Annotated in this window: 45 protein-coding genes (1 of these 45 running past the window's edge); 28 read left to right on the top strand and 17 right to left on the bottom strand. The window is 68.9% G+C overall.

Going from position 1 to position 57,671, the window contains the following annotated elements:
* The 6 genes from RCH12_RS10325 to RCH12_RS10300 form a co-directional block, all read left to right on the top strand.
* A protein-coding gene (locus RCH12_RS10325; protein ID WP_327016804.1) for an Ig-like domain-containing protein crosses the window boundary here: on the top strand, window positions 1-1,896 show its end. The gene continues 3,417 nt to the left of window position 1, outside the view; only the last 1,896 of its 5,313 coding nucleotides appear in the window; its start codon lies off the left edge, out of view; its stop codon occupies window positions 1,894-1,896.
* 153 nt (window positions 1,897-2,049) lie between these two features.
* Entirely contained in the window at window positions 2,050-7,413 is a 5,364-nt protein-coding gene (locus RCH12_RS10320) for an Ig-like domain-containing protein (protein ID WP_327016803.1), read from the top strand.
* Window positions 7,414-7,444: 31 nt separating this feature from the next.
* The gene (locus RCH12_RS10315; protein WP_104166791.1) at window positions 7,445-8,413 is read left to right on the top strand and encodes an AAA family ATPase; all 969 of its coding nucleotides are present in this window, start codon (window positions 7,445-7,447) and stop codon (window positions 8,411-8,413) included.
* Window positions 8,410-9,711, top strand: coding sequence for a DUF58 domain-containing protein (locus RCH12_RS10310; protein ID WP_327016802.1), 1,302 nt, complete (start codon window positions 8,410-8,412; stop codon window positions 9,709-9,711). The genes RCH12_RS10315 and RCH12_RS10310 overlap by 4 nt, the downstream gene beginning before the upstream one ends.
* A complete protein-coding gene (locus RCH12_RS10305) occupies window positions 9,708-12,185 on the top strand; it encodes a transglutaminase family protein (protein ID WP_327016801.1) in 2,478 nt (825 codons plus the stop codon). Before RCH12_RS10310 ends, RCH12_RS10305 begins: the two co-directional genes overlap by 4 nt.
* Before the next feature lie 9 nt (window positions 12,186-12,194).
* Complete coding sequence (locus RCH12_RS10300) at window positions 12,195-12,881, top strand: FHA domain-containing protein (protein ID WP_133163861.1); 687 nt, start codon at window positions 12,195-12,197, stop codon at window positions 12,879-12,881.
* Here RCH12_RS10300 and RCH12_RS10295 read toward each other — a convergent pair.
* A complete protein-coding gene (locus RCH12_RS10295) occupies window positions 12,878-14,596 on the bottom strand; it encodes an MFS transporter (RefSeq protein WP_327016800.1) in 1,719 nt (572 codons plus the stop codon). The genes RCH12_RS10300 and RCH12_RS10295 overlap by 4 nt on opposite strands.
* A gap of 252 nt (window positions 14,597-14,848) precedes the next feature.
* Here RCH12_RS10295 and leuC point away from each other — a divergent pair, with 252 nt between their 5' ends.
* The 6 genes from leuC (at window position 14,849) to RCH12_RS10265 (ending at window position 21,350) form a co-directional block, all read left to right on the top strand.
* Window positions 14,849-16,351 carry a 3-isopropylmalate dehydratase large subunit gene (gene leuC, locus RCH12_RS10290; protein ID WP_327016799.1) on the top strand — a complete coding sequence of 501 codons (1,503 nt, stop codon included), beginning with the start codon at window positions 14,849-14,851 and terminating at the stop codon, window positions 16,349-16,351.
* 11 nt (window positions 16,352-16,362) lie between these two features.
* Complete coding sequence (leuD, locus tag RCH12_RS10285; protein WP_088456509.1) at window positions 16,363-16,971, top strand: 3-isopropylmalate dehydratase small subunit; 609 nt, start codon at window positions 16,363-16,365, stop codon at window positions 16,969-16,971.
* Window positions 16,972-17,054: 83 nt separating this feature from the next.
* Window positions 17,055-18,383, top strand: coding sequence for a UDP-N-acetylglucosamine 1-carboxyvinyltransferase (gene murA / locus RCH12_RS10280; RefSeq protein ID WP_103432164.1), 1,329 nt, complete (start codon window positions 17,055-17,057; stop codon window positions 18,381-18,383).
* Between the two features lie 61 nt (window positions 18,384-18,444).
* A complete protein-coding gene (locus RCH12_RS10275; RefSeq protein ID WP_327016798.1) occupies window positions 18,445-19,203 on the top strand; it encodes a lysophospholipid acyltransferase family protein in 759 nt (252 codons plus the stop codon).
* A complete protein-coding gene (locus RCH12_RS10270; protein ID WP_088456508.1) occupies window positions 19,193-20,320 on the top strand; it encodes an NAD(P)H-dependent glycerol-3-phosphate dehydrogenase in 1,128 nt (375 codons plus the stop codon). Before RCH12_RS10275 ends, RCH12_RS10270 begins: the two co-directional genes overlap by 11 nt.
* Window positions 20,223-21,350: a D-alanine--D-alanine ligase family protein gene (locus RCH12_RS10265; protein ID WP_327016797.1), complete on the top strand. Its 1,128-nt coding sequence runs from the start codon at window positions 20,223-20,225 to the stop codon at window positions 21,348-21,350. The genes RCH12_RS10270 and RCH12_RS10265 overlap by 98 nt, the downstream gene beginning before the upstream one ends.
* A gap of 174 nt (window positions 21,351-21,524) precedes the next feature.
* Here the strand turns inward: RCH12_RS10265 and RCH12_RS10260 are convergent, their stop codons facing one another.
* Window positions 21,525-22,055: a DUF3515 family protein gene (locus tag RCH12_RS10260; RefSeq protein WP_327016796.1), complete on the bottom strand. Its 531-nt coding sequence runs from the start codon at window positions 22,053-22,055 to the stop codon at window positions 21,525-21,527.
* A 24-nt stretch (window positions 22,056-22,079) separates the two neighbouring features.
* On the opposite strand from RCH12_RS10260, the gene thiL reads away from it, so the two are divergent.
* Window positions 22,080-23,069 carry a thiamine-phosphate kinase gene (gene thiL / locus RCH12_RS10255; protein WP_327016795.1) on the top strand — a complete coding sequence of 330 codons (990 nt, stop codon included), beginning with the start codon at window positions 22,080-22,082 and terminating at the stop codon, window positions 23,067-23,069.
* 25 nt (window positions 23,070-23,094) lie between these two features.
* On the opposite strand, the gene RCH12_RS10250 is transcribed toward thiL, so the two are convergent.
* Both RCH12_RS10250 and rsmD read right to left on the bottom strand, forming a co-directional pair.
* Window positions 23,095-23,673, bottom strand: a complete 579-nt coding sequence (locus RCH12_RS10250; protein ID WP_327016794.1) for a flavodoxin domain-containing protein — start codon at window positions 23,671-23,673, stop codon at window positions 23,095-23,097.
* Window positions 23,674-23,726: 53 nt separating this feature from the next.
* A complete protein-coding gene (gene rsmD / locus RCH12_RS10245) occupies window positions 23,727-24,302 on the bottom strand; it encodes a 16S rRNA (guanine(966)-N(2))-methyltransferase RsmD (RefSeq protein WP_327016793.1) in 576 nt (191 codons plus the stop codon).
* Between the two features lie 84 nt (window positions 24,303-24,386).
* On the opposite strand from rsmD, the gene RCH12_RS10240 reads away from it, so the two are divergent.
* The 9 genes from RCH12_RS10240 to mutM all read left to right on the top strand — a co-directional run bounded on the left by RCH12_RS10240 (window position 24,387) and on the right by mutM (window position 34,615).
* Window positions 24,387-26,624: an ATP-dependent DNA helicase RecG gene (locus RCH12_RS10240; RefSeq protein WP_103432081.1), complete on the top strand. Its 2,238-nt coding sequence runs from the start codon at window positions 24,387-24,389 to the stop codon at window positions 26,622-26,624.
* Between the two features lie 85 nt (window positions 26,625-26,709).
* The gene (gene coaD, locus RCH12_RS10235; RefSeq protein ID WP_103432080.1) at window positions 26,710-27,198 is read left to right on the top strand and encodes a pantetheine-phosphate adenylyltransferase; all 489 of its coding nucleotides are present in this window, start codon (window positions 26,710-26,712) and stop codon (window positions 27,196-27,198) included.
* Window positions 27,199-27,338: 140 nt separating this feature from the next.
* Entirely contained in the window at window positions 27,339-28,274 is a 936-nt protein-coding gene (locus RCH12_RS10230) for an AAA family ATPase (RefSeq protein WP_243399249.1), read from the top strand.
* A gap of 57 nt (window positions 28,275-28,331) precedes the next feature.
* On the top strand, window positions 28,332-29,726 hold the full coding sequence (locus RCH12_RS10225) for a DUF58 domain-containing protein (protein ID WP_165789116.1): 1,395 nt from the start codon (window positions 28,332-28,334) through the stop codon (window positions 29,724-29,726).
* Window positions 29,723-32,023, top strand: coding sequence for a transglutaminase family protein (locus tag RCH12_RS10220; RefSeq protein ID WP_327016792.1), 2,301 nt, complete (start codon window positions 29,723-29,725; stop codon window positions 32,021-32,023). The genes RCH12_RS10225 and RCH12_RS10220 overlap by 4 nt, the downstream gene beginning before the upstream one ends.
* 11 nt (window positions 32,024-32,034) lie before the next feature.
* Complete coding sequence (locus RCH12_RS10215; protein ID WP_327016791.1) at window positions 32,035-32,607, top strand: YceD family protein; 573 nt, start codon at window positions 32,035-32,037, stop codon at window positions 32,605-32,607.
* A 2-nt stretch (window positions 32,608-32,609) separates the two neighbouring features.
* The gene (gene rpmF, locus RCH12_RS10210) at window positions 32,610-32,813 is read left to right on the top strand and encodes a 50S ribosomal protein L32 (protein ID WP_066596228.1); all 204 of its coding nucleotides are present in this window, start codon (window positions 32,610-32,612) and stop codon (window positions 32,811-32,813) included.
* A 134-nt stretch (window positions 32,814-32,947) separates the two neighbouring features.
* On the top strand, window positions 32,948-33,625 hold the full coding sequence (gene rnc, locus RCH12_RS10205) for a ribonuclease III (RefSeq protein ID WP_327016790.1): 678 nt from the start codon (window positions 32,948-32,950) through the stop codon (window positions 33,623-33,625).
* Between the two features lie 3 nt (window positions 33,626-33,628).
* Window positions 33,629-34,615, top strand: a complete 987-nt coding sequence (gene mutM, locus RCH12_RS10200) for a bifunctional DNA-formamidopyrimidine glycosylase/DNA-(apurinic or apyrimidinic site) lyase (protein WP_327016789.1) — start codon at window positions 33,629-33,631, stop codon at window positions 34,613-34,615.
* On the opposite strand, the gene RCH12_RS10195 is transcribed toward mutM, so the two are convergent.
* Window positions 34,566-35,687 carry a GNAT family N-acetyltransferase gene (locus RCH12_RS10195; RefSeq protein WP_327016788.1) on the bottom strand — a complete coding sequence of 374 codons (1,122 nt, stop codon included), beginning with the start codon at window positions 35,685-35,687 and terminating at the stop codon, window positions 34,566-34,568. The two genes, mutM and RCH12_RS10195, sit on opposite strands and share 50 nt — an antisense overlap.
* Window positions 35,688-35,822: 135 nt before the next feature.
* Between RCH12_RS10195 and smc the strand changes: the two genes are divergently transcribed.
* Window positions 35,823-39,362, top strand: a complete 3,540-nt coding sequence (gene smc / locus RCH12_RS10190; protein WP_327016787.1) for a chromosome segregation protein SMC — start codon at window positions 35,823-35,825, stop codon at window positions 39,360-39,362.
* A 27-nt stretch (window positions 39,363-39,389) separates the two neighbouring features.
* On the opposite strand, the gene RCH12_RS10185 is transcribed toward smc, so the two are convergent.
* The 11 genes from RCH12_RS10185 to RCH12_RS10135 form a co-directional block, all read right to left on the bottom strand.
* Window positions 39,390-40,814, bottom strand: coding sequence for an FAD-dependent oxidoreductase (locus RCH12_RS10185; RefSeq protein WP_327016786.1), 1,425 nt, complete (start codon window positions 40,812-40,814; stop codon window positions 39,390-39,392).
* A 114-nt stretch (window positions 40,815-40,928) separates the two neighbouring features.
* Window positions 40,929-41,921: an NAD(P)/FAD-dependent oxidoreductase gene (locus RCH12_RS10180; protein WP_327016785.1), complete on the bottom strand. Its 993-nt coding sequence runs from the start codon at window positions 41,919-41,921 to the stop codon at window positions 40,929-40,931.
* Window positions 41,914-42,243, bottom strand: coding sequence for a ferredoxin (gene fdxA, locus RCH12_RS10175; protein WP_327016784.1), 330 nt, complete (start codon window positions 42,241-42,243; stop codon window positions 41,914-41,916). Before fdxA ends, RCH12_RS10180 begins: the two co-directional genes overlap by 8 nt.
* Window positions 42,240-43,646 (bottom strand): FAD-dependent oxidoreductase, encoded by a 1,407-nt coding sequence (locus RCH12_RS10170; RefSeq protein ID WP_327016783.1) that lies wholly within the window; start codon window positions 43,644-43,646, stop codon window positions 42,240-42,242. The genes fdxA and RCH12_RS10170 overlap by 4 nt, the downstream gene beginning before the upstream one ends.
* A gap of 71 nt (window positions 43,647-43,717) precedes the next feature.
* The gene (locus tag RCH12_RS10165; protein WP_103432068.1) at window positions 43,718-44,638 is read right to left on the bottom strand and encodes an ABC transporter permease; all 921 of its coding nucleotides are present in this window, start codon (window positions 44,636-44,638) and stop codon (window positions 43,718-43,720) included.
* A complete protein-coding gene (locus RCH12_RS10160) occupies window positions 44,524-45,420 on the bottom strand; it encodes an ABC transporter ATP-binding protein (RefSeq protein WP_442784575.1) in 897 nt (298 codons plus the stop codon). Before RCH12_RS10160 ends, RCH12_RS10165 begins: the two co-directional genes overlap by 115 nt.
* Window positions 45,421-45,422: 2 nt before the next feature.
* Window positions 45,423-46,496 carry an ABC transporter substrate-binding protein gene (locus RCH12_RS10155; protein ID WP_327016782.1) on the bottom strand — a complete coding sequence of 358 codons (1,074 nt, stop codon included), beginning with the start codon at window positions 46,494-46,496 and terminating at the stop codon, window positions 45,423-45,425.
* Window positions 46,493-47,842 carry a sulfate adenylyltransferase subunit 1 gene (locus RCH12_RS10150; RefSeq protein ID WP_327016781.1) on the bottom strand — a complete coding sequence of 450 codons (1,350 nt, stop codon included), beginning with the start codon at window positions 47,840-47,842 and terminating at the stop codon, window positions 46,493-46,495. The genes RCH12_RS10155 and RCH12_RS10150 overlap by 4 nt, the downstream gene beginning before the upstream one ends.
* Window positions 47,842-48,813 carry a sulfate adenylyltransferase subunit CysD gene (cysD, locus tag RCH12_RS10145; protein ID WP_327016780.1) on the bottom strand — a complete coding sequence of 324 codons (972 nt, stop codon included), beginning with the start codon at window positions 48,811-48,813 and terminating at the stop codon, window positions 47,842-47,844. Before cysD ends, RCH12_RS10150 begins: the two co-directional genes overlap by 1 nt.
* On the bottom strand, window positions 48,795-49,520 hold the full coding sequence (locus RCH12_RS10140; protein WP_327016779.1) for a phosphoadenylyl-sulfate reductase: 726 nt from the start codon (window positions 49,518-49,520) through the stop codon (window positions 48,795-48,797). The genes cysD and RCH12_RS10140 overlap by 19 nt, the downstream gene beginning before the upstream one ends.
* Window positions 49,517-51,232, bottom strand: coding sequence for a nitrite/sulfite reductase (locus RCH12_RS10135; protein ID WP_327016778.1), 1,716 nt, complete (start codon window positions 51,230-51,232; stop codon window positions 49,517-49,519). Before RCH12_RS10135 ends, RCH12_RS10140 begins: the two co-directional genes overlap by 4 nt.
* A gap of 228 nt (window positions 51,233-51,460) precedes the next feature.
* Between RCH12_RS10135 and ftsY the strand changes: the two genes are divergently transcribed.
* On the top strand, window positions 51,461-52,336 hold the full coding sequence (gene ftsY / locus RCH12_RS10130; protein ID WP_103432061.1) for a signal recognition particle-docking protein FtsY: 876 nt from the start codon (window positions 51,461-51,463) through the stop codon (window positions 52,334-52,336).
* 10 nt (window positions 52,337-52,346) lie between these two features.
* The gene (locus tag RCH12_RS10125; RefSeq protein ID WP_088456482.1) at window positions 52,347-52,853 is read left to right on the top strand and encodes a DUF2004 domain-containing protein; all 507 of its coding nucleotides are present in this window, start codon (window positions 52,347-52,349) and stop codon (window positions 52,851-52,853) included.
* A gap of 73 nt (window positions 52,854-52,926) precedes the next feature.
* Here the strand turns inward: RCH12_RS10125 and RCH12_RS10120 are convergent, their stop codons facing one another.
* A complete protein-coding gene (locus tag RCH12_RS10120) occupies window positions 52,927-54,438 on the bottom strand; it encodes an MFS transporter (RefSeq protein WP_327016777.1) in 1,512 nt (503 codons plus the stop codon).
* A gap of 48 nt (window positions 54,439-54,486) precedes the next feature.
* On the opposite strand from RCH12_RS10120, the gene RCH12_RS10115 reads away from it, so the two are divergent.
* From RCH12_RS10115 to RCH12_RS10105, 3 genes are all read left to right on the top strand, one after another.
* Complete coding sequence (locus tag RCH12_RS10115; protein ID WP_327016776.1) at window positions 54,487-55,095, top strand: TetR family transcriptional regulator; 609 nt, start codon at window positions 54,487-54,489, stop codon at window positions 55,093-55,095.
* 12 nt (window positions 55,096-55,107) lie between these two features.
* A complete protein-coding gene (gene ffh / locus RCH12_RS10110; RefSeq protein ID WP_088456479.1) occupies window positions 55,108-56,673 on the top strand; it encodes a signal recognition particle protein in 1,566 nt (521 codons plus the stop codon).
* 63 nt (window positions 56,674-56,736) lie between these two features.
* Window positions 56,737-57,525 (top strand): LLM class F420-dependent oxidoreductase, encoded by a 789-nt coding sequence (locus RCH12_RS10105; protein WP_327016775.1) that lies wholly within the window; start codon window positions 56,737-56,739, stop codon window positions 57,523-57,525.
* Window positions 57,526-57,671: the final 146 nt, after the last annotated feature.

The raw sequence follows: 57,671 nt of genomic DNA, 5'->3' as shown, positions 1-57,671 counted from the left end.
GCGATCGCGTACAGGCTCACGAATGAGCTCGATCAGCTCAGCGCCACGGCATTCATCATCGTGCCACCGCAGCCCAAACCCGTGGATCCGGTGAACCAGCCGTCCACCGAACCCACCCCAGAAGAAGAGCAGTTCCCGCCGCCGTTCCTGAAAGACATCGGCCCGCAGGTCGTCAAGATGAACGGGTCCAAGTCCTGGACCATCGGCGACATCGTCGAGGTGCCCTCCGGCCGCCCCGCGCTGCTGCTCAGCGCCACCGCGACCAACAGTGACGGTTCAAAGGTGGCCGGTGGCTCCTCGTTGAGCTTTGTGGCCGCCAGAGACTACCGCGGCCCGGCGTCGGTGACGTTCGTGGTCACCGACGGCACCGGCGCCGACGACGCCACGGGCAACCAGGCGACCCTCACCATCCCGATCACCGTCGGCGACCCCGACTTCGAAGACGTCGCCCCCACTTTCACCCCGCCCAAGGTCACCCTCGAAGCGGGTGAGTCCGCAACCGTGGTGAACCTCCGTTCGTCCAGCGGGCATCCGAACCCGGCCATCATCGAAAACCTCAGCTACGGCGCCCTGGCCGGCGCCACAGCGGATGTCGCCGCCGCGATCTCGGGAGCCAACCTCACGGTCTCCTCCCCACTCGGCACCCCACCCGGCACCAGGGTGCGCCTCACCTTCAGCGTCACCTACCGAGAGTTCACCATCCCCGGCTCGGTGGATGTCACTGTCGTGTCCTCGACCAGGGCCGTGCCGCAGGCCGTGGACGACGCCGGACCCAACGGTGCCGGCATCGAAACCACACCGAGTTCGGTCGTGCAGGTACCCGTGCTCGACAACGACTACAACCCTTTCGCGCAGCACGGCAAACCACTCACCGTGGTGTCCGCGACGATCGAACAGGACGTCACCGGAGGCAAGGCGTCGGTCTCCTACACCGCGAGCGGGGTGACCATCACGACGGGACCCGGTGCCACCGGCACCCTCACCGCCGTGTACCGCATCCTCGACGCGACCAAGGACCAGGCCAGAGCCACCCAGGGACGCATCACCCTGGTCATCCGGGACCGTCCCGATGCCCCCAACGCGCCCACAGCAGCCGAGGGCAATGCCGCAGCCACCATCAGCTTCGCGGCGCCCTCCTCGAACAATTCCCCGATCACGGGCTACACCATCAGCTGGACCGGCGGCGGCTCCAGGAATGTGACCAGCGCCGGCACCTACGACATCACCGGACTCACCAACGGACAGAGCTACGCGTTCCAGGTGACGGCACAGAACGCCAAGGGCACATCGAACGCCTCGGCATCCAGCAGCACGGTCACCCCCTACGGAGTGCCCGGCGCTCCCGCCAGCGCCAATCTCACGGCGTCGGCCAGCGGCAACGGTGCGCTCGGGCTCAGCTGGGCCGCACCGGGCAGCACCGGCGGGCGCGGGGTCAGCGGCTACAAATACGAGTGGGTCACCGGCGGCGCGGCCAACGGCTCGACCAGTGGCGCCACGACCGCCTCCGCCACCGGATCCGCGAACACGCAGTACCAGTACCGGGTGCAGGCCTGTAACCCGCGCGGTTGCGGCGACTGGACCACCTCGAACGCCGCGACACCCACGACACCGCCACCGCCTCCGCCGGCCTGGGCGCCGACCCACTACGGCTACTCGGTCACCCAGCAGGCCTGCCCCGAACCGGACTCGACCTACAACAAGCCCGTCACCAACGGAAACTCGGGCTGCACCATGAACCCCCGTGGCTACCTGCAGCCCGGAACCGTGATCGATGCGATCTGCCTGTCCGTGCGAAACGGCAAGAACTGGTACTACTTCCAGATCGAAGACCGCAGCTACGACGGCTGGTTCATCCGGATCTCGGACACCAACGGCACGATCATTCCGAATTGCTGATGAACACGCACGAACGGGTACCCCTGCCCATCCGGGTGGCCCCCGTTCGCGTGTTAGCGTAAGAGCCGGTCAGGGGACAGTGCCAAAGGTCACGGCGCGATAGGCCATACTTTTTCACGTACACGCATCAACATCACATTTGGGGGAAATCGGGTGGGGACCCTGAGTTCGTGGTTGCGTGGCCGAAGGGTATCGGCATCCGTGGTGGCGCTGTCGGTGCTGGCGGGTGTGCCGCTGTCCTTCGCGGTGCTGCACGAGGGTTTCCCGGTGACGGATGTCGACCTCTCCGCCCGCGATGTCTGGGTCACCAACGGCAAAGAGCTGCTGGCCGGCCGGTTGAACCGGCAGATCGAAGAGCTGAACGCCTCGGTCAACGCCTCATCGAGCACCTTTGACGTCGCGCAGGACGGCGAAGACGTCTTCCTGATCGACGGCAGCGCGGGCACCATCGAACGCATCGACCCGGCCTTCACCACCCTCGGCGAACGCGTCGACGTGGCCCAGGGGTCTGAGATCGCTTACGGCGGCGACTCCATCGCGGTCATGAACCAGTCCACCGGAGAGGTCTGGGTGATCAACGCCGCGGGCGAACTGAGCTTCGACCCCAAGGCCACCGACCCGGTGATGAAACTGGGCAAGGGCGGCCACATCGCCGTTTCGCAGGACGGCGTGGTCTTCGGCGCCTCCAAGACCGACAAGACCCTCACCAGCTTCGACCCGACGGCCGAGGAACCCGAGGCCGCCGAAACCGACCTGCCCAAGCTCGGCGAGTTCCAGATCGCGGCGGTGGGGGACACCGCCGTTCTGCTGGACACGGAGAACCATCGGCTCGTTGTCGACGGTGAGAGCATTGAGGTTCCCCAGACCGCTCTGAAGCTGCAGCAGACCGGGGCCGAGAACGACGTGGCGCTGGTGGCGACCACGAAGGCGCTGCTGAGGGTGCCGCTGAACGGCGGCGACATCGTCACGGTCGACGCGAAGCTGGATGCCGCCGTGACCGATCCGAAATCGGTGTCGGCGCCGGTCTGGTTGAACGGCTGCGCGCACGCGGCCTGGTCGGGTGCGCAGCGTTACCTCGCTGCCTGTGAGGGTTCCGAGGTGTTGCGGGAGACCATCGAGCAGCCCACCCAGGGGTCGGTGCTGGAGTTTCGGGTCAACCGTGATGTGATCGCGTTGAACAACCTCTCCAACGGCAACGTCTGGTTGGTCGATTCGAACATGCGCCTGGTGGAGAACTGGGAAGAGGTCACCCCGCCCGAGGAGTCCGATGCTGAGGACGGCACCGAGAAGGCGGCCCAGCAGTCGTTCGAAGACACCATCGCTGAGCGCACCGATGTGAACCGAGCCCCGTTGGCGCGCGACGACGCGTACGGGGTGCGGCCGGGCAAGACCACGGTGCTGCCGGTTCTGGAGAACGATACCGACCCCGACGGTGACGTGCTCACGGTGTCGAATCTGAGCGGTTTCTCCCAGGCCCAGGGCAGCCTGGATTACATCGACGGTGGCCGGGCCGTGCAGTTCACCCCCGCCGAGGACGCGGCCGGCACGGTGTCGTTCCGGTACACGGTGGCCGATGGTCGCGGCGCCGTCGCCGAGGCACAGGTGAACGTGACCATGCGGCCGATGGAGGAAAACCTGGCCCCGGTGTCGAACCGGGCCGGCGCCATCAGCGTGGAGCAGGGCCAGCTGGTCAGCTACAACGTGCTCTCGGACTGGATCGACCCCGACGGCGACGACATCTACCTGGTCTCGGCCTCGCCGACCACCGGTGACGGTGTGCGGTTCGGCCCGGAAGGTTTTGTCACCTTCGAATCCAAGACCGCCGAACTGGGAGTCAAGGAGGTGCAGTTCGTCATCTCCGACGGCTTGCTGACCGCCACCGGCGTGCTGACCGTTGACGTGAAGGCGCCCGGCAGCCTCAACCCCATCGGCACTCCGGACTTCACCACCGTGTTCCTGGGCGAGACGGCCCTGATCGAACCGCTCAAGAACGACGTGACCCCCTCCGGTGCGCCGCTGGCGCTGATCGGGGTCAACGAGGTACCCAACGACCTCACCGCCGTGCCCAACCTCGAGCGCGGCACCGTGGCCGTCTCCGCGAACAAGGCCGGCAGTTACGTCTTCACGTACAGCCTCGGCGCCGGCGCCACCTCCAGCGTCGGCCTGATCCGGGTGGACGTGCTGGAGAACCCCGACGACGTGCAACCGCCGATCGCGGTCAAGGACACCGCGTATCTGCGCGCCGGCGAACCGGTGATGATCCCGGTCCTCGACAACGACGTCTCACCCAGCGGCCGGGTCCTCGCCGTGCAGTCCGTCGACCTGACCGCGACGCAGGACCTCGTCACCGTGGAGATCCTCACCAACACCGTGTTGCGCGTCACCGCCGCCGCCGCGCTCACCGAGCAGGTGCAGTTCACCTACACCATCAGCGACGGCGACGGCACGTCAACCGCCGGCGTCACCGTCGTGCCGGTGCCGCCGCTGGTGAAGCACCAGCCTCCCGTCGCGGTGGACGACTCGGTGAGCGTGCGCGCCGGCGACATCGTCTCCGTTCCGGTGCTCGACAACGACTACCACCCCGACTCCGCGACCATGACGGTCGCCGCCGACCTGGCCGACACCGCCAATGTCGGCGGCCTGGCCTTCGTCACGGGCAACCAGGTGCGCTACCAGGCGCCCCAGGAAGCCGGTTCCTACAGTGTCGTGTACAGCATCAGTGACGCTTTCGCCGAGACCGCGACGGCCACGGTGCGGTTCACCGTCACCGCCATGGACGAGAAGAACAACCGGCCGCCCACGCCGCTGCCGCTGACCATGCGCACCTTCGCCGAATCCACCATCAAGGTGCAGGTACCGCTGGATGGCATCGACCCCGACGGCGACTCGGTGTACCTGAAGGACGTCACCAGCGCACCGGAGCTCGGCCGCATCGTCGAGGCGGGCAGCGATTTCTTCATCTACGAGGCCTACCCGGGCACGGCGGGCACGGATGTCTTCACCTACCAGGTCGAAGACACCCTGGGCGCCACCGCCGAAGGCTCCGTGCGCATCGGCGTGATCCCTCGCCCCGTAGAACTGCTCGCGCCGAGCGCGATCGACGACGCCATCGAGATCAAACCCGGCCGCACCGGATCGATCCCGGTCGTGCTCAACGACTCCGACCCCAACGGGTACAAGCTCACCCTCTCCGAGAAGCTGCCCGAGGTCGATCCCGGCATCATCGCCACCGTCGAGGGCAGTCGCGTCATCGTGGAAACACCCGCCGAGGAAGGCACGTACACGCTGCGCTACGAGATCACCAACGGGCACGGCGGCGCCGACACGGCCTTCATCCAGGTGAAGGTCACCGAGGACGCCAAGGCCCAGTACCCCGTGGCGATCGACCACCTCGTCGAACCCGAAGAGATTCAGGCCGGCCAGGCCGTCGACATCGACGCGCTCGAGGGAGCCGAGAACCCGAGCGGCCTGATCGACGAGCTGGTCATCAGCCTGGAGGGACCCAACGCCGCCTCTGGCGCCATCCAGTCAAACGGCGTCGTGCGAGTCGAGCCCACCTTCGAGCGTCAGGCGATCGCCTACAGGCTCACCAACGAGGTCGACAAGCTCAGCGCCACGGCGTTCATCATCGTCCCGGCCATGCCGGAGCCGAACACCCCGAAGCCGTCTGATCCCGCGAACGCCGAACCGAGCGCCGAACCGACCCCGGAAGAAGAGGTTTTCCCGCCGCCCTTCCTGAAGGACATCGGCCCGCAGGTCATCAAGATGAACGGCTCGAAGAGCTGGTCCCTCAGCGACATCGTCGAGGTTCCCTCCGGTCGCCCCGCCGTGCTGCTCAGCGCCACCGCCACCAACAGCGACGGCTCGAACGCCATGAACGGTTCCACGTCACTGAGCTTCGTGGCCGCGGCCGATTACCGAGGGCCCGCCGCCCTGACCTTCGTGGTGACCGACGGGACCGGTGCCGGAGACCCCAAGGGCAACCAGGCGACCCTCACCATCCCGATCACCGTCGGCGACCCGAACTTCGAGGACGTCGCTCCGACCTTCACCCCGTCCAAGGTCACCGTGGAGGCCGGCGAGGGTGCGCAGGTCGTGAACCTGCGCAACTCGACCGGACACCCCAACCCCGACATCATCCAGAGGGTCAGCTACGGATCGCTCAGCGGAACGAGCGGCGCCGTCGCCGCGACCCTCGCCGGAGCCGACCTCACCATCTCCTCACCGCTGGGCACCCAGCCGGGCGCCAAGGTGAAGCTCACGTTCTCGGTCACGTACAAGGAATTCACCATCCCCGGCTCGATCGAGGTGACGGTTGTCTCGTCCACCCGTCCCGTTCCCCAGGCCGTCGACGATGCCGGCCCCAACGGCGCAGGTATCGAAACCCGGCCGAGCACCTCGGAGACAGTGCCCGTGCTCAACAACGACTACAACCCCTTCGCCAAGGACGGCAAGCCGCTCGTGGTGATCGGCGCGGTCATCGAACAGCAGGTCGGCTCCGCATCCGTCGCGTTCACCGGCAACGACGTCACCATCAAGACCGGCTCGGGCGCCACCGGCACTCTCACGGTGGTCTACACGATCAAGGACGCCACCGGCGACCCAGCCCGCCAGACCAAGGCCAGGATCACCTTCGTGATCCGCAACAACCCGGATGCCCCCAAGGCGCCGACCGCGGTCGAGGGCGACGGCAGCGCCACGGTGAGCTTCACCGCCCCGTCGTCGAACAATTCAGAGATCATCGACTACACCATCCGGTGGGGCGGCGGCTCCACGACGGTGAAGAGCGCCGGCACCCACGACATCACCGGCCTGACCAACGGGTCCAACTACGCCTTCACCGTGACCGCCCGGAACGCTCTCGGCGACTCCACCCCGTCGGCCTCGAGCCCCACCGTCACCCCGTACGGCAAGCCGGGAGCGCCGGCCAGTGCCACCCTCAAGGCGCCGGGGACGGGCACGGGAGACCTCAGCCTCAGCTGGGCCGCTCCCGGCAGCAACGGCGGCCGTGGAGTGAGCAGCTACGAATACGAGTGGATCAAGGGGACCGCGGCCAACGGGACCACCAACGGAACCAGGGCGGCATCCGCCAAGGGAGCCATCGACCAGCCGCACCAGTACCGGGTGCGGGCGTGCAACCCCCGTGGCTGTGGCGACTGGACGTCTTCTGACACCGCGACCCCGCAACCGACTCCGCCGCCGCCGCCGCCCAGCGCGACCATCTTCAAGGCTGGGCCAGCACCGTACTGCCCCGGATGCCACTACGTCGGCGTGGACTACCGCGACTTCAAACCGGGCAACTACCGGGTGTCGACATTCGTCAACGGCAGCAACTCCGGCCTGACCGAGGTGGGCTACAGCATCGGGGCGAACGGGTCCCTGGTGATTCAAAACGGTCTGGGCAAACGCAACGGCGACTCGATTCGGGTTCGCCTCGTGTCCGCGGGCGGGGAAGTCTTCTGGTCGGACACGATAACCAACTGGGACTCGCTTCCCGCACGCGGGGGAACACCGTAATGAACTCACTAGAACCAATCAAGGAGCACACATGGCAGTGACACAAGAACAGGCAGACTGGTTCGCCGAGGCATTCGGCAAGCTCGTCGGCAACGTCGAACAGGCAATTCTCGGCAAGGACCACGTGATCCGGCTCGTTGTCGCCGCGATGCTCACCAACGGCCACGTGCTGCTGGAGGACTTCCCCGGCACGGGTAAGACCGTGTTGGCCAAGGCCCTGGCCAAGACCCTCGACGGCACCAACTCGCGCATCCAGTTCACCCCAGACCTGCTGCCGTCCGACGTCACCGGTGTCACCATCTACGACCAGGGCAAGGGCCTCTTCGAGTTCCACAAAGGACCGATCTTCGCGTCGATCGTGCTCGCCGACGAGATCAACCGGGCCAGCCCCAAGACCCAGTCCGCTCTGCTCGAGGTGATGGAAGAGGGCCGGGTCACCGTCGACGGCATCAGCCATGAGGTCGGCAGCCCGTTCATGGTCATCGCCACCCAGAACCCCGTCGAGCAGGCCGGAACGTACACGCTGCCCGAGGCCCAGCTCGACCGCTTCCTGTTCAAGACCTCGCTCGGTTACCCGGATCACGACACCGCCGTCACCCTGCTGCTGGACTCCTCCAACCGGTCCAGGGACGCCGGGATCACGCCGATCATCGCGTCCAGCTCGGTCACCACCATGGCCCAGCTGGCGTCAGAGGTGTTCGTGGACGCCGCCGTACTCGGCTACCTCAACGAGATCGTCACCGCCACCCGCACCGACGTGTCCTCGACCCTCGGCGTGAGCATGCGTGGCGCCCTCGCCCTGGCCAGGGCGGCCAAGACCTGGGCCCTGTCGCAGGGGCGCACCTTTGTCAGCCCCGACGACATCCGCGACCTGGCCATCCCGGTGCTCGCGCACCGCATCATGGTCGACCCCGAAGCCGACTTCGCCGGCGTCACCGCCGAAGACATCGTCAGCCGGATCCTCGTCGAGGTGGCCCCGCCCGCCTTCCGCGCAGCATGAGACGGGCCTCCGAGCGCGGGCCCGTCAGGATCTCACCGGCCAGACACGCCCTGAGATCGGTCGGTCGCGCGCTCGGGGCCGGTGCCTCCCACGCCTGGCGGTTGCTCCGCCAGGTGCTCACCGTCGTGCTGGGGCGCATCCGCCCCGTCGTCGATGTGATCGGCCCAGCCGGCCGGTTGGTGCTGCTCTGCGCGGTCGCCGCGTTCATCGTGAGCGCCGTGTTCGGCTGGGTGGAATTCACCTACCTGGCGACCACCCTCATGGCCGCTGTGCTCGTTGCCGTGCCGTTCATCATCGGCCGGGCCACCTACGCCGTCGAGCTGCAGCTGAACCCGCACCGCGTCGTCGCCGGCGAACGGGCCCTGGGGCAGATGACCGTCACGAACTCGGGGGAGCGCGCCCTGCTGCCCGCCCGCATGGAACTTCCCGTCGGCACCGGGCTGGCGGAGTTCGTCATCCCCGGACTCGCACCGGCCGCCGTGCACGACGAGCTGTTCGCCGTGCCCACCCAGCGCCGCGCCGTGATCGTCGCCGGCCCCGCCGTCTCGGTGCGCGGTGACCAGCTGGGCCTGATGCGGCGCACCGTGCGCTGGACCGAGGCCGTTGAGCTGTTCGTGCACCCGGTGACCACCCGGATCGCCTCCTCGGCCGCCGGCCTCATGCGCGACCTCGAGGGCGAGGTCACCAAGAAGATCACCAGCGACGACATCTCCTTCCACGCCCTGCGCGCGTACGAGCCCGGCGACCCGCTGCGCAATGTGCACTGGCGCACGTCCGCCCGCACCGGGCAGCTGATGGTGCGTCAGTTCGAAGAGACCCGGCGCACCCAGCTCACCATCGTGCACACCTCCGAGACCGCGTACTACGCCTCGGACGAGGAGTTCGAACTCGCCGTGTCCGTGACCGCATCGCTGGCGTTGCAGATCATCCGCGACGGCACCGGCCTCAGCGTGGTCACCGAGAAGCTCGCCCTGCGCACCGCGTCCCCGGTGTCCCTGCTCGACGACACGTCCCGGATCGACGCCGTGTCCGGCCTCTTCCCGAGCCTGCGGGAATTCGCGCGGGCCGCCACCCGGCGCCTGCCGCCGCCCAGCGTGGTCATGATCATCGCCGGTTCGCTGATGGACCTCACCGAATTCCGGGCCGCGCAGACCCTGTTCGGTAAGGACGCCACCACCCTCGCGTTCCGTATCAACCCCGGGGCGCAGTCCCGGCTGTCCACGGTGTCCGGCCTCACGGTCGTCACCATCGGCGATCTGGCCGACCTGCCCAAACTTCTCCGACGGGTACACCGATGAGCCGCTTCACCCGCCCCCGTCCGACAACGCGGGCCAGGACCGCGCCGGCAGCCAGGCCGCGTCCCGACCGGCCGGCGGGACTGCGCGCGGCCTGGCGGCCGTTCCCGCGGGCCGCCTGGACCGACGTCGCCGTGCTGAGCCTGCTGTCGTTGCTGGGCGTGCTGGGCCTGGAGACCTCCTTCGGTGACTACAACTTCCTGGTCGCCGGCCTCGGCGGACTGATCGTGGGAACCGGAATCGCCGTTCTCGGCTACGCACTACGGCTGGGTGTCGTCACCAGCGTGCTCGCCGCCATCCTGGCCTACTTCCTGCTCGGCACGCCGTTCACCATGCCCGGCGAAGCCTTGCTCGGCGTGTTCCCCAGCATCTCGTCCACCGCTGGCCTGGCGTTGGGCGCGGTCTTCGGCTGGAAGGACATCGTCACCCTCGGCACGCCCGTGGAAGCACCGTATTACATGCCGGTGCTGCCGTACTTCGCGGCGTGGTTGATCGCCCTGATCGGCACCATGCTGGCCAGCCGGTGGCTGCCCGGCCGCCGGCGCACGGTCTGGCGCACCGGTGTTCTCCTGATCGGACCGGTCCTGCTGTACCTGACCGGCATCCTGATGGGCACCGACAAGACCTTCTACGCGGGCCTGCGCGGGGTGGCCTTCGCCGTTGTCGCCATCGTCTGGATCGGCTGGCGCCGTACCAAGGTGGAACGCGCGGACGCCGCGGGCGCAGCTCGGCTGCTGCGACGCAAGCTCCTGGGCACCGCCACCCTGGTCGTCGGAGCCGTGCTGATCGGCGCTCTCGTCGGCGGTGTCCTGGCACCGGAGACCAAGGACCGATTCGTGCTGCGCGAGGAGATCCAGCCGCCGTTCGATCCGCTGGAGTTCCCGAGCCCGTTGGCCGGCTTCCGGCAGTTCACCAAGACCCTCGCCGACACCCCGCTGTTCTCCGTGACCGGAATGCAGCCCGGCGAGACGCTGCGGTTGGCGAGCATGGATGCCTACGACGGCAAACTGTGGAACGTCGCCGCCGCGGACACCCTGGTGAACGGCTCCGGCAGCTTCCGCCTCGTGGGCCGCACCATCCCCGAACCGGCCTTGGTCACCAGCAGTGCGAACAGCACCGTCACCGTCGACGTCGTAGGGTACGAAGACGTCTGGCTGCCGGTGATCGGGTACCCGGCCACCGTGGACTTCGACGACGCGGGCAGCCAGGAGGAAGCCGAGACCCTGCGCTACAACGCCGACAGCGGCACCGCCGTGCTCACCACCGGGGTCGAACCCGGTTATGAGTACACGGTGAACGCCATGCTGCAGCAGACCTACCGGGACGAGGACCTCCAGGACGTGCCCGTCGCCGACGTCGCCCAGCCGGCGGTCGAGAACATCCCCGATGTCGTCGTGGCCAAGGCCATCGAGTACGCCGGCACTGCCGACACTCCCATCGACAGTCTCCGGGCGATCGAACAGGCGCTCAAGACCAAGGGGTTCCTCAGCCACGGCCTGGCCTCTGACGGCATCCCGTCCAGGGCCGGCCACGGCGCCGACCGTATCAACGAACTGTTCACCCGCACCCAGATGGTGGGCGATGAGGAACAGTACGCCGCCGCGATGGCCCTGATGGCCCGCAGCCTGGATTACCCGGCCCGCGTGGTGATGGGCTTCGCGCCCGATGTGCCCGAGGACGCCGGCACCGTGGAGATCACCGGAACCGATGTGACGGCCTGGGTGGAAGTGGCCTTCGAAGGCGTTGGTTGGGTCGCGTTCTACCCCACCCCTGACCAGACCGACGTGCCGCAGGACCAGACCCCCAAGCCCAAGACCGAGCCTCAGCCGCAGGTGCGTCAGCCCCCGCGCATGGACAACGAAGCCGACGACCTGCTGACCGCCGTCGAAATCGACGACACCAAGGACGAGGACAAGGACAAGGACTTCGAGCTGCCCGGCTGGGCCTGGATCGTGATCGGTTCGGTCGGCATCCCGCTGATATTGCTGGGTGTCCCGTTCCTCGTCATCGCCGCGCTGAAGTCTCGCCGCCGTCGGAATCGCCGAACCAAGGGAACCGGCGATGAACGCGCCGCCGGCGCCTGGTCCGAATTGACCGACGGCTTTGCCGAGCTCGGTTTCGAGGTGCCACGCGCGTCGAGCCGTCGCCAGGTGGCCGTCAGCCTGGAAGCGCAGTTGGCCGCCCAGCTGCTCAGCCCCGACGGCACCGGGGAGATCGTCGACGCCGCGGAGTTCGTGGCGCCGCACCGGCTGGTGCCGGTAGCAGCATCCGTCGACAGCGCCGTCTTCGGCGGCGAGCAGGTCAGCGACGAGGTCGTGGAGAGCAATTGGACGGCGGCACTGGCCTCACTCGCCACCGCGGGGGAGTCCGCCGGGCGCCTGCGCCGGATTCTCGCCAGGTTCAGGCTCCGCGCCAAGCGGGACTGGAGCCAAGTGAACCTGCGCGGCAGCCGTGGCCCCGGCGCGGGCCGCAGGTAGAGTTGCACCGTGGAAAATCCGGACTTCATAGTTCCCCCGCCGGGGATGTTTCGCCCGACCGACGCTGACGCCGAGGTCGACGGGGAATCAACGGCGCGGGTGCCGCACACCGACCTGATCGGTGCCATCCCACCGGCGCCGGGGCGTGCCGTGCCGATGGTCGCCGACGAAGCGGCGCCGCCGACCGGCCCGCCGATGCCCACGGTGGGAGCCGCGCCCCCGGCCGGGGCCCCCGCGATCACCCCGCCGGTGGTCGCGCCGGTGCTGTCCATCCCCGCGTTCGTTCCCACGTTTCCCGGCTCGCCGCCGCGCACTCCGCTGCCCACGGTCGCTCCGCAGCGCGCGGCTGCCTCGCAGGCCGCATCCGTCTGGCAGCTCACCCTTGCCGACGGCCAGACCATCCCGGTGACGGGCTCGCTCGTGCTGGGCCGCGACCCGGCCCCGGTCACCCGCCGGGCCGCGACGATGGTCAGCGTGATCGACCCGGCCCGGTCGGTGTCCAAGTCGCACGCCCTCGTCGAGCTCGTCGACGGGGAGCTGTGGGTCACCGACCTGCACTCCACCAACGGCGTCACCGTCAGCGACGTCCACGGCGCGCGCACCCCCGTGACTCCGGGCGTCCGCACCGCGATGGGGGCCGGCGTCAGCCTCTCCCTCGGTGAATTCGCCGTTCAGGTGTCGCGGCCCGACGCCTAGGGCTGTTCGGCCGTGCTGTCCGGGCTCGATCCGGTTCCGCCAGGGCCCGTTCTACCAGGGCCGGTGCTGCCAGAGCCCGTGCTGCCAGAGCCCGTGCTCGACAGCGGCGGCGTCTTGGGCAGCCGCAGCGCCGCAGCGAAGCCGAGCAGTCCGGCGAGGGCCAGGCCGGCGTAGACCACGGTGAGCGCCGTCTGCCGGGCCTCGGCGTTGATCTCGATGATCTCGGCCTGTTGGTCGGCGGGCAGCTCCGCGACGGCGTTGCCGAGCTGCGCGTCGCTGATGATCTGAGCCTTCTCGGTGACCGCGTTGTCCAACTGGGACTGTTCGGACGCGGAGAAGACCGGACTCTCGTCGTTCAGGCTTGTGGCCGTCAGGACGAACACCGACAGGATGAGTGCCCCGGCCAGGGACGTGCCCAGGGAGGCGCCGATGTTCTGGGAGGTGTTGATCACCCCGGACGTTTCGTTGGAGCGCTGCGGTGTCACCGACGACATGATCAGGTTCTGATTCTGCGAGGCGATGGTGCCCGCACCGAAACCGACCAGCGCCAGCCCCAGGATGAACTCGGTGCCGCTCGTCGCATCCCTGGCCAGCACCCCCATGGCCGCCGCGCCGAGCACGATGATGGCAAAGCCGGCGAGGATCACCGAGCGCGGCGCGAACCGGCGGCTGAAGACCCGCCCGCTCACCGCCGCCGACAGCAGCACGGCCAGGGACAGCGGCAGCAGGGTGAGCCCGCTCTGGATCGCCGAATAGTTCAGTTCCATCTGCACGTAGAGGGACAGTGCGAAGATCGCGCCGGTCAGCACGAGGTACTGCAGCAGCTGCACGGCCGACCCCGACGAGACGGCACGGATGCCGAAAAGGTTCAGGTCGAGGAGCGTGTCGTGGTGGTGGCGGTCCCGGCTTCGTTCCACCAGTACGAAGACGAGGAGGAACACCAGACCGATCGACACGAGGATGACGGTCGGTGAGATCTGGCCGGCGGTGAGCACGACCTGCCCGAAGATCTCGACATCGACGCGGCTGATGAACAGGCCGTAGGCCGAGGCCATCACGATACCCAGAACCGCCGTGATGAGTCCGGCGGAGCTGAGCAGGAACCCCGGCCAGTCGAAGCGGGGCTTGCGGCCCAGGAAGGGCGCATCCTTGATGATCTTCAACTGGGTGAAGATGAACAGCGCCACGAGCAGTTCGCTGGCGAAAGCCAGCCGCCAGGACAGATACGACGTGAACAGGCCCCCGATGATCGGGCCGATCCCCGCCGCGATCCCCGCGATGGCGGCGAAGCCGGCGTAGGCCTTCGCGCGGGCGGGGCCGGCGGCGAAGTTCGACACGATCAGCGACATCATGGCCGGGAGCATCATGGCCGCGCCCAACCCCTCGAGGAAAGACCAGCCCAGGATGAACACGGTCAGCGTGGGGGAGAGCGCGGTGATGGTCGTGCCGACCGAGTACACGCTGAGGCCGATCACGAAGGCGCGCTTGCGGCCGATGATGTCGCCCACCTTGGCGCCGGCGATCATGAAGGCCGCCATCACCCGGGTGTACAGCGTGATGGCGTTCTGGATGCCGGTGACCGTCGTGTCGAAATCCTCCACGAGGGTCGACAGCGACACGTTCATGAACGTGGAGTCCACGACGATGATGAACTGGGCCAGCAGGATCACGACGAGCACCCTGCCAGTGGTCTTGGGAGCCGTCACGGTCGTCATGCGCACACCATACGTCGACCGTCCCCCCACGGCCATGGCCCGCCGACATCCGCGAACCGTGAGAAGCCACCAGGATGCGCGTTTTTTAGGGGCACAGCTCACAGTTCGCGGACTTTGGAGCGCGTGTTAGCCTGAGGTGTGCTGCAACGTGGACTTCTTCTTCTGTGCCGCGACGAGTCTCGTATCTGACAGGCCCACTCGTCGCGGAGTCTGCTGTTGGCTGACCAACGTTCCCGAGGAAGACGCACGAACATGACTAACGCAGTGATCACCGATCCACCCATGCCGGACACCCGCCCCCGCACGCTGGCCGAGAAGGTGTGGGACAAGCACCTGGTGGCCAAGGGCGAGAACGGCACCCCGGACCTCATCTACATCGACCTGCACCTCGTGCACGAGGTCACCAGCCCCCAGGCCTTCGACGGCCTGCGCCTGGCCGGTCGCCCGGTTCGCCGGCCCGACCTGACGATCGCGACCGAGGACCACAACACGCCGACCCTGGCGATCGACCGGCCCATCGCCGATCTCACCAGCCGCACCCAGATCGAAACGCTGCGCCGCAACTGCGCCGAGTTCGGCATCCGCCTGCACTCCCTGGGCGATATCGAACAGGGCATCGTGCACGTCGTCGGCCCGCAGCTGGGCCTGACCCAGCCGGGTATCACGGTCGTCTGCGGCGACTCGCACACGTCCACCCACGGGGCCTTCGGCGCCATGGCGCTGGGCATCGGCACCAGCGAGGTGGAGCACGTCATGGCCACCCAGACGCTGCCGCTCAAGCCGTTCAAGACCATGGCCATCACCGTCGACGGCACCCTGCGTCCCGGCGTCACCGCCAAGGACATCATCCTCGCCGTGATCGCCAGGATCGGCACCGGCGGCGGCCAGGGCTACGTGCTCGAATACCGTGGCAGCGCCATCCGTGCGCTCTCCATGGAGGGCCGCATGACCATCTGCAACATGTCGATCGAGGCCGGCGCCCGCGCCGGCATGGTCGCGCCGGACGCCACCACCTACGCCTACCTCAAGGGTCGCGCCCACGCGCCCGCCGGCGAGGACTGGGACGCCGCCGTAGAGTACTGGGACACCCTGGCCACCGACGAGGGTGCCACCTTCGACGCCGAGGTGATCCTCGACGCCGACACCCTCGAACCGTTCGTGACCTGGGGAACCAACCCCGGCCAGGGCGTCTCGCTCAGCGACACCGTGCCCGACCCGGCCGAGATCGACGATGCCAACGAGCGCAGCGCCGCCGAACGTGCCCTCGAGTACATGGACCTGGCCGCCGGCACCGCGATGAAGGACATCCGCGTCGACACCGTGTTCCTCGGCTCCTGCACCAACAGCCGGGTCGAAGACCTGCGCGCTGCCGCCGAGATCATCAAGGGCAAGTCCATTGCCGACGGCGTGCGAATGCTCGTGGTGCCCGGCTCCGCCCGCGTGCGGATCGAGGCCGAGGCCGAGGGCCTCGACCAGATCTTCCTCGCCTTCGGCGCCGAATGGCGTTTCGCCGGCTGCTCGATGTGCCTGGGCATGAACCCGGACCAGCTGGCTCCGGGGGAGCGCTGCGCCTCCACCAGCAACCGCAACTTCGAGGGACGGCAGGGCAAGGGCGGACGCACCCACCTGGTCTCCCCGCTGGTGGCCGCGGCCACCGCCATCCGCGGCACCCTCTCAAGCCCCTGGGACCTCGTCCAGGACGGCACGCTCGGCCACGATGCCGTCCCCGCCGTTTTCGTTCCCGCCAGCGTCTAGGAGCAGTCGTCATGCAGAAATTCACCACCGTCACCGGTGTCGCCGTTCCCATGCGCCGCTCGAACGTCGACACCGACCAGATCATCCCCGCAGTGTTCCTCAAGCGCGTCACCAAGACCGGATTCGAAGACGCCCTCTTCTACGGTTGGCGGCAGGATCCTGAGTTCATTCTCAACCAACCGGCCTACCAGAGCCCCAAGGTCCTGGTAGTCGGGGCCGACTTCGGCACCGGATCCTCGCGTGAACACGCCGTCTGGGCGCTGCGCGATTTCGGCTTCGATGTGGTGCTGAGCCCCCGATTCGGCGACATTTTCCGGGGCAACTCGGGGAAGCAGGGCCTGCTGGCCGGCCAGATCAGTGAGGACGACGCCGAGACCCTCTGGGGAATCCTCGAGGCTAACCCCGGAATAGAACTGACCGTGGATCTGGTTGCCTCTACTGCCAGTGTCGGCGACCTCACAGTCTCATTCGAGGTCGACGAATACACTAGATGGCGACTGCTGGAAGGCCTGGACGACATCGGCCTGACCCTGCGCGACGAAGCGCGAATCGCAGAATTCGAATCCCACCGGGAGCCCTGGCGCCCCCGCACTCTCCCCGCAAGGCAGGTAAATTTGTGATCATCGTCGGCGAAAACAATCAGGTCCGCGAAAACGTTCAAGAGAATGCAGAGCGCGGAAACGCGCAGAGTCACGGAGCCAATGTGGGCCTGGTCGGCGACAAGATCACCATCCGCGGCGGCCGCCCCCTGGTCGGTCGCATCGAGGTCAAGGGTGCCAAGAACCTGGTCACCAAGGCCATGGTTGCCGCGCTCCTCGGCGAAACCCCGAGCATCCTGCGTGACGTGCCGAACATCAGCGACGTACGCATCGTGCGCGGCCTGCTCGAGGCCCACGGCGTCAAGGTGACCGAGGGCGACGAGCCCGGCAGCCTGCAGCTGGACCCCGTGGACGTGGAGAGCGCGCACTACGCCGACATCGACGCCCACGCCGGCTCCTCGCGTATCCCGATCCTGTTCTGCGGCCCGCTGCTGCACCGCCTCGGCGAAGCTTTCATCCCCGACCTCGGCGGCTGCCGCATCGGCGACCGCCCCATCGACTACCACCTTGAAGTGCTGCGCAAGTTCGGTGCCGTCGTCGAGAAGCAGGAGAGCGGCATCCGCATGTCGGCGCCGAACGGCCTCAAGGGCACCAAGGTGGAGCTGCCGTACCCGAGCGTGGGCGCCACCGAGCAGGTGCTGCTGACCGCCGTGCGTGCAGAGGGCATCACCGAGCTCAAGAACGCCGCGATCGAGCCCGAGATCATGGACCTCATCAACATCCTGCAGAAGATGGGCGCCATCATCACGGTCGACACCGACCGGGTCATCCGCATCGAGGGTGTCGACAGCCTGCAGGGCTACCAGCACCGCGCCCTGTTCGACCGTAACGAGGCCGCCAGCTGGGCCGCGGCCGCCCTGGCCACCGACGGCGACATCTTCGTCGGCGGCGCCAAGCAGGCCGAGATGCTCACCTTCCTCAACGTCTTCCGCAAGGTCGGCGGCGCGTTCGACATCCACGACGACGGCATCCGTTTCTACCACCCGGGCGGCGACCTCAAGCCCGTCATCATCGAGACGGATGTTCACCCCGGCTTCATGACCGACTGGCAGCAGCCGCTCGTGATCGCGCTCACCCACGCCCACGGCGTGTCGATCGTGCACGAAACCGTCTACGAGCAGCGTTTCGGCTTCGTCGACGCCCTGGTCGAGATGGGCGCCACCATCCAGATCCACCGCGAATGCCTCGGCGGGCACCCGTGCCGCTTCGGTCAGCGCAACTTCAACCACTCCGCCGTCATTGCCGGCCCGACCAAGCTGGTCGGCGCCGACATCGAGGTACCCGACCTGCGCGGTGGCTTCAGCCACCTCATCGCGGCCCTCACGGCCGAGGGAACCTCCACCGTGAGCAACGTGGGAATCATCAGCCGCGGGTACGAGAACTTCATCACCAAGCTGCGTCTGTTGGGGGCTGACTTCGATCTCGAAGGATAATGGCACCGTGCCAGATACAGACGTGCCAGCTTCCAACGCGCCAGAGTCCCCGCCGTCACCGGTGACGAAATCCGGCCGGGTGCGCTCCGAGAAGAGCAAACCCTCGATTTTCTGGCTGCTTGCCGTGCTCGTGCTGCCGCCGATGAACCTGGCCGCCCGCTACAAGATCACCGACGGCCACAAGTTCCCCCGGGAAGGCGCGTTCGTTCTTTCGCCCAACCACTACAGCGAGATCGACCCGATCGTGATGGGCATGGTCAGCTGGAAGCTCGGCCGGCTGCCGCGGTTCCTGGCCAAGGCGTCGCTGTTCAAGCTGCCCGTTGCCGGCTGGCTGCTGAAGAAGTCCGGGCAGATTCCGGTGCAGCGCGGCGGTTCGGTGCGCGGCAGCGAGCCCGTCAAGGCCGCCCGTCGGCTCGTCGAACGCGGCCAGATGGTTGTCGTGTACCCGGAGGGGTCCCTCACCCGTGACCCGGGCATGTGGCCCATGCGCGGCAAGAGCGGCGCCGTGCGGATCGCCCTGGAGCAGGGCATCCCCATCGTGCCGGCTGCGCACTGGGGCACCCAGCAGCTCATGGAGCGGTACTCCAAGAAGCTGCACCTGTTCCCGCGCAAGACCATCCTGGTCAAGATCGGCGACCCGCTCGACCTGGCCGAGTTCCGCGGCCGCAACCTCGACACGGCGACGCTGAACGAGGCGACCGCCGTGGTGATGGACGCCATCACCGCCCTGCTCGAGGACCTCCGCAACGAGACCGCACCGGCCAAACGCTGGAACCCCTCTGAGCACGATCAGAAAGAGACCGGCCGTTTTGAAGCCTAAAGTCCAGCCAGGCACCCGCGTCGCCGTTCTCGGCGCCGGAAGCTGGGGCACCACGTTCGCGAAGATCCTCACCGACGGCGGAGCGGACGTGGTGCTCTGGGCCCGCCGCCCCGAGCTGGCGAAGGAGATCACCGAGGGCCGCCGCAACAGCGACTACCTGCCCGGCATCAACCTGCCCGTGGGCCTCCGCGCCACGTCCAGGCTCGATCTGGCCCTCGCCGGCGCCGATCAGGTCTTCGTCTCGGTGCCCAGCCAGTCCCTGCGCGAGAACCTGATCCAGGCCGAACCGTTCCTGGCGCCCAATGCCATCATCGTGTCGCTGATGAAGGGCGTCGAACGCTCCTCGGGGCTGCGGATGAGCGAGATCATCGAGCAGGTCCTGCCGATCGACCCGGCCCGCATCGCCGCGATCTCCGGGCCCAACCTCGCCCTGGAGATCGCCAAGGAACAGCCCACCGCCGCCGTGGTGTCCTCGTCGAACCTGGATACCGCGCACGCCGTGGCCCTGCTGGCCACCACGAAGTACTTCAGGTCGTATGTGAACACCGACGTCATCGGCACCGAGTTCGGCGGCGTGCTCAAGAACCTCATCGCCGTGGCGATCGGCATCGTGGACGGCGTCGGCTACGGCGAGAACACCAAGGCGTCGATCATCACCCGCGGGCTCGTGGAGATGACCGACTTCGCCGTGGCCTACGGCGCCCAGCCGGAGACCCTCGCGGGTCTGGCGGGCCTCGGCGACCTCATCGCGACCTGCCAGTCCCCGCTGTCCCGCAACAACACCGCCGGCCGGCTGCTCGGCCAGGGCTACAGCTACAACGACGTCATCGCGCAGATGCAGCAGACCACAGAGGGACTCGCATCCGTGAGCCCGATCCTCGAGTTGGCGCGTGCCAAGGGTGTCGACATGCCCATCGTCGAACAGGTGCGCCAGGTGCTGGCGGGTACGCTGAAGCCGCGGGATATTGCGCCGCACCTCACGACTGACTCCGGCGCACCGCAGGGTGAAAGGACCATTGATGACGGACAAGCTCACGGTAGCGCTGCTGTTTGGGGGGCGTTCAAGCGAACATTCGATCAGCTGCGCCACAGCGGGCGGGGTACTGGCCGCAATTGACCGGGACCGCTACACGGTCATCCCGGTGGGCATCACCCGCGACGGCACCTTCGTTCTCGAAGACGACGATCCGACCAAGTTCGCGCTGACCGCCGCCGCCCTGCCCGAGGTCACCGACAACGGGACCCGGGTGCTCTGGCCCGACAGCGCGCGTAGCCGCGAACTCATCGTCGTGGACGACTCCGGCCGCCGGAGCCTCGGCCCGATCGACCTGGTTTTCCCGATCCTGCACGGACCGTACGGCGAAGACGGCACCGTGCAGGGGATGCTCGAACTCGTCGACCTGCCGTTCGTCGGCTCCGGTGTGCTCGCGTCAGCGCTGGGCATGGACAAGCACTTCACCAAGACCGTTCTGCAGCACTCAGGGCTGGCCGTGGCCCCCTGGCGAACCATCACCGCGGACGACTGGGCCGACAAGCCGGGGTCGGCCTACGCCGCCCTGGAGGAGCTGGGCCTGCCCGCCTTCGTGAAGCCGGCCAGAGCCGGTTCCAGCGTCGGCGTGAGCCGGGTCGCCAACTCCGACCAGCTGGCCGAGGCGATGGCCGTGGCGCTGGCCGAGGACGACAAGGTGCTCATCGAGGCGGGCCTGGTGGGCCGCGAGCTCGAGGTCGCCGTTCTGCAGGGGCGCCCCGGCGAACCGGCGCATGCCTCCGTTGCCGGTGAGGTCGTCGTCACCGGGCGCGACTTCTATGACTTCGCCGCCAAGTACCTCGATGCCGCGGGCATCGAACTGCTCTGCCCGGCGGACCTCGCTCCGGCGGACCTGGCCGAGATGCAGGACATCGCGGTGCGGGCGTTCGAGGCCATCGACGCCGGCGGCCTGGCCAGGGTGGACTTCTTCCTCACCGCCGACGGCTGGGTGATCAACGAGATCAACACCATGCCGGGCTTCACCCCCATCTCCATGTTCCCCAGCTGCTGGCTGGCCAGCGGGTACACCTACCCGCAGCTGATCGACGAACTCATCGAGGTGGCACTGGCCCGGGCAGCACACAAGCGCCGCCGCACCTCCGCCGTCGTCACCGAGTAACGCAGACGCCGCCACCACGTGCCGTGAAACGCCCCCTTCAGCTGCCCTGACGGGGGCGTTTGCCGTGAGTCGATGGGTGCGCCCTCCACGACTTGCCGCAGGATTCCCCTCAGCTGCCCTGGATGGGGGTATCTCCGGCAACTCGCATGCGGCCTCCGCGCGGCGGAGCCCGCCTCAGGGCGCGGGCGTCTCGCTGGGCAGGGTCACGTCGTCGGCGCTGAGGCACTCCTTCGAGGCGGGAACGTTCGCGACGGCCGCGGCGAGGTCGACCAGGGTGGTCGATCCGCTGACCAGCTCGGAGTCGAGGTAGACCTCCGTGGCCGGTTCACGCCCGTAGGTGGTGTACCGGTACATGGGCGCCTCGCTGTCATCCTCGATCCAGTCGACTCCGTTGATACTCACGCACGGCAGCGTTGTGGGTCCGGGCACCTCGACGCCGCAGGTGAGCAGCACGGCGCTCGGGTCACCCCAGGCGCCGGTGGCCTGAGCGTTCGTCTCCCGTTCGGCCTGGTCGGCCACGGTCGTCGGCAGGCGCACGATGATGTCGGCGCAGGCGGGGTTCTCCGCATCCGCTGCCGGCTGCATCGGAACCGCGGCGGCGCACCCTGTGAGCACAACGGCGGAGGCCGCGAGCAGCAGCGCTGTCGCGGTGCGGACACCGGTGCTGTGGCGGAGCCGGCGAGGGAGGGTGAACTGGAGAGTCATCACATTCAGGTTACCGTTTGAAGCATGACCAATGCTCCCGACCAGACCCTGGCCGACCTCAGCGAGGGCGAGGTTCTCGCCCGCATCTTCCCGCGGCTGCCGCACGCCGACACCGAGTTACTCGGACCCGGGGACGACGCCGCCGTGCTCTCCGCGGCCGACGGCCGCTTCGTCGTCACCTGCGACATGATGATCCAGGGCCCGGACTTCAGGCTGGCCTGGTCGACGCCGCACGACCTGGGCTGGAAGGCCGCCGCCACGAACCTGTCCGATGTCGCCGCGATGGGCGCCAGGCCCACAGCGCTCGTGGTGGCCATCGCCGCTCCGCCGTCCACACCGATCTCGGTCATCCTCGGCATCGCCGACGGGTTGCGCGACGGCTGTGAGGCGTTGGCTCCGGGCTGCGGGGTCGTGGGCGGTGACCTGTCCGCCTCGGACGCCCTCACTCTCTCGATCACGGCCTTCGGCGACCTCGAGGGTCGGGCGCCCGTGCTGCGATCGGGTGCCCGTCCGGGGGACATCGTTGCCCACGCGGGACGACTGGGTGACGCCGGCATCGGCCTCGGGCTGCTGTTCCGCTTCGGGGTGGACGCCGACGGAGTGCCGAGCCGCGCGGCCGCCGATGCCCTCAAGCTGCGCGAACCCCGATTCGTCGAGGCGCAACTGGCGCCGGTACCGCCGATCCGGCTGGGCACTGCCGCGGCGGCCGCCGGAGCGACGGCCATGCTCGACGTGTCCGACGGGCTGGCTATCGATGCGGGCCGGCTCGCGCGGGCCAGCGGCGTCGGCGTCGATTTTGATTCACAGGCGCTCGGCGACCAGCGGGAGCTGGCCCTGGGCGGGGGAGAGGACCACGGCCTGCTGGCCACCTTCCCGCCCGACGCGGAGCTCCCTGCCGGATTCCGGCGCCTCGGCACCGTCACCGGCCAGTCCGGGGTCGTTCTCGTGGACGGTGAGCCGCACACCCAGGGCGGTTGGGACCCGTACCGCGGCTGGGACGGCGCCACCACCTGAGGCAGCCTCCCATTGATGAGCCGGCTCAGGCGGGCGTGAGCAGGGCGCGGGCGATCTCCCTGGCCCAGGCCTCGATCTCCGGCCAGTTCCGGAAGTCACCGGCCGGGATCTTCTCGGCCGCGCCGGGGAACTTGCGGATCACCCGGTGCCCCAGGCTCAGCGCATCCGGATCGATGGCGCCGAAGAACACCCGGTGACCGACCGGCCGCACGGTGTTGGCGAAGTCGGCGATCTCCGCGGGCACCGTGCTCTCCCGCACGTCGGTCCCGTCGGCATCCGTGGTCGCCGATCCGAGCGGGCCGCTGCTGAACAGCCAGACCCGGTGTTCGAGAAGGGTGGGCTGGTAGCGGCGCACGAAGGTCGTCGCATCCTTGAGCCAGTGACCCATGTACACGGCGCTGCCCACCACGAAGGCGTCGAAACCCGCGACATCCTCCGCATGCGGGGGCTGTGCGGCATCGTAGACGCGGGCGTCCAGACCGGCGAGGCCGAGTTCGGCGCCGATCCGTTCGGCGATGCCCAGGGTGGCGCCGTACTGGCTGGCACAAACAACCGCTACACGCACAGTGTCGACCTTTCGGATGCGGTGGACGACGGTGCCCACACATCAAACGTATGCGCAAAAATCCGTTCTGACCAGCCCTCTTCAGGGGATTCCTACGCCGGGCCGGCCACCCCGGCGTACCAGAGGGTGGTGTCGCCGTAGTTTTTGCGGCGTTCCAGGACGAGGCCGGGTCCCCAGCTGGGTTCCGGCGACCGGGACGAGCGTTCCACCACCACGAGGGCGTCCGGGTCCAGCAGCGGCGCCAGGGCGGCGAGGTTCGCGGCCAGCTCGGTGTCCGGGAGGTCGTACGGCGGGTCGAGGAAGACCAGGTCGAAGCCGTCCGGGGTGCCGGCCAGGAAGGACTGCACGGCCTGGCTGGACACCGAGATAGCGAGGTTCGCCCCCTTCGGGGCGGCCTTCTGCACGGCGGCGGCGTTCTTGCGGCAGGTCTGGCTGGCCGCGAAGCCGTTCTCGACGAGGGTGACGACCCTGGCGCCACGGCTGGCGGCCTCCAGGCCGAGCGCGCCGGAACCGGCGTACAGGTCGAGCACCCTGTAGTCACGGATGGCGTCTCGGGCGTCGAGTGCCGAGAACAGTGCCTCGCGCACCTGGTCACTGGTGGGCCTGGTGCCCTTGGGCGGCACGGTGAGGGTGAGGGAGCCGGCGAACCCGGCGACAATTCGCGTCATTTGTCTTCGAGCCTAGCCTTCGCGCGCCATCCACAGTCTGCGGCGTCGGTGCCCGTTGTCGGTCGTGACGTTTAGCATCGGAGTATGACCGGTTCGGATGCCGCTGCCACCCCGCGCGACCCCTTCGACGACCCCGCCCCGCTGGGACTGGACTCCCCACTGCGCCTCGTGCTGGCCGCGGGACCGGCCACCGTGCTTGCCAAGGCCTTCGGCATGGCCACGGTGGGCGACCTGCTCAGTCACTACCCGCGCCGCTACGCCCGGCGGGGCGAGCTCACGACGCTGGCCGAACTGCCCCTCGATGAAGCCGTCACGGTGCTGGCCGAGGTGATCTCGGTCACTGTTCAGGATTATGGCCGCGCGCAGCCGGGCAAGAAGGCTCTGCACCGTACCAAGGTGGTGATCTCCGACGGCCACGGGATGCTCCCGCTCACCTTCTTCAACAAGCCGTGGCTGATCAAGACCCTGCGACCAGGTATGCGCGGGATGTTCTCCGGCAAGGTCACGATCTTCAACAAGGCCCGCCAGCTCGCCCAGCCCGACTACCAGATCGTGCCCGGCAGCGACGACCCAATGGATGCCACGATTTCGCCGGCTGATGCGGCGGAGGCCCGGCTCTGGGGGCAGCGGCCCATCCCCATCTACCCGGCCACCGCGGCCATGACCAGTTGGCAGATCGCCAAGATCATCGTCGACGTGCTGGGGCAGCTCGGCCCCGTCGATGACCCGATCCCGGAGCAGATGCGCCTGGAGCGGTCCCTGCTCGGGCACCGCGACGCGCTCACCCTCATCCACCGCCCCGTCACCGACGAGGAATGGAACGCGGCCAGGGCCACGCTCCGCTTCACCGAGGCGTTCGTGCTGCAGTGCGTGCTGGTGCAGCAGCACACCGAGCACCGGGCCCTGCGGACCCGGTCGCGGCAGCCGGTCCCCGGCGGCTACCTCGAGCGGTTCGACAGGACGCTGCCGTTCGCCCTCACCGTCGACCAGGAGATCACCGGCGCCGAGATCCTGCGAGACATTGCCCTGACCGCCCCGATGAACCGGCTGGTGCAGGGCGAGGTCGGCTCCGGCAAGACCGTCGTGGCCCTGCGCGCCATGCTCGCGGTGGCGGATTCCGGCGGCCAGGCGGCGCTGCTGGCTCCCACCGAGGTGCTGGCCGGGCAACACCTGCGCTCGATAGCCCGCATCCTGGGCCCCGACCTCACCGCCGAACTGATGCCCACCCTGCTCACCGGGCAGCTCCCCGTCGCCGAACGGCGGAAGGCACTGCTGCGCACGGTGTCCGGCCAGGCCCGCATCGTGATCGGCACACACGCCCTGCTCAGTGACACCGTCGGGTTCTTCGACCTCGGCCTGGTCGTCATCGACGAACAGCACCGGTTCGGCGTCGACCAGCGCGAGGCCCTGCGACAGAAGGCCGAACTGCCGCCGCACGTTCTGGTGCTCACCGCCACGCCCATTCCGCGCACCATCGCGATGACGGTGTTCGGTGACCTCGACGTGAGCACCATCGCCATGCTCCCGTCCGGACGCCCGGGGATCGAGAGCTTCGTGGTGCCCCTCGACGAAAAACCGGCCTGGGTGGTGCGGGTGTGGCAGCGGGTGTCCGAGGAGCTCGCGCTCGGCCGCCAGTGCTTCGTGGTGTGCCCGGCAATCGCGCCGAAGAAGCTCGAACAGGGCGAGGAGATCGACTTCGACGCCACCCCGATGACCACGGTCGAAGAACTCAACGCCGAGCTGCACCGGCATCCGCTGCTGCGGGATGCCCGGATCGAACCGCTGCACGGCGCCATGACCGCCGACGAGAAGGACGAGACCATGCGGGCCTTCGCGGCCGGTGACATCCAGGTGCTCGTGGCCACCACCGTCATCGAGGTCGGCGTCGACGTGCCCAACGCCTCGGTGATGGTCGTGATGGATGCCCACCGCTTCGGCGTGTCCCAGCTGCACCAGTTGCGGGGCCGGGTGGGTCGCGGCGGCGTGCCCGGGCTGTGCCTGCTGGTGACGGCGGCGCCGACGGGGTCCCCGGCCCGGGACCGCATCGAGGCCGTCGCGAACACCCTGGACGGGTTTGTGCTGGCGCAGGTCGACCTCGAGCAACGGCAGGAGGGCGATGTGCTCGGCCGCTTCCAGTCCGGCGGCCAGTCGTCGCTGCGCCTGCTCCGCGTGGCGACCGACGGCGACATCATCGCCGACGCCAGGACCGCCGCCCGCGAACTGATCGGCGGGGACCCGGAGATGCGCACCATGCCGGCGTTGCGGGCGGCCGTGCGCCGCCGGCTCGACGACTCGGAACGCGCCGCGCTCTCCAAAGGCTGAACGGGTCACCGTCAGCGTCTGAACGTCTGGGAAATCCGGCCGGACCGGGCAGCGGGCGCTGCACGCTGGCGCTAGGGTGAACCGTATGCGCAGGATCGCCGTCGTACCTGGTTCATTCGACCCCGTCACACTGGGGCACCTCGATGTGATCCACCGAGCGGCGGGACTGTACGACGAGCTGCACGTTCTTGTGGTGCACAACCCGGCCAAGTCGGCGCTTCTGCCGATCACCCAGCGGGTCTCCCTCATCGAGCGGGCGATCGTCGAGGCCGAACTGCCGGGAAACATCATCGTCAGCTCCTGGAGCATGGGCCTGCTCGTCGACTACTGCGTCGACGTGGGCGCCAGTGTGCTGGTCAAGGGCATCCGCTCTCAGATCGACGTGGCCTACGAGACCCCGATGGCCATCGTGAACCGCAACCTCGCGGGAGTCGAAACCATCTTCATGCTGCCGGACCCCGCTCACGCCCACGTGTCCAGCTCGCTGGTGCGTCAGGTTGCCGCCCTCGGCGGTGACATCGCCCCGTATGTGCCGCCCGCCGTCGCGGCCTTCCTGAATCGACCGCTCGCATGAACGCATTTCCGGGACGTTGGGTCTCGGAGTCGGCCGTGGCCGGCACGACCACCGTCGGTGCGGCATCCCGCAGCGCCATCGACGGGGACGGTGAAGCCGAGGTGGCCCTCGCCGACGTGCAGGGAGCAGCCCTCGCGATCATGCGCAACGTCGAGTCCGTCATCGACGGCAAGCACTCGGCCGTGCAGATCGCCCTCACGGTGCTCCTGGCCGAGGGACACCTCCTCATCGAGGACGTGCCCGGAGTGGGCAAGACCATGCTCGCCAAAGCGCTCGCCAAGTCCGTGGACTGCAGCGTCAGCCGCATCCAGTTCACGCCGGACCTGCTGCCATCGGATGTGACGGGGGTGTCGATCTACAACCAGTCCGAGCGGCGGTTCGAGTTCAAGCCCGGTGCCATCTTCGCGAACATTGTGATCGGCGATGAGATCAACCGGGCCAGTCCCAAGACCCAATCCGCGCTGCTGGAGTGCATGGAGGAACGCCAGGTCACCGTCGACGGCCACAGCTATCCGCTGGCGCGGCCGTTCGCCGTCGTCGCCACCCAGAACCCCATCGAGATGGAGGGCACTTACGCCCTCCCCGAGGCCCAGCGCGACCGTTTCATGGCGCGCATCTCGATGGGATACCCGGACCCGGCCTCCGAACTCTCCATGCTCGACTCCCGGGACCTGACCAGCCCGCTGGCCAGGATCGACGCCGTGGTCACCGGCGCCCAGCTGCGGGGGATGATGTCGGCCGCCCGCAGCGTGTTCGCCTCCGGGGCGGTCAAGGAGTACGCCGTCGCCGTGGTGCGGGCCACCCGGGACGACCGGGACCTGCGGTTGGGGGCGAGTCCGCGGGCTACCCTGCAGCTGATCAGGGCCGCGAAGGCCCAGGCGGCTCTGCACGGCAGGGAGTATGTGCTTCCAGACGACATCGACTCGCTCGCCGTCGCCGTGCTCGGGCATCGTTTGGTGCCCACCACCCGGGCACTGGGCCATCGATCGCAGGACAGCGCCCTGCTCATCGAGGAGACGATCAGGCGCATCCTCGCGGCCACGCCCGTGCCGACGGGGTCGCAGGGCCGCCTGTAGCGGGCGGCACACCGGCGGAGTCATCATGGGCCATAGATGCAGGTGGACGTGACGCAGATGAGCAAGACGCAGATGGGCATGACCCGGACGGACCTGACCGGGCGACGCGGCCGGGCCCGCCGACTGGTTCGCCCCACCGTGCGCGGGGCCGTTTTCCTGGGCGTCGGGGCGGTGCTGTTCGCGGTCGCCTGGGCCTACGACGAACGCGACCTCCTGTTCGTGGCCGGGGTGCTGCTTCTGGTCCCGACAGTGGCCCTCGGCTTCGTCCTCGTCCATCCGGTGCGCGTGTCCGTCACCCGCACGTTCAGGCCCGGCACCGTGACAGCGGGGTCCAGCGCCACCGTGACGATCCAGATCCGCAATCTCGCCCCCACGCCCCTCCTCGGCCTGCGCTGGCGCGACACGGCGGTCAGGGGCGTCACCGTGCCGCCGAGCCAGCCGCTGCGGTCCCTCGCACCGGCGCGGGCCGGGCGCTCGAGCGCCGCAGACACCGCGGTGGTGAGCTATCAGCTGCATCCATCCCGGCGGGGGGTGTATCCGATCGGACCGCTGATGCTCGGCCGGTCGGACCCCTTCGGACTCGCCTACAGCGAGTGGCCGATCGGCGCACCGCATGATTTGACCGTGACGCCCAGGGTCACCTCGCTGCCGGGCAACGGTGTGTCGATCACCAGGGGCGAGGGCTCCCGACATGAGCGTGTCCGGCATCTCAACAACGACTCGGACGAATTGATCGCCAGGGAGTACCGGCCGGGGGACCCGATGCGCAGGGTCAACTGGCCGGCGACCGCCCGGCACGGCGAGATCATGGTCCGGCAGGAGGAACAACGCAGCCATCCCGAAGCGCGCGTCATCCTCGACACCACCCGCGGTGGGCGGGGCGCCGACCGCGGGCACGACGCCGAATTCGAGCTGGCCGTCGAGTTGGCCGCGTCCGTCGCCGTCCATCTGCTCGAGGGCGGGTTCAGGCTCGATGTGGTGGAGCTCGGCCCCTGCCAGCTCCTCCCCGTGCGGCCAGTGGCGGGAGACTCCAGGGTTCCTCACGATCCGGACAACGGCCGGCGAGGCGGCCTGCGCGGCGACGACCCGGCCTCGTTCACCGGTCCGGAAGGCGTGCCCGCGCTGGTCGATGCCCTGGCGATCGTCGTCCGACGTGACCGCGCGACCCACGCCGCGATCGATGACGGCGTCGGCCACCGGCCGGCAGCGACTCTGGGCCGTCAGGTCCCGTCCTTCGCGGTTCTCGTCGATATCGGCCCCGCCGACACGCGTGACCTGGTCGCCTTGCGCGGCCTCTGCCAGCCCGCCGTCGCGTTCGTGTTCGACACCATGAGCGCCGACTCCATCGAACGCCTGAGCGAGGCCGGCTGGCAGTGCGCGCTGGTGGATACGTCAGCACCGGTCGCGGCTGCGTGGGCGCAGGCCGGGCAGGACACGGCGGCGACGCGATGACCAGGACTGAAATCGTGCGCTGGCCGCTCACCCTGGCGCTGCTGGTGCTGCTGATGACCGGATGCACCGCCCTGGGCGCCGTCCTGGCCGGATCGTCGTGGTGGTTGGTGCTGTTGATCGTGGCGAGCGCCGTGCTCGTCGGTTCGGCAGGGCTGCGTCGGGTGGGGGTGCACAGTGTGGTCGTGCCGCTGCTGGCGACGGGTGGGCTCATCGTGCTACTCACACTGTTCTTCGGTGGCGGGACCGGGCTGCTCTGGCTGGTTCCCACCGGCGATACCGTCGCCCGCTTCACCGAACTGGCCACTGACGGGGTGCGCTCCATTCAGACGCAGGGCACTCCGGCCCAGGTGCTGGACGGCATCCTGTTCCTCCTGGCCGTGGGAGTGGGCCTGTTGGCGATCCTGATGGACATCCTCGCGATCGGTCTGGGCCGGCCCGCGTTGGCCGGGATCCCGGCCCTGGTCCCCGTTGCGGTACCCGGTTTTGTGGTGTCCACCGGTGCGGACTGGGTCGCCCTCGTCGCGACAGCCGCCGCGTATCTGCTCCTCCTGCGCATCGACGTGCATCTGCGGGGGATGCGGGTCAACCGGCAGGCCGGCGGGCGCGGAACAGGGATCACGGGTGCGACCGGGGCCGTGCGCGGAGCCGTCGCCATCGTCGCCATCGGCATCGTCGGCTCCCTGATCTTCAGCCTGTCGGCGCCCGTCATCTCCGGCGGAGCCTTCGGCTCGCGGTCCGACAGTGCGCTCTTCGGGGCCGGAGTCAGCCAGATGATCGAACTCGGTCAGGACCTGCGCAGGCCCAAGGCCGGTCCCGCGCTGCACTACCGCACAACGGCCGTCGAGCAGCCGTACCTCGCGCTGCTCACCCTCGATGACATCAAGGGCACCACGTGGCTGCCGAGGGCCGTCGAGGTCGATGAGGACCTGACCGTCGACTCCATCGCGAATCCGCCGGGGCTCTCCCAACGGGTGGCCAGGACCGAGGCCAGCACCATCATCGACATCGATGGGGTCCGCACCGACATGCTGCCGGTCCCCGTGCCCGCAACCAGCGTCGATGGGCTCACCGGTGACTGGTTCTGGAACAACGACACCCGAGCCATTTCGAGCACCGACAGCACGACCGTCGGCCAGCGCTACTCGGTGACGTCCCTCGAGCTGCAGCCCACCAGGGAACAACTTCGTGAGTCCGGCACCCGGTACCCCGTCAACATCGAGCCGAGCCTGTTCCTGCCGATGGGAACGCCCGGGATCATCGGTGACACCGCCCGCATCGTCAGTGCGGGCACGGAGTCGAACTACGACGCCGCGGTGGCCATCCAGGATTACCTGCGCGGAAGTGAATTCACCTACGACACCGAGGCTCCGGTCGATGAGGGCTACGACGGCGGCGGGGCGGATGTCATCGCCACGTTCCTCGACGTGAAACGCGGCTACTGTGTGCACTTCGCCTCGGCGATGGCTCTGATGTCCCGCAGTCTGGGCATTCCGTCCCGGATCGTGCTGGGGTACCTCCCCGGCACCCGCACGGCCACGGCCGTCGACGGCATCAACCGGTACAACGTGGACTCACACGACCTGCACTCCTGGCCGGAGCTCTACTTCGTCGGGGTCGGCTGGGTGCCTTTCGAACCGACCCCTGGGCGGGGCACGGTTCCGGACTACGCCGCGCCGGAAAGCTCGACGGCGTCCGGTGCGCCGTCCGCGGGTGAGGCGCCGTCGGTCGTGCCGCGGGCCAACGACAACCCCGGGTTCGAGGGCGGCCCCGTGGACACTCTGGCGGCCGAGGAGGATGAGCTGCCCAGCATTCTCGCCCGGATCGGGCTCGTGGCGACGGGTGTCCTGCTGCTCCTGCTCGCCCCCGGCGTGTTCCGCCTGGCCCGGCGGCGACGGCGGCGGCGCCTTCTGGCTGCGGATCGGGCCGGCGCGGTGCTGGCCTGGCGTGAGCTGTCCGACACCGCGGTGGATCACGGGTTGGAGGTCTACGACACCCTCACCGCACGGGAGCTGGCCGACAGCATCCGGGACAGGCCCGGTGTGCGCGACAGTCCCCGGGCCCGCGAGGCGCTCGAGCGGATGCTGGTGGCCACCGAACAGGCGTATTACGCCCGCCGGGACGGGTCGGCAACGAACCCGGGGGCCGGGTTGCTGGCCGATCTTGATGTCGTCGTTCACGCCGTGCGGCACGGTTCCCGGGCCATCCAGCGGGCCAGGGCCCTGGTGTTCCCGATGTCGCTGACCTCGTCGGCGCTGCGCCGGATGGGCCTGGCCTCCGGCACGCCCGGGGGCGCGTAGAATTTTCCCTTGTGATCAAGTTCAAGAAGACCCCGTACAAGGTTGACGTTCGCGACGTCATCAACCGCCCGGGAACGATGTACGAGCGCAACATCGACATCGTCGTTCCCAACGACCTCGGTGAAGCGCTCGTTGCCGTGAAAGCCGGCTCCACCCTCGAGGCAGATCTGCGTCTGGAATGCATCCACGAGGGCATCCTGGTGACCGCCGATGTCACCGGAAAAGCCGCCGGCGAGTGCGGAAGATGCCTGATTGACATCGAATTGCCTGTCCGAGTTCATTTTGTTGAACTTTTCGCGTACGCTCTTGATGAAGCTTATGAGTGTGCGGTTCAAGATGACCACGTGGATCTTGAACCTCTCATCAGGGATGCAGTGGTGTTGTCACTGCCGTTCCAGCCGGTTTGCCGGCGGGATTGCCCAGGTCTCGACCCAGAGACCGGGGAGCGGCGTGCCACTTCCCCTGAACTCGAACCGAGTGAAGTGCAGGATCCGAGATGGTCCGCACTATTGGAATTCCAAGCTTCCGAAAGCATCAGCACGGATGAGCACATCCATGCTGTACCGGATAGAGAAGAGAAGTAGTCATGGCAGTCCCGAAGCGCAAGCAATCACGCTCCAACACCCGCTCACGCCGTTCCTGCTGGAAGGCCGAAGCCCCCACCCTGGTGAAGACCATGGAAAACGGCAAGGTTGTCTACAGCCTCCCGCACCGCGCGAAGGTCGTCACGGACGCCGCCGGCACCGCACTCTTCATGGAGTACAAGGGCCGTAAGGTCGCTGACGTCTAGTCAGAGCTTCAACCAAGGGGTGGTGCGCAACCGTGTCAGGTTCTGACGCAAATCCCGGAACAGATGCTCCTGCAGCGGTCTCTGCTGCAGGAGTTTCTGCTGCCCGGGGACAGACAGCGGCGCCGGAGAATCCGATGGCTGCCCTGCAGGAGATCCTTGGTGTGCAGGTCGACGCCGGTCTACTCGAACTCGCGTTGACACACCGCTCATACGCGTACGAGAACGGTGGCCTGCCCACGAACGAACGCCTGGAATTTCTGGGCGACTCGATTCTGGGCCAGGCGGTGACCGTGATGCTGTACCGCGATTACCCGCAGCTGCCGGAGGGCGACCTCGCCAAGCGCCGGGCCAGCCTGGTGTCAACGGCCGCCCTGTCCGAAATCGCCCGCGGTATCGGCCTGGGTCGTTTTGTGCGACTCGGACGTGGGGAAACCCTCACCGGTGGCCGCGACAAGTCGTCGATCCTGGCCGACACCGTCGAGGCGCTCATCGGCGCGGTCTACCTCGACACCGGCGTGGACTCCGCGACGCGTTTTGTCATGCGGCTGTTGCAGCCCATGCTGGCGGACCCCGGCCACTTCGGAATCTCGATGGACCCCAAGACCAGCCTGCAGGAAGCCGCCGCGCGGTTGGGAGCCGGAGCTCCGGTGTACACCGTCGCCGAAAGCGGACCGGACCACTCCAAGGTCTTCGTCGCCACCGTGAGCGTCGGCACCGCTGTGACGGCCACCGGCGAGGGCACCAGCAAGAAGCATGCCGAGATGGCGGCGGCGCTGGAGGCGTGGACCCGCCTGCGTGCCGTGCGCCGCTGACACGTGCCTGAACTCCCCGAAGTCGAGGTCGTGCGGACCGGCCTGGAAACCGCCGTGTCCGGCGCCGCGATCACGGGTGTCGAGATCTTCGACGAGAGGTCCCTGCGTCGCCACGACCGCTCGCTCGGCGACTTCGAAGCGCTCGTGACCGGCGCCCGGATCGAGGCCGCCGTGCGCCGGGGCAAGTTCCTCTGGTTCCCGCTGGCCGTCGCACCGGGGGAGCCGCCCGGGCAGGCGCCGGGGTCGGGCGGGCGCCGGGCCATCGTCGCCCACCTCGGGATGAGCGGACAGGTTTTGTTGCGTACCCCGGGTGAGACCCCGGAAAAGCTGCTGCGCATCCGCCTGACCCTGCAGAACCCCGAACATGGTGAATTGGCCCTGCACTTCGTGGACCAGCGCATCTTCGGCAGCATGGCCGTCGACACGATGCAGGCCACCGACGACGGCCGCCCAGCCGGTTACGCCGGGCCCGGCATGGCCCCGGGCCGGCTCAGCACCGGCACCGCGGATGCCCTCCCGGCCTGGTCCGGCCTCATCCCCAGCCAGGTGGCGCACATCGGCCGGGACCCGCTCGACCCGGCGTTCTCCGCCCCGGCCTTCTACCGAGCGCTGGCCCGCAGCAGGTCAGGCATCAAACGGGTGTTGCTCGACCAGAAGGTCGTCAGCGGGATCGGCAACATCTATGCGGACGAGGCACTCTTCGACGCCCGGGTGCACTTCGACCAGCCGGCCGCGTCGCTGTCCGCGGCGAGCGCCCGCCGGCTCCTCACCGCCGTCCGCGCGATTCTGCTGCGGGCGTTGGCCGAGGGCGGCACCAGCTTCGACGCCCAGTATGTGAACGTCAACGGCCAGTCCGGCTACTTCGCACACAGCCTCAACGCCTACGGGCAACACGGCAAGCCCTGCCGCCGCTGCGGCACCGACCTCGTGCGGGTCAAATTCATGAACCGCTCGTCGCACTATTGCCCGCGCTGTCAGCGGCTGCGCTGACCTTCCGCCAGGCACCCTCGTAGCCCATCGGAACGAAACCGAGCGCCTCGTTGACGTCGAGCATGTAGCGGTTCTCCTCGGCGTTGAACGTGGTCACCGCCGGATGCCGGGGATGTTCACGGGCCAGGCTCTGCAGATTGGCCAGTTTCATGAGCATGCCGAGCCGGTGTCCGCGGTGCTCCCGAAGCACCAGCGTGTCCTCCTGGGTCACGGCCCGGCTGGTGTCGCCGGGCACCGACAGCTCGGTGAAACCGGCTAGGCGACCGCTGGGCCGGTGTAGGGCAGCGGTCACCAGCGTCCGGCCGGGGCCTGCCGCGTACGCGTCCTGTTCGTTGCGTAGCCGTTCCACGCTCCACACGTCTTCAGGCTCTTCCAGACCCGCCGTCGGGGCATCCGTCGACATGCGGGTGTACAGCAGGGCGATGTCCTCGAGCCAGCGCTCCGGGGTGCGCCCGGTCCAGGACAGCACGGCATAGTCCTCGCCGGCGCGGGCCGCCGCCTCGGTGAGCTTCCGAGCGAGGACGGCGGGGTCCACCGGCAGTTGCAGCCGGCTGCCGCGTTCCACCTGCTCGAGCCGGTACCCCCTGTGCAGCAGGAAACGCACCTCGGGGTTGGCCAGCGGCACCGATCCGAAACCCGTGGGCGGGACGAGGCGTTCGCCGGGGCCGGGCGGTGAAACCGCGTAGACCACCTGGCTGCTGCGCTGTTCGGTGGCGGCCAGGGTCTCCAGGACGTCCAACAGTGCGGTGCCGATGCCCCGGCCCCGCCATTCGGGCAGGACCTCGACGGTGAACCAGGCGAACTCCGACGACGGGTCCGCCTGCGTCTCGTAGGCGGCCCGGCCCACGATCGCCCCCGCGACGCGGGCGACGAACATCCGACGAGGAGAGTGCTTGGGGGTGAGGTAGCCCGGCAGTAGTTCCTCCGCCGACTGGGCCAGCTCACCGGTGCCGTACGCGTGGGCCTCGACTCGGTTGCGCACGTCGACGGCCGCGACGAACTCCGGCCAGCCCGTTGCGCCGGGCGCCGCCGGAATGCTCAATTCATCGATGCCCAACGAACGACTCTCCATGTCCGCAGAGCCTAGACCCGGTGTCGCGGAACCGACACACTCCCTGGGGATCTCGAGGCGGTCAGATCCCAGTAAACGAGCGGCAGTCCGGTACCGTGGACTGAGTCAGACACTTAAGCGGGAAGGACGACCGGGTTGTACCTGAAGAGCCTCACCCTCAAAGGTTTCAAGTCCTTCGCGCAGTCGACGACCTTCGCGTTCGAACCCGGCGTCACCTGCGTCGTGGGTCCCAACGGCTCCGGCAAGTCCAACGTCGTCGACGCCCTGGCCTGGGTGATGGGCGAGCAGGGGGTGAAGACGCTCCGCGGCGGCAAGATGGAGGACGTCATCTTCGCCGGCACCTCCACCAGGGGACCGCTCGGCCGCGCCGAGGTGATCCTGTCGATCGACAACAGCGACGGGGCGTTGCCCATCGAATACGCCGAGGTGACCATCTCGCGCACCCTGTTCCGCAACGGCGGCAGCGAGTACGCCATCAACGGCCGCACCTGCCGGCTGCTCGACGTGCAGGAGCTGCTCAGCGACTCCGGTCTCGGCCGGGAGATGCACGTCATCGTCGGCCAGGGCCAGCTGGATGCCGTGCTGCGCGCCAGCCCGGAGGAACGCCGCGGTTTCATCGAGGAAGCCGCCGGGATCCTCAAGCACCGTCGCCGCAAGGAAAAGACCGTGCGCAAGCTCGAGGCCATGCAGACCAACCTCACCAGGCTCAGCGACCTCGCCGGGGAGATCCGCCGGCAGCTCAAGCCGCTCGGCCAACAGGCTCAGGTGGCCAGGCAGGCCCAGCAGATCGCCGCCACCGTGCGGGACGCGCGGGCGCGGCTGCTCGCCGATGATGTGATCGTGCTGCGCAGGGCCCTGGACGCCCACGGCCGCACCGAAAGCGAACGGCACTCCGAACGCCTGGTGGTCCAGGAACAGCTCGACCACAACCAGGTGCGGGTGCGCCGGCTGGAGGACGCGCAGGTCGGCGATGCCGTGGACATCGCCCGGCGCACGGCGTTCGCCCTTGAATCCGCCCAGGAACGGCTGCGCGGGCTGTACACCCTCGCCAACCAGCGGCTCGCGCTGCTGGGCAGCCAGGCTGAACCTGTCGAACGGGCCTCGAGCGTCACCCCGCAGCGGGTCGAGGATGCCGCGGCGGAAGTGGACCGTCTGCGGGCGGGCATCGCGACGGCCGAGGACGCCTGGGCCAGGGCACGCACCACGACGGCCTCGGTGCGCCGCGACCTGGACGCCGTCGACGACGAGATCGCGGCACAGTCCGCCCTCGTCTCCCGTCATGACCTCGAGGTGTCCCAGCTCGCCGGTGAGTCCGACACCGCGGCGTCCCGATTGGCCGCCGTCCGCGGGGAGGTGCTGCGCCAGCAGGATGCCCTCGACTCCGCCCGCGATCGACTCGCCGCATCCCGCCAGCAGCTGGCCGACCTCGACGAGGACGCCGACGACGCGGCGAACGATGTCGACCTCGACGAGGTCGTGGACCTCGCCCAGGCCGAGGTGTCGCAGGCAGAGGCCGAGATCGAGCGGCTCCGCGAGCTCCTGCACGGTCAGGAGCGGGAGCGGGATGCGCTGGCGGCCCGCACGAGCGCCCTCACCCTGGCACTCGGCCAGAAAGACGGTTCCTCGGCCCTCCTCGAAGCCGACCTGGCCGGCATCCGCGGTCTGGTCGCCGAGGTCATGAGCGTGCGCCCCGGTTTCGAGCGCGCCATCGCGGCGGCGCTCGGCTCCCTCGCCGATGCCGTGGCCGCCGACGACCGGGATGCCGCCGTCGCCGCTGTCGGACACGCAGACGCACTGCACCTCGGCCGGGTGGAACTGGTGCTCGCCGGGGCCGCCGACGCCGGGTCCGCCGGGTCCACAGCTCGGCCGGACCTCGCCGGCCTGCCGGGAGTCGTGGCCGCGCACACCGTCGTCGACGCACCTCCCGGCGTGCTCGGGCTACTCGAGGGCACCCTCATCGTCGACGATCTGACCGCCGCCGTCGCGGCATCCGATGCCCTGGCCTCGTCCGGGCACGCATCGACGGCCACCATCATCACCCGCGCGGGGGATGTGCTCACCGCCCACGCGTTGCGCGGCGGCTCCGGTGCCGCCCCCAGCAAACTGGAACTCGTCACCGAACGTGACGCGGCCGCGCACCGACTGGCCGAGGTGACGAGCCTGATCGGCATCGTCTCCGGCGATCTCGGCGAACAGCGCACCCTCCTGGCCGGCGCTCGGGACCGGTCCAGGTCGGCCCAGGCCCGTCTCCGCGAGCACAACACCCTGGCGGCCGCCCGCGCGGACCGGCGCAACCGACTGACCGTGCAGGTCGACGCCGCGGCCGCGGATTTCGACAGGCTGTCGGCCGCGGCCGAGCTCGCCTCCTCAGGTGTCGCCGAGGCCGAGAGCGCCGCCAGGAAGGCCGCCGCCGCTCTGGACATCAGACGCTCCACGCCGCGGCCCATCCTCGACGTCACCGCCCGCGACGCCCTGTACGCAGAACTCGAGCGGGCCAGGGAGACCGAGATCGAGTCGCGTCTGCAGGTGGATACCGCCAAGGAGCGCCTGCGTGGCGGCCAGGCCCGCGTTCTCTCCCTGACCCGGCAACTCGAATCAGACCGGGCCGAGGCGGACGCCGCCGCCCGCCGGGCCGTTCTCCGCCGCCGGCAGGTGGATGCGGCATCCGCCGTTGCCGACGCGCTGCCGCCGGTGCTCGCGTCGGTCGACGGCGCCGTGGCCCAGGCGCGGCAGCGGCTGGTCGCCGCCGAGGCCGAACGGACCAGCCAGAACGACGAGCTGAGCACCCTCCGTCGGGCCGAGAGCGAACTGCGCAGTCGGTTGCAGGCCATCACGGAAAACGTGCACGGCCTCGAACTGGCGATCTACGAGAAAAAACTGCAGCTGTCGGCGTTTCTCGAGCGCGCCGCCAGCGAACTGGGCCTGGTGGAGGACGTCCTCGTCGGCGAATACGGCCCGGACCAGCTCGTTCCCGCCGACGGCGAGGCCTCATCGGCCACGCCGTACGACCGGGAGGAGCAGCGGGCGCGCCTGGCGGCCGCCGAACGCAAGTATGCGCGTCTGGGGCGGATCAACCCGCTCGCGCTCGAGGAATTCGCGGCGCTGGAACAACGCCACCTGTTCCTCACCGAGCAGCTCACCGACCTCACCACCACCCGGGCCGATCTGATGACCATCATCGAGGACATCGATGTGAAGATGGGGACCATTTTCGCCAGCGCTTTCGAAGACACCCAGGCGGCCTTCGCCGAGGTGTTCCCGGTGCTGTTCCCCGGTGGCAGCGGCAGCATCCAGCTCACCGACCCCGCGAACATGCTCAGCACCGGGATCGAGGTGTCGGTGAAGCCCGCGGGCAAGAAGATCGAGCGCCTGTCGCTGCTCTCCGGCGGCGAACGGTCGCTGGCCGCTGTGGCCCTGCTCATCGCGATCTTCAAGGCCAGGCCGAGCCCGTTCTACATCATGGACGAGGTCGAGGCCGCGCTGGACGACGCGAACCTGGGCCGGCTGCTGACCATCTTCGAGGATCTGCGGGCCACCAGCCAGCTCATCGTCATCACCCACCAGAAGCGCACCATGGAAATCGCGGATGCGCTGTACGGCGTCTCGATGCGGCAGGACGGAGTGTCCGCTGTGGTCGGCCAGCGCATCGTGCGTGAGACGGAACAGGCGTCCTGAGCCACGTCTCGTGTCCCTACGTCTCGGCTAGGCCGGCAGCGGCCGGTTGCTGCGGAACAGGTTCTCCGGGTCGACCCTCGCCTTGATCCCGGCCAGGCGGCGCAGTTCCTCCGGCGTGAACGCCACGCCCAGATCCTGGCCGGCCGCGAGCATCGTCGGCACGATGCGGGGCACACCCACGGCATGCACGGTGTCCTCCAGCGGTTGGAACACCAGATGGCGGTCGGCGGCGGCCGGAACCGGCGCGCCCGGCGGCAGGATCGCCGCCGCGAAGAGCATGAACCCGGCGTCGAGGTGGCCGACGACTCCGTCGGCGCTGACCGTCGGGTCGCCGATCAACCCGCCCAGCGGCCGCAGCTGCAGCAGGGACAGTCCGGCGTAGCTCGCGGTGTGGAAGGCCTCGACGAGGCTCGCGATGGTGGCGGTGTCCAGGTCGCTGACGGTCCTGGACCAGTCCAGCGTCGCCGAGGGCTCCTGCGGTTCACCGGACACCTCGCCCAGCTGGCCGATCGAGAACGGCCGGCACAGGTTGGCGATGACCGGAGCGATCGACACGAGCGGTGCGAGCAGGGCGCTCCCCGCCGCTTCCGACCCCACAAAAACCGCATCGACCTGGGTGAAGCTCCGCCCGCGCAGAAGCTCGGGCACCTGCTCGACGTCGGGCAGGTTGATCAGGCCCAGGAACAGGCTCAGTTCCGGCGGCGCATCCAGCAGGATGTCGGCCGCGGCTCCGAAGACCACCTCGGCCGATTCGGCGGGAAACAGGATCTTGCCGCCGAAGAGGTCGGCCGCCGGGTACAGCTCGATCTCCAGGGCGGTCACCACGCCGAAAAGCCCGCCGGCGCCTCGCAGGCCCCAGAGCAGATCCGGGTCGCTGTCCTTGGTGACGCGGCGCAGCACCCCGGTGGCGTCGATCAGCTCGACGGCTCGAATCGAGTGCGCGGCCAGGCCCTGCCACCGGCTGAACCAGGAGTGCCCACCGGAGAGCAGGTACCCCGTGACGCTGACGTCGGGGTTGGTGCCGGCCAGGGCGATCAGTCCGGTGCCGTCGAGACGGTTGAGCAGGGTTCCCCAGGGCACGCCGGCGCCGACGCGGGCGAACCGGCCGACGACATTCACGGTGACCTCGTCGAAGGCACTGGTGCGCACGAGGATCTGGCCGGCGAGGTCGGCGGCGGCGCCATGCCCCCGCGGCTGCACGGTCACTCCCAGGCCGGCCTCCCTGGCCGCGACGATGACCTGCCTGAGGTCCCGCACAGAGCGCGGCCGCACGACGGCGCTCGGCTGCTGGTCGACGGCGAGGTTCCACGGGGCGCGGACGTCGTCCCAGCCTGGATCGCCGGGCAGCACCAGAGCACCTTCGAGGATTCCGCTGAGGGCGCTGAGGGCCGGATGCGCGCCGGACGCCGGCGGTTGAGTCGGCGGTTGCATGGGCTGTGGTGTGGTGCTCATGGGCGTCCTTTCGACGGGCGATGCTTTCACCGACGCAAGGCCGACCCGCGCGGCGACTACCGTGACGATACCCAGCACCGCGGTGACCCGCCACCCCGGGCGCCGGTGCACCCGTCAGTGTGCGGTGCTGACCCCCAGCAGGTCCTGGCTGATGATCGCGGCCGTGCGGGCACCGGCGCCGGCCGCCACGATCAGCTGCTGGGGTCCGGGCGCCGCGACGTCCCCGGCGGCGTAGAGCCCCGGCACGCTGGTGCGCCCGTTGCGGTCGGTGAGCAGCTGGGCGCGCGCGTCCCCGGCGACGTCCAGCCCGGTCAGGAACTCCACGGCGGGGTGCCAGAGCGGCCGCACGAACCCGCCGGTGACCGGGATCCGGTCACCGCCATCCACCCGCACCGCGGCGAGCAGCCCCCGGTCGCCTTCGAGCTCGGTGATCCGGCGCCGTTCGACGCTGATGCCGCGCCCGCGCAGCACCCGCTCCTGGCCGGCGGAGACGGCGCCGGTCTCGTCGCTGAAGAGTGCGCCGTTGGTGAACACCGTCAGCGTACGGGTCCACTGGGCGACCAGGAGCGCCCGGGCGGACAGGTCCTCGGTCTCGCCGATCAGGGCCAGCGGTTGATCACCCAGCTCATAGCCGTCGCAGGCGGCGCAGCTGAACAGGCTCATGCCATAGAACCCGCGGATGTTGGGAACATCCGGAAGCGTCTCGCGCAGCCCGGTGGCCACGAGCACCGCGCGGCCGGCCACGGTCCGGCCGGCACTCGACGGGTTTCCGAGCGTGACGGTGAACGGGTGCGTGTTGTTCTCCTCGCACAGCTCACGGGTTCGCCGGACCGCGCGCACCGAGGTACGCCGCACGATCTGGGCGCCCGGATAGCCCTCGACCTCTGCCCTGGCCAGCCGGCGCAGCTCGTGCGGAGGGACCCCGTCCCTGGTGAGGAAGCCGTGCGAGATCATGGTCGCCGCGTTCCGTGGCCGGTCGCTGTCGATGACGAGCACGGTGAGGCGGGCCCTGCTCAGGTTCAGCGCCGCCGAGAGGCCGGCCGGACCGGCGCCGATCACGACGCAGTCATAGCGGTCCTGGTCGTCGTGCTCCAGTGGCTCAGCCACCGAGTGCACCCTGGCGAGGCAGCTCGGCGATGACCGGGTGGTCGAAACCGCGCACACCGGTTTTCGCGGCGCCGCCGGGGGAGCCGAGCTCGACGAAGAAGTCCACATTGGCCCGGTAGTAGTCGGACCAGGCCTCGGGCAGGTCGTCTTCGTAGTAGACGGCCTCCACCGGGCAGACCGGTTCGCAGGCGCCGCAGTCGACACACTCGTCGGGGTGGATGTACAGGGACCGTTCGCCCTCGTAGATGCAGTCGACCGGGCACTCGTCGACGCAGGCGCGATCCTTCACGTCCACGCACGGCAGCGCGATGACATAGGTCACGAGGACACCAGCGCGACTTCGGTGGCGATCAGCACCTGCTCGTCGCGGGGCACGACCTTCACCCGTTCCCGGGTCACCTCCGACAGGTCGGCATCGCCGAGCGCCCGTTCGTGGGCGTCCAGGGCCAGCCAGCCGGGCCAGGTGGTGTACCGGATGCCGCGCTCGCCGAGCAGCCGCAGGATGGCGTCCTGGGCAGGGTCGGCCGGTTCCGGCAGCAGTGCCAGATCCTCGACCAGGTGGGTGATCGTCTCCAGTGCGTCGCCCTTGGTGTGGCCGATCAGCCCGACCGGACCACGCTTGATCCAGCCCGTGGTGTAGAGCCCGGGCAGGGGCATGCCGTTCTCGTCGATGACGCGGCCTTCGTCGCTGGTGATGACGCCGCGGGCGTCGTCGAAGGGCACATCGGGCAGCGCGCTGCCGCGGTAGCCGACCGCCCGGTAAACGGCCTGCAGCGGGTAGTCGAGGATCTGCCCGGTGCCGTGCACGCCCCCGTCGCCGGTCGGCGTGGTGCGTTCGAAGCGCATCCCCTCGACCCTGTCGGTGCCGTAGACCTCCACCGGGCTGTGCAGGAAGTGCAGGTGCAACCGCCGGGACGCTCCGGTGGCCTCGCGGGTGAGCCAGCCGTTCAGGGTGCGGCTCATCACCTTGACCTGGTTGCTGGACGCGACCAGGCGGGCCTCGGAGTCGGCGTCCCTGGGGAAGTCCTCCTCGTAGACGATCACGTCGACGTCGGGGATATCGCCGAGTTCGCGCAGCTCAATCGGGGTGAACTTCACCTGGCCGGGACCGCGCCGGCCGAAGACGTGCACGTCGGTGACCGGCGAGCCCGCCAGGCCGGCGTGCACGTTGGCGGGGATGTCGGTGCTGAGCAGGTCGGCGGGGGGCTTGGCCAGCATCCGCGCCACGTCGAGGGCCACGTTGCCGTTGCCGATCACCGCGATGTCGGTGGCGTCCAGCGGCCAGTCCCTCGGCACATCCGGATGCCCGTCGAACCACGAGACGAAGTCGGCCGCTCCGTAGGACCCGGGCAGCGTGATGCCGGGGATCGGCAGGTCGGCGTCGCGGATCGCCCCGGTGGCGAAGATGACGGCGTGATAGTGCCGGCGCAGGTCGGCCAGGCAGAGGTCGGTGCCGTAGCCCACGTTGCCGAGGAACCTGATGGTTCCGGCATCGAGCATCTCGTGCAGGGAGGTGACGATCCCCTTGATGCGGGGATGGTCGGGGGCCACGCCGTAGCGGATCAGGCCGTAGGGGGCGGGCAGGGTGTCGAACAGGTCGATGCCGACCTCACCGCCGGTCGCCCGCACGGCCGTGCCGAGGATGTTGCCGGCGTAGATGCCGGCGGGGCCGGCGCCGATGATGGCGACGCGCAGTGGCTGGGGCGCGGAGGGCGTCCGGGTCATGAGTGGCCTTTCGAAAGAGCGGGGTCGAACGTGCGTGACGGGGTGGGGTGAATCGGTGGGTCCTGGTTCGCCTACCGGCGCGCGCCCGGGGTGAGGCCACGGCGGCGCAGGAGCCGGCGCTCGAGCGGGGCGAAGGCGGTCAGTTCGACCAGAATGCCCACCGTGAGGATGACCAGGATGGTCGCGAGCACCGCGGAGAGGTCGGCGAGTTCCCGGCTCTGCTGCAGCATGGTGCCGAGCCCGAATCCGATCGAGCCGCCTACCACGATGATCTCCGCCGCCATCAGGGATCGCCAGGCGAAGGCCCACCCCTGTTTGAGCCCGGAGAAGTACCCGGGCAGGGCGGCCGGGAGCACGACCAGGGTGGCGAGTTCGATGCGGGAGGCGCCCAGCACGGTGCCGACCTTGCGCAGCTGCGGGGGAACCTGGTCGATGCCGGAGACCAGCCCGTTCGCGATCGACGGGACGGCGCCCATCAGCACCACGAAGTAGACGGTGGCGTCGGTCAGACCGAACCAGATGATCGCGGCGGGCACCCAGGCCACGGACGGCAGCACCTGCAGACCGGACAGCAGCGGCCCGAGGGCACGGCGCAGCAGCCGCCACTCGGCCAGCAGCAGCCCGAGCGGGGTGCCGATCGCGACGGCGATGAGGAAGCCGGCTCCGCCGCGCGACAGGCTGGTGAGAACCGCCTGCTGCAGTCGGCCGTCGTTCCACTGGTCGACGAGCGACCCGGCCACATTCACCGGGCCCGGTGCCAGGTCGGGTCGGGGCTGGGCGATCACGGTGTAGAACTGCCAGGCCACGATCAGCGCCACCACAAGCAGGACCGGTGGCAGCACCCCGCCGAGAAACCGGCGCCAGCGGCCCTTCTCGGTCAAGGGCACGGTCTGGAGGGCGTCCAAGCCCGATTCGAGGCGGCGGAGCTCGTCGTGATCACCGACGGGGCGGGGCCCGGCGGAGGAACTGTGCGGGTTGGTGTCAGGCAGCATTGCGGCGGATCTCCTCTCGTAGCTGGTCGGTGATCTCGATGGCCAGGCGGGACACCTCGGGGGGACTCGATCCGCCGGGTCCCGGTGTGGTCGAGGCGCCATTCGTTGGCGATGCGGCCGGGGCGAGAGGACATGAGCACCACCCGCTGGCCGAGCCGGGCGGCCTCGCGCACGTTGTGGGTGACGAAGATGATGGTGCGGCCGGTCTCCCGCCAGACCCGCTCCAGTTCCTCGTGCAACAGGTCCCGGGTGATGGCGTCGAGGGCCGCGAAGGGTTCGTCCATCAGGAGGACCTTGCGATCCTGGGCGAGGGCCCTGGCCAGGGCCACTCGCTGGCGCATGCCGCCGGAGAGCTCGTGCGGGCGTTTCTGGGAGGCATCGGCGAGGTTGACGAGATCGAGCAGCTCCAGGGCCTGGGCGCGGCGCTGGGACCTGGGCACCCCCCGGAGCTTCAGAGCGAGTTCGACGTTGCGTCCGGCGGTCAGCCACGGGAAGAGCGCCGACTCCTGGAACATCACCGCCGCGTTGCCGCTGGTCACGGTGACGGTGCCCTCGGTGGGGTGTTCGAGACCGGCGATGATGTTGAGCAGGGTGGACTTGCCGCAGCCGGAGGCGCCGAGCAGGCAGAGGAACTCGCCGGGTGCCACGGTAAGGGTGATGTTGTCCAGAACGACAGGGCCGGCCGGTCCGAACCGTTTGCCGAGTGAGTCGATGCGGATTGCCGGAGTCACACCGAGCGGCTGCGTGGTCGGTGCCTGGGGCGTGTCGGTGACGGTCTGCACGATTACTCGGTTCCGAGCCCGGCAGCGGAGACCGGTTGCCCGCCGGCCGCCGTGAGGACCCTGTTCAGCGGTGCCAGGTCGAAGAGCCCGTCCAGGCTCCCGGTTTTGGCGGTGCCGACGTCGACTCCGGCCTGCAGCAGTAGAGGGAAGGCCGCCGCGAGCGGGTCGGTCGTGAACGTCACGCCGGTGAGGGCGCGGGCGAGAACTGCGTCGGGCAGCGGCGTTCCGGTGTCCGCGACGAGGGTGCGGTTGATCGCGGCGGCGGCCTGGTCGGGGTTGGCGGTGAGCCAGTCGACGGATGCCGTGTGGCCGGCGACGAGATCCTGCACAGTTTCCGGATGCGCGGCCAGGAAGTCGGTCCCCACCACCAGCACCGTGGTCGGGAACGCGCCGTCCGGCCAGAGCGAGGCCTCATCGACGAGGACGGTGGCACCGGCCTCGAGGATGAACCTGGACACCCAGGGTTCAGGAAGCCACGCGCCGTCGATCTTGCCGCTTTGGAAGAGGGTGAGGGCCTGGGCGTTGTCGGTCGGGGCGATATCCACGTCGACGTCGCCGCCTGTGGTGCTTGTCCTGTAGCCCTGCTCGCCGAGCCAGGAGCGCAGCGCGACATCCTGCGTGTTGCCCAGCTGCGGGCTGGCGATCGTGGTTCCGGCGAGGTCGCCCGCGTCGGTGATTCCGGGTCGCACGACCAGCGCGGCCCCGCCGCTGGTGGCCCCGGCCACGATCCGAACCGACTGGCCGGCGCTCTGCACAAAACTGTTCACCGCGGGGTTGGGCCCCAGGTAGGCCGCGTCGATGGCCCCGGCGCTGAGGGCTTCGATGGCGGCGGGGCCGGCGCCGAAGACCTGGGTGGTCAGCGTGGTGTCGCCGAGCGCATCCGCCAGCAGCCCCTGATCCAGCCCGACCAGTGCCGGGGCGTGGGTGACGTTGTCGAAGTAGCCCAGACGGAGCTCGGCGGCCGGCCCGGCCGGTTCCGCGGCACTGCGGGAGGCGGAGCATCCGCCCAGCAGAACCGGGATCAAGGCGGCGGCCACCAGGAGGCGGCCGCCCGGGCGGGCGGTGCGGGCGCTCATGCCCGCCCTCCGGTTCCGGCAGCGGTCCCGGCAGCCGTCACTATTCCGGCCGCCAGTGTCGCGCCATCCTGCGGCTGGATCACCAGGAACGCGCCGGCTCGACGGTTCGCCGCGTAGGTTTCCACCGGGAGGGCGGCGGACAGCCGCACGGTGACCTGTCCGATGTCGTTGATCTCGAGCGCTGGGGCGTCTTCGAGGTCCAGGGTGTCCAGGTTGAGCCGGCCGGTGATGGTTCCGACGATGGCCTGCACGGTGTGCGTGCCGAACTTGACCAGCACCCGGGCGCCGGGCTGCAGGGCCCGGGGGTCGAGCCAGAACAGGTCGGCGGCCAACTCCTTCACGGGTTCGGGCATGGTGCCGGCCGTGCCGATGACGGCGCCGCGGGCGATGTCGAGGTCGTCGCGCAGCCGCAGGGCGACCGATTGCGGTGCCACGGCCTCGCCGAGTGCGATTCCGGCGAAGTCGATGCCGGTCACGACGGTGCTGGCGCCGCCGGGGGTCACCGTGACGGTGTCACCCACCCGAACGGTTCCTGACGCCACCTGGCCGGCGTACGCCCGGTAGTCGCGGTAGTCCGCGGCGACTTCCGGCGCAACGGCGACGGCGCCCTGGGGGCGCAGCACGAGCTGCACCGGCAGCCTGAACGATTCCACGTTCGTGGCGACGTCGTCAGCGGCGGGCAGGGTCTCCAGCAGCTCGAGCAGGCTCGGGCCGTCGTACCAGGGCGTGTTCGGCGACCTCTCGACGACGTTGTCGCCCACGAGGGCCGAAACCGGGATGACGTGCACGGCGCCCAACCCCAGCTCGTCGGTGACCCGTCGCACGGCCGCAGCGACAGCGCCGAACGCGGCCTCGTCGTAGTCCTGCAGATCGATCTTGTTCACCGCGATGACGATGTGTGGCACCCGCAGCAGTTTCACGACGGACAGGTGCCTGCGAGTCTGTTCGAGCACGCCCTTACGCGCGTCGATGAGCATGATGACGGCATCGGCCGTGGTGGCGCCGGTGACCATGTTGCGGGTGTACTGAACGTGGCCGGGGCAATCGGCCAGGATGAACGAGCGCTGATCGGTGGCGAAGTACCGGTAGGCGACGTCGATGGTGATGCCCTGCTCGCGTTCGGCCCGGAGCCCGTCGGTGAGCAGCGCAAAATCGATGCCGCCGGCCGCGCCGCCGAAGCCGCGCTCGGTGGAGGTACGGGTGACGGTGTCGAGCTGGTCGGCGAGGATCGCCTTCGAATCGTGCAGCAGCCGGCCGACCAGGGTGGACTTGCCGTCGTCGACGGAACCGGCGGTCGCGAATCTGAAGAGGGTGCCCTCTGAGCGCTCGAGCTGTACCTGAGTCATTAGAAATACCCGTCCTTCTTGCGATCTTCCATGGCGGCTTCGGAGATCCGGTCGTCGGCGCGGGTCGCGCCGCGTTCGGTGATGGTGCTCACGGCGATTTCGCGTACGACGTCCTGCACGGATGCGGCGTCGGAGTCGACGGCGCCGGTGCAGCTCATGTCGCCCACGGTGCGGTACCTGACCGTGCGCGAGACGACGGTCTCACTGGCCAGCGGGGCGCTGACCGGGCCCACGGCGCGCCACATGCCGTCGCGACGGTAGACCTCGCGCTCGTGCGCGTAGTACAGCGGGGGCAGCCTGATGCCCTCCCGCTCGATGTAGCGCCAGACGTTGAGCTCGGTCCAGTTGCTGATCGGGAACGCCCGCACGTGCTGGCCCACGGTGTGGCGGCCGTTGTAGAGGTTCCAGAGTTCGGGGCGCTGGTTGCGCGGGTCCCACTGGCCGAACTCGTCGCGGAGCGAGAGGATGCGCTCCTTGGCGCGGGCCTTGTCCTCGTCGCGGCGGGCGCCGCCGAACACGGCGTCGTGGCGACCTGCGGCGATCGCGTCGAGCAGCGGAAGCGTCTGCAGGGGGTTGCGGGTGCCGTCCGCTCGTTCGGTCAGGCGGCCGTCGTCGATGTAGTCCTGCACGCTGGCCACCTCGAGCCGGAGGCCCAGTCGGGCCACGGTCTCGTCGCGGAACGCGAGCACCTCGGGGAAGTTGTGCCCGGTGTCCACGTGCAGGAGCGGGAAAGGCACCTTGCCCGGCCAGAATGCCTTCGCGGCCAGGTGCAGCACGACCACGGAGTCCTTGCCGCCGGAGAACAGCAGCACGGGGCGTTCGAACTCGGCGACCACCTCACGGATGATATGGATCGCCTCGCTCTCGAGCACGTCGAGCTGGCTCAACCCGGTGCTGTCGGTGGAAGCGGCACGGTCGATGGTGCGGTCGATGGTGGGGGCGGGGAGAGCGTTCACAGGTGGAGTCCGCATTCTGTCTTCGCCAGGCTGGCCCAGCGTCCGGATCGGGGATCGTCGCCCTCGGCGACGGGTTTGGTGCACGGCGCGCAGCCGATGGACGGGTAGCCCTGGGCCATCAGCGGATTGACCGGCACGGTGTGCGTGCCGGCGTAGTCGAGGATGTCCTCGAAGCTCCAGGCGGCGAGCGGATTGACCTTGACGAGGCCGTTGCGTTCGTCCCAGGCGATCAGGGGCGTGTTCGCCCGGGTGGGGGCCTCGTCGCGGCGCACGCCGGTGAACCAGACCTCGTAGCCACCGAGTGCCCGGTGCAGGGGATCGACCTTGCGCAGCGCGCAGCACAGGTTCGGGTCCCTGGCGAACAGCTCGGCACCGTGCTCGGCGTCCTGCTCGGCCACCGTGCGCTCGGGCAGCACGTCGACGATGTGTACGGGCAGCAGCCTGGCCACGTCGCCCCGGGTGTCGTGGGTCTGGGCGAAGTGGTAGCCGGTGTCGAGGAAAAGAACGTCAACGCCGGGCAGTCGCCGGGACACGGCGTGAGGGAGGACGGCGTCGGCCATCGAGCAGGCGACCGCTGCGGCATCCGTGCCGAAGTTGCGGGCGACCCAGGCGATGACCTCGTCGGCGGATGCCTCGCCCAGCTCGGCAGCGCCGGCCGCGGCCAGGGGGCGCAGCTCGTCGGGGGAGCGGCGGGTGCTCGTGGGAGTGCCGGTGCTGCTCATAACAGAGCCTCCTCGTTTGCCCGGTGCGCCCAGGCCGCGAAGGTCTCGGTGTCATCCCGGTCGGCCAGGAAACGGAGCACGATTCGCTCCACATAGTCCGCGAGGTCGTCGGCGGTCACCTTGAGACCACGCACGGTGCGGCCGAGGCCGGCCTCTTCGCGGCCGACGGAGGCCAGGCCCCCGCCGAGGTGCACCTGGAAACCGGGGACTTGGCCGCCGTTCCCATCGGCGAGGAGCTGGCCCTTGAGGCCGATGTCGGCGGTCTGGATGCGGGCGCACGAGTTGGGGCACCCGTTCACGTGCAGGCTGATCGGTTGCGGCACGTCGATGCCGGCCAGGCGTTTCTCGAGTTCGAGAACGGCGTCGGTCGCAGTCTGCTTGGTCTCGACGATGGCGAGCTTGCAGAACTCGATGCCGGTGCAGGCAATGGTCGTGCGGCGGAACAGGCTGGGGCGGGCGGCGAGGCCGAGTTCGTCGAGGGCGATGATGAGCGGTTCGACGTCTGCTTCGCGGATGTCCAGCAGCACCAGCTTCTGGTGCGGAGTGGTGCGCAGCCGCCGGGAGCCGTGCTGCTCGAGGAGGTCGGCGAGTCGTGTGAGCATGGTGCCGGAGACCCGGCCGACAAACGGGGTGACACCGATGTAAAACCGGCCGTCGACCTGCTTGTGCACGCCGATGTGGTCGCCGTGCTGGGTCGGCGTCGGGGCGGGCGGACCGTCGGGCAGTGCCTCGAAGAGGTACTCGTCTTCGAGGACCTGACGGAATTTCTCGGGTCCCCAGTCCGCGAGCAGGAATTTCAGCCTGGCCTTGTTGCGCAGGCGCCGGTACCCGTAGTCGCGGAAGATGGAGGCAACGCCGAGCCACACGTCGGCGACCTTCTCGGGGGAGACGAAGGCACCGAGGCGCTCGCCGAGCCGGGGGTTGGCCGAGAGGCCGCCACCCACCCAGAGGTCGTAACCGAGGCCGAGCTCCGGGTGCCGCAGGGCGACGAAGCCGACGTCGTTGATCTCGTGCACGACATCCTGGCTCGGGTGCCCGGTCAGGGCGGTCTTGAACTTGCGGGGAAGGTTCGCGAGCTCGGGGACCCCGATGTACCGCGCCGTGATGTCGGCGATCGTGTCGGTCGGGTCGAGGAGTTCGTCGACGGCGATGCCGGCGACGGGGGAGCCGAGCACCACCCGCGGCACATCGCCGCAGGCTTCGGTGGTCTGCAGGCCGACGGCCTCGAGGCGGCGCCAGATCTCGGGAACGTCCTCGACCCGGATCCAGTGCAGTTGGATGTTCTGCCGGTCGGTGAGGTCGGCGGTGTCCCGGCCGAATTCCTCGGAGATCTGACCGATGACCCGCAGCTGGCCGGTGCTGAGCTGGCCGCCGTCGATGCGCACCCGCAGCATGAAATAGGCGTCTTCGAGTTCGTGGGGTTCGAGGGTCGCGGTCTTGCCGCCGTCGATACCGGGCTTGCGCTGAGTGTAGAGACCCCACCAGCGGAACCGGCCGTGCAGGTCGGTGCTTTCGATGGAGTCGAACCCGTCGCGGGAATAGATCTTCTCGATCCGCTCGCGCACGTTCAGCCCGTTGTCCACTCGCTTCCAGGCCTCGTTGCCGTTGAGCGGCTCGGTGCCGTCGACTTTCCACTGGCCGTTCGGCCGGGAGGCGGGACGTTGACGAGGGCCGGCCTCGGTCTGCGGCTGGGTGGTCTGGCTCTGTGGCACTGAGGTCCTCCTCGTTGAACGCGGGCGCTGCTCCGCCAGGCTGCGCGGCGTGCTGGGAAATCTATCGAGCCTGCGCCGCAACGTCATCGCGAGGCGTCACAGCCGGTCACGCTCCGTAGCGGGGCGTCACGAAGGCGCGGCCGACGCCCCGAGTGAATATGGTGTCGCGGTGGGCGCTGGTGCCCGGTGTCGACGGCGGGGTCGGTAGCCGAGCCATAGGCTAGGGGCATGGCAGAACGCACCCCGTGGTCCCTCTCCGGCGCATTGCGCGGAGTGTTCGCGAAGAAAACCATTGACGCCGATACCTGGGATGACCTCGAGGACTCGTTGATCCAGGCCGATTTCGGCCCCGACATCACCGATGCGATCGTGGCCGAGCTGCGCGCCAAGGTGTCGCGGTACAACACCACGGACCCCAAGGACCTGCACCGGATGCTCCGCGAGGGCATCGAGGAGCGCCTGGCGAAGCTCGATCCCACGCTGAACCTCAGTGCCCGGCCTGCCGTGGTGCTCGTGGTCGGTGTCAACGGGGTGGGGAAGACCACCACCATCGGAAAATTCGCCAAGTTCCTGCGCGTCCACGACCGCAGTGTCCTGATCGGGGCCGCCGACACCTTCCGTGCCGCCGCGGTGGAGCAGCTCGCCACCTGGGCGGAACGGGCCGGCGCGGACATCGTGAAACCGCAGGCCCAGGGCCAGGACCCGGCATCCGTTGCCTTTCAGACCGTCGAACGTGCCGTCAGCACGGGTACCGAGATCGTGATCATCGACACCGCCGGCCGGTTGCAGACCAAGGGCGGGCTGATGGATGAGCTCACCAAGATCCGTCGGGTCATCGAGAAGCAGACCCCGATTTCCGAGGTGCTCCTGGTGTTGGATGCCACGACCGGCCAGAACGGTCTCGCGCAGGCCGAGGCATTCATCGAGCACGCCGGGGTGACCGGCCTGGTGCTGACCAAGCTCGACGGGTCGGCCAAGGGCGGTTTTGTCCTGGCCGTTCAGGAAAAAACAGGAATCCCCATCAAACTCGTCGGGCAGGGTGAGGGAATCAACGACCTCACCGGTTTCACCCCGCACGTTTTCGCACAAAAACTCGTCGGATAGGACGCCCCTCATGACCATCGAACATGACTTTTTCGGAATCCTCGGCAGCGACGACGACAGCGGTGAGGTGTACTGGTCCGATACCGCTGAGCTGGGTGACCAGAATGTCGAAATCGACGTGAGCTCACCCGACGAAGACTCGGTGTCGGTTGAGGCCCTGGATATCGTCGCGGCCATGATCAACGCCCTGGAAGACCTGGATTCGCAGGCCCGCGAATCACTCGTCGCCGACCTGAGCGCCGAGGTCTCGGTCACCAGCCAGTTCATCGTCGCGCAGTTCGAGGAGCTCGACGCCGAGGTGCTCGAGGACGCCCTGATCTGGGACTCCGGGGACAAGCAGATCGATTACCTGCGCTCCCTCCAGTTGCAGCGCATCGGGTTCCACCCGCATCACGTCGGCAACGACCAGCATTTCGCGGTGCTCGACTACTCGATCAGCCCGCACGAGACCGATGCCCTGCTCGTGGTGACCCTGGACGTGCACGGCGACACCATCGTGATCGCCGCCGACAGCTGATACTCGGCCTCGACAGACAACGAAGGCCCCCGGAGCGATCCGGGGGCCTTTGTCGTGTGCGGAGCGGGGTGAGTCAGCCCAGGTGCATGGCCGACTCGGTGCCGAGCAGGTCCTCCGGCTTCGGGCGCACCATGAAGAACGCGACGGGGGCGGCCACCAACACACCAACGGCGGCCCAGAAGAAGGCGGCCTGGTAGCCGTCGACGAAGGCCTCCAGCTGGGCGACGGGCGTGCCGTCACCGCCGGCCAGTGAGGCCGCGATGGCCGAGGTGTAGAGCACGGTGAAGACCGCGGAGCCGATCGATCCGCCGATCTGCTGCACGGCGGTGACCGCGGCGCTGGCGGCGCCGGCGTCGTGGGCGTCGATGCCGGCCAGTGCCACGTTCTGCAGTGGCACAAAGATCATCGCCAGGCCCGCACCCATCAGAATGAGGCCGGGAAGCACCTCAACGACGTAGCTGCCGTCGACGGTGATGCGGGAGAGATAGAACAGCCCGGCGGCCACGACGACAGGTCCCAGGGTCATCGGCAGGCGAACGCCGATGCGGGGCAGGAACTTGGACAGCACGGTGGCGCCGACCATGATCGTCGCGGTCATCGGCAGGGAGGCCAGTCCGGATTCCAGGGGCGAGAAGCCCAGCACGATCTGCAGGTGGAAGGTGAGGAAGAGCAGTCCGCCCAGCAGCGCGGCGCCGGTCAGCGTGCCGGTGATGAACGCGCCTCCGCGCACCTTGTCGGCCAGAATCCGCAGCGGCAGCAGCGGGTGGTTCGACCGGCTCTCGACGAGCACGAAGAGGCCCAGGAGCACGACGCCCAGCGGGATGAAGACGAGGACTTGCCAGGCGGACCAGCCGTTCTCGGCCTGGGCGAATCCGAAGACCAGCGAACCGAGTCCGAGGGCGACCAGAATCGCGCCGGGTACGTCGTATCGGGTGTTGCCGTGGGCCTTGCTCTCCCGGATGATCGGGATGGCCGCGGCGATGGCGATGATCGCGATCGGCACGTTCACGAGCAGGCACCAGCGCCAGCTGGCGTACTCGGTGAGCACCCCGCCGAGCACCAGGCCCACCGCGGCGCCACCGCCGGCGATCGCACCGTAGACCGAGAAGGCCTTGATGCGGTCCTTGCCACCGGGGAAATTGACCGTGAGCAGGGCCAGCGAGGCCGGGGCCAGCAGCGCGGCGAACAGGCCCTGCAGGCCGCGGACGGCCAGGAGCTCCCAGGTGCTCTGCGCCATGCCGCCGAGCGTGGAGGCGACGGCGAAGCCGGCCATGCCCACGATGAAGGAGCGCTTGCGGCCCCAGTAGTCGGCGATGCGGCCGCCGAGGAGCAGCAGCGCGCCGAAGACCAGGGCGTAGAGGGTGACGACCCAGGTGCGGTCGCCGTCGCTCATGCCGAGGTCGCTCTGGGCGTGGGGGAGGGCGATGTTGACGATGGTGCCGTCGAGCACGACGGTCAGCTGGGCGAGGGCCACGATGGCCAGCAGCCACCACCGGCGGGGGTGGTGAGCGTGGACTTCGGTAGAAGAGTCGGGCGATGGAGGGGTGGAAACCGGGGAAACGCCGGCCGCGCTCGATTGTGACATGCCGAGAACTATACCAAACGAACTAGTTCGTTTTGTTACACTGGTGGCATGAGAAGAGTCGATTCACCGTCCGGGCTGTCGCCGAAGGAGCCAGCGCCCACCCGGCAGCGCATCCTCGAGGCCGCGAGGGTGGAATTCGCCGCTTACGGGCTCGCCGGTGCCCGAATCGACCGGATCGCCCGCAACGCTTCGGCCAGTAAGGAGCGCCTCTACGCCTACTACCGGCACAAGGCGGACCTCTTCAGCGCGGTCCTGGAACTGAACCTGATCGAGTTTGCGAGCGCGGTGGAGCAGGGCGCAGGGGAGTCCCTGCCCGAGTTCGCGGGCGCACTCTACGACCACTCGGTCGCGCATCCGGAGTACCTGCGGATGATCGACTGGGCCAATCTGGAAGGCCAGGACCTGATCAACCCGCCGTTGGCCCTCATCGAGGATTTCCACGCCGAGCGGGTCCGCGCGGTCATCGCGCTGCAGGCGGGCGGGAGCGTCGACGCATCCTGGGACCCCGACCACCTCAACGCCCTCGTGTTCGGGATCGTCTCGTGCTGGATCCACGAGCCTGCCGCCGCCTTGGCCGCCGACCAGGCGGCGGACCCCGCCACCGTCGCCGCCCGGCGGGCCAGTGCGGTGCGCGCCGTCGAACGATTGATCGGTTAAACTAAGACCACAATGGCTACTTTTGGAAACCTCTCAGATCGCCTCGCCGAGACGTTTAAAAATCTCCGCACCAAGGGCAAGCTCAGCGCCGCGGATGTCGACGGCACCGTCCGCGAGATCCGGCGCGCCCTCCTCGACGCCGACGTGGCGCTTGAAGTGGTCAAGGACTTCACCGGCAAGGTGCGCGAACGCGCCCTCGGCGACGAGGTCAGCAAGGCGCTGAATCCGGCCCAGCAGGTCGTGCAGATCGTCAACGAGGAGCTCATCCAGATTCTCGGTGGCCAGCAGCGCCGCCTGGAATTCGCGAAGAAGCCGCCGACCATCATCATGCTGGCCGGCCTCCAGGGTGCGGGTAAGACCACCCTGGCCGGCAAGCTCGCCAAGTGGCTGGCGAAGGACGGCCACACGCCGATCCTGGTCGCCGCCGACTTGCAGCGCCCCAACGCCGTCACCCAGCTCGAGGTCGTCGGCGCCCAGGCGGGTGTGCCCGTGTACGCTCCCGAGCCCGGCAACGGCGTCGGCAACCCGGTCAAGGTGGCCCGCGACGGCGTCAAGTTCGCCCAGCAGAAGCTGCATGACGTGGTCATCGTCGACACCGCCGGACGTCTCGGCGTCGACGCGGAGATGATGAAGCAGGCCGCGGACATCCGCAAGGCCATCGACCCCGACGAGGTGCTCTTCGTCATCGACGCCATGATCGGTCAGGACGCCGTGGCGACGGCCCGTGCATTCCAGGACGGCGTCGACTTCACCGGTGTCGTGCTGTCCAAGCTCGACGGTGACGCCCGTGGTGGTGCGGCATTGTCGGTGGCGTCGATCACCGGCCGGCCGATCATGTTCGCGTCCACGGGAGAGGGCCTGGACGACTTCGAACCGTTCCACCCCGACCGCATGGCCAGCCGGATCCTCGACCTCGGTGACATCCTCACCCTGATCGAGCAGGCTCAGGGTGCGTTCGACGAGGACGAAGCGCGCAAGATCGCGGAGAAGTTCTCCACCGACACCTTCACCCTCGACGACTTCCTCGGCCAGATGCAGCAGCTGCGCAACATGGGCTCGATCAAGAAGATGATGGGCATGCTGCCCGGCGCCGGCGCCATGAAGCAGCAGCTGGACAACTTCGACGAGCGCGAGATCGTGCGCACCGAAGCGATCATCCAGTCGATGACCAAGGCCGAGCGGGTCACACCCAAGCTCCTGAACGGTTCACGGCGCCTCCGCATCGCGCGCGGTTCCGGGTCGACCGTCACCGAGGTGAACCAGCTCGTGCAGCGGTTCGAACAGGCCGCCAAGATGATGAAGACCGTGGCCAAGGGCGGCATGCCCAACATCCCCGGCATGGGTCCGATCCCCGGCGGCATGGGCGGCAAGCGCCCGCAGGTGCAGCAGAAGAAGAAGGGCTCGAAGTCGGGCAACCCGGCCAAGCGCGCCGCGGAGAATGCTGCCATCGCCTCCGGTGAAAAGGTCGGCGGCGCTCCCGCCGCCGGCGGCTCGGGTTTCGGTCTGGGCGGCGGCGCCAAGGCCGGCGGACCATCGGCCGAGGAGATGGCGGCACTGCAGAAGATGCTCGGCCGCTAAAGCCCCCGGGAGTCACCGGTCGACGGAGCCGAAACGGGAGTGGCCGGGGATTAGGATTTTGCAATGACCTCTCCCCAGCCCCGCCCCGTGCGCCTCGGCGTGCAGATCGCCCCGCAGCACGCCGACTACACGTCCATCCGGAACACCGTTGCGGCGGTCGAAGCCCTCGGCGTTGACATCGCCTTCAACTGGGACCATTTCTTCCCGCTCTCCGGTGACCCGGAGGGGCTGCACTTCGAGTCCTGGACCCTGCTGGCCGCCTGGGCCGAGCAGACCAGCGTCATCGAGATGGGCGCACTGGTCAACTGCAACAGCTACCGCAACGCCGACCTGCAGGCGGACATGGCCCGCACCATCGACCACATCAGCGGCGGCCGCTTCATCTTCGGCACCGGCTCGGGCTGGTTCGAGCGCGACTACGACGAGTACGGCTACGACTTCGGTACCGTCGGCACCCGACTGGACGCCCTCGCCGCAGACCTGCCTCGCATCGAGGCGCGCTGGGACAAGCTCAACCCGGCGCCCGTTCGCGACATCCCGGTTCTCATCGGCGGCGCCGGTGAGAAGAAGACGCTGCGTATCGTGGCGCAGCACGCCGACATCTGGCACTCCTTCTCCACGCCGGAGGTTCTCACCCACAAACTCGGCGTCCTGGGCACCTGGTGCGACACCGTCGGGCGTGACATCAGTGAGATCGAAATCTCCACCGAACTGCGCGGAAAGACCACCGGGGAAGCCGACGAACTCTACGAACTCGGCACCACGCTGTTCACCCTCGGAATCTCCGGTCCCGCCTACGATCTCGCCCCGGTCGAAGACTGGCTCGCCTGGCGCGACAGCAAAAACGCCTGACGTAGGCCAGGTGAGGTGGCCTGTCCTCGTCGGGTCAGAACGGTGGGTTCTCGGGCACCGGCGGGGTCGGCTGCCGGGTCGGCCGCGGCCGGGGCATCAGGTAGCTCTCGTCGTCGGGCCGCCTCCGGGTCTTCGGCCCCATCACC

It is taken from the genome of Cryobacterium sp. MP_3.1 (assembly GCF_035984795.1).
GTDB classification, from domain to species: Bacteria; Actinomycetota; Actinomycetes; order Actinomycetales; family Microbacteriaceae; genus Cryobacterium; species Cryobacterium zongtaii.
This window is presented reverse-complemented; position numbering and strand designations above follow the sequence as displayed.

Excerpts from the sequence above, each read along its gene's own strand:
- RCH12_RS10295 (WP_327016800.1), bottom strand. The coding sequence starts at position 14,596 with ATGACGACCGTGACGGCTCCCAAGACCACTGGCAGGGTGCTCGTCGTG.
- thiL (WP_327016795.1), top strand. The coding sequence starts at position 22,080 with ATGACCAATGCTCCCGACCAGACCCTGGCCGACCTCAGCGAGGGCGAG.
- cysD (WP_327016780.1), bottom strand. The coding sequence starts at position 48,813 with ATGCGGACTCCACCTGTGAACGCTCTCCCCGCCCCCACCATCGACCGC.
- rsmD (WP_327016793.1), bottom strand. The coding sequence starts at position 24,302 with ATGACGCGAATTGTCGCCGGGTTCGCCGGCTCCCTCACCCTCACCGTG.
- RCH12_RS10140 (WP_327016779.1), bottom strand. The coding sequence starts at position 49,520 with ATGAGCAGCACCGGCACTCCCACGAGCACCCGCCGCTCCCCCGACGAG.
- ftsY (WP_103432061.1), top strand. The coding sequence starts at position 51,461 with ATGGCAGAACGCACCCCGTGGTCCCTCTCCGGCGCATTGCGCGGAGTG.
- RCH12_RS10265 (WP_327016797.1), top strand. The coding sequence starts at position 20,223 with ATGACGGACAAGCTCACGGTAGCGCTGCTGTTTGGGGGGCGTTCAAGC.
- RCH12_RS10230 (WP_243399249.1), top strand. The coding sequence starts at position 27,339 with ATGCGCAACGTCGAGTCCGTCATCGACGGCAAGCACTCGGCCGTGCAG.
- leuD (WP_088456509.1), top strand. The coding sequence starts at position 16,363 with ATGCAGAAATTCACCACCGTCACCGGTGTCGCCGTTCCCATGCGCCGC.
- rnc (WP_327016790.1), top strand. The coding sequence starts at position 32,948 with ATGGCTGCCCTGCAGGAGATCCTTGGTGTGCAGGTCGACGCCGGTCTA.
- leuC (WP_327016799.1), top strand. The coding sequence starts at position 14,849 with ATGACTAACGCAGTGATCACCGATCCACCCATGCCGGACACCCGCCCC.
- RCH12_RS10185 (WP_327016786.1), bottom strand. The coding sequence starts at position 40,814 with ATGAGCACCACACCACAGCCCATGCAACCGCCGACTCAACCGCCGGCG.
- RCH12_RS10165 (WP_103432068.1), bottom strand. The coding sequence starts at position 44,638 with ATGCTGCCTGACACCAACCCGCACAGTTCCTCCGCCGGGCCCCGCCCC.
- RCH12_RS10155 (WP_327016782.1), bottom strand. The coding sequence starts at position 46,496 with ATGAGCGCCCGCACCGCCCGCCCGGGCGGCCGCCTCCTGGTGGCCGCC.
- RCH12_RS10260 (WP_327016796.1), bottom strand. The coding sequence starts at position 22,055 with ATGACTCTCCAGTTCACCCTCCCTCGCCGGCTCCGCCACAGCACCGGT.
- coaD (WP_103432080.1), top strand. The coding sequence starts at position 26,710 with ATGCGCAGGATCGCCGTCGTACCTGGTTCATTCGACCCCGTCACACTG.
- RCH12_RS10170 (WP_327016783.1), bottom strand. The coding sequence starts at position 43,646 with ATGACCCGGACGCCCTCCGCGCCCCAGCCACTGCGCGTCGCCATCATC.
- RCH12_RS10315 (WP_104166791.1), top strand. The coding sequence starts at position 7,445 with ATGGCAGTGACACAAGAACAGGCAGACTGGTTCGCCGAGGCATTCGGC.
- RCH12_RS10125 (WP_088456482.1), top strand. The coding sequence starts at position 52,347 with ATGACCATCGAACATGACTTTTTCGGAATCCTCGGCAGCGACGACGAC.
- RCH12_RS10240 (WP_103432081.1), top strand. The coding sequence starts at position 24,387 with ATGACCGGTTCGGATGCCGCTGCCACCCCGCGCGACCCCTTCGACGAC.
- RCH12_RS10120 (WP_327016777.1), bottom strand. The coding sequence starts at position 54,438 with ATGTCACAATCGAGCGCGGCCGGCGTTTCCCCGGTTTCCACCCCTCCA.
- ffh (WP_088456479.1), top strand. The coding sequence starts at position 55,108 with ATGGCTACTTTTGGAAACCTCTCAGATCGCCTCGCCGAGACGTTTAAA.
- RCH12_RS10105 (WP_327016775.1), top strand. The coding sequence starts at position 56,737 with ATGACCTCTCCCCAGCCCCGCCCCGTGCGCCTCGGCGTGCAGATCGCC.
- RCH12_RS10225 (WP_165789116.1), top strand. The coding sequence starts at position 28,332 with ATGAGCAAGACGCAGATGGGCATGACCCGGACGGACCTGACCGGGCGA.
- RCH12_RS10220 (WP_327016792.1), top strand. The coding sequence starts at position 29,723 with ATGACCAGGACTGAAATCGTGCGCTGGCCGCTCACCCTGGCGCTGCTG.
- RCH12_RS10195 (WP_327016788.1), bottom strand. The coding sequence starts at position 35,687 with ATGGAGAGTCGTTCGTTGGGCATCGATGAATTGAGCATTCCGGCGGCG.
- RCH12_RS10115 (WP_327016776.1), top strand. The coding sequence starts at position 54,487 with ATGAGAAGAGTCGATTCACCGTCCGGGCTGTCGCCGAAGGAGCCAGCG.
- rpmF (WP_066596228.1), top strand. The coding sequence starts at position 32,610 with ATGGCAGTCCCGAAGCGCAAGCAATCACGCTCCAACACCCGCTCACGC.
- RCH12_RS10150 (WP_327016781.1), bottom strand. The coding sequence starts at position 47,842 with ATGACTCAGGTACAGCTCGAGCGCTCAGAGGGCACCCTCTTCAGATTC.
- RCH12_RS10310 (WP_327016802.1), top strand. The coding sequence starts at position 8,410 with ATGAGACGGGCCTCCGAGCGCGGGCCCGTCAGGATCTCACCGGCCAGA.
- RCH12_RS10305 (WP_327016801.1), top strand. The coding sequence starts at position 9,708 with ATGAGCCGCTTCACCCGCCCCCGTCCGACAACGCGGGCCAGGACCGCG.